Consider the following 57,671-nt stretch of genomic DNA (forward strand, 5'->3'; position numbering starts at 1 on the left):
AAAAGGGTCAAAGTCGCGTGGCTTTTCCACAACGCTAACTATTCTTTGTATGTAATTGTTGTTGTTACTTCTAGCTCTTTTGTTCCATTATGATTGGAATACTCTTTAATAACAGTAACATTCCCTTCAGAATCAAACTCATATTCATAATTAATATTATTGTTTTTAGTCATTCGTAAGTTTTTATTTTTAATTCCAAAATAACCGTACATAAGTAGTATGTTATCTGGATTATCTTCTATAAAATAGTTTATACCAAAACTTTTTAGAAGTTCAGGATTGTAAGTGTATTCTTCTGTTTCGTGTGCATCTGTTCCATATGTATAAACTTGTTTGATAACATTTCCGTTACTCCAAGTAAATGAGTAATCATCTTCACCACTTTCGCTCTCTATACTTAATAATTGATTTAATTTATCGTAATGATAAGTAGCTGTTTTGTAATCGCCTGTTTCAGATATAACAACACCTTTTTCGTTTAAAACGTAAACTGCATCAATATTTTCTGTATAGTCATTTCCTTTTTCAACTTCTTTTCTTGTAATTTTATCTTTTTCATAAGTGTACGTGACATCAAGAGTTGTTGCATTATCTTCCCAACGATAACTGATAACACGCCCTTCCTTGTCATAACTGAAATTTTTATAAGAGTTTTTATAGCCGTCTTTATCAGTGGATGTGATTTCACTAATTTTTTTTTCTACCGAAATGACATCATCTTTGTCGTCATCATCTGAACAAGCAACAAAAATAGAAGTACATAACATGATTAATAACAATATGTTTTTCATTTGATATAGTTTTTAAATATGATTATTCTTTATATGTAATAGTATATGTTGTAACTTCTCCTTCTGAAGTTGCTTTAATTGTACTAACGTACCCTTCTGTATCAAGTGTGTATTCATAACTAGAATAATTACCTTCTTTTTGAAGTAAGTTCTTGTTACGTTTTCCCATATATCCGTAATCCATGAGGAATGCATCAATCTCGTTGATACCTCCGACAAACCACCCCAAATTACCTTTATACTCGTTTGTTGAATAAGTGTATTCAAAAGTGTCGTACTCCTGCCCATTATACTTTAAGGATTGTTTGGTAACATTACCATTTTGCCATGTGATATTTGTTTCCCAAGTTTCTTCTTTTATATTTAGAAGTTGTTCGTTTGCATCATAAGTGTAACTACTTTTGTCACCTTCTTCATTTGTACTAGATGTGATTAACCCCTTATCATTGAGTAAATAAGTTATCACGTATTCATTCTCAACTTCTTTAGCAACGATTTTCCCAGTTTCGTAAGTATAAGCAGTTGTTGAAATACCTTCAGGATCATTATTGACAATTTTAGTGATCCTCCCTTGTGCATCATACGTGAATAGAATGTCATAATTATGACCGTTCTCCACAACTGAAATCTTACTAACCAGTTTCTCTTTTCCTGCTGGTTTGTCCTTTTCGTCATCATCATCAGAACAAGCTACAAATACCGTAGCGCATAACGCTAATAATAAAAAAATCTTTTTCATTTTAAACTATAATTTATCTTTACTTCCAACCACCAAAGAAGTAATTAATATAAACAAGAAAGCGTGGTAGTTGTTAGTCTATTCAGTAAGAGGTACGACCAAGTAACCTTTGCAGAAATAAACAGCAACCCCACGCTAAACCATTTATATATAGTAAATATATATACGGCAAGCATGAGCGTTTGTATCGTTTACCCCTCTGCATTAAAATTGGTCGTTTTCTTACTGAGGATAAAGCTAAACGCTTCCATTAATTCAATATGTCCGCCATCCAGTAAACCGAATGACACCACAAAAGTAAATAAATTTCAGCATCTAACAAACGCAATTTAGGGTTGCTGTGTGGCAAAATTAGGCTAATCAATGGAATAAAAAGAATTTATTCCCAACGGTTTTCACTCTATAAACCATTTATAGGTGTTATCACCATGCAAAGCTCTATCTATTCCTTCTGTTAATTGTGTGGCGTTTAATGACCTATCAAGAAAATTATCTATGTAACTACTTTTATTCGCACCTGTAAGCATGTTATAGAATTTCCATAAATTAATTTCATTCTCTCCATGCTCCCTCTTGAAATTGTCATCGTTGTAATACGCTTTAGCCACCATGTTAATCTGGCTATCCGTCAACTCCATGCATGGTAAACGTTTCTTCTCTCTGGCAGGCAAGCATTGATACAGCCTACTTTTACCCAAGAATTGTGCGAATTGATGTTCAGTGAGGTAAGAACCTGTAAAGCTTTTCATCAACCTTAAATGCTTTTCCGCATCATATTGTTGAAATAACTTCATCACATCTCTAAATAGATCATGGTAACTCATCGCTCTTAAATCAGTCTGGAATCCATCTGTAAATGTACACAGGTTACAACATACTTTATTCTGGAATCCAATCGCTACACTGAATCTTTCTGATGTCTTCTTTGAATAGAGGTTCTCCCTGTTATACGCTCTCACTCCCGTAATACATAGATTAATCCTGTTACCATTTATAGATTCATAGATAGTAGGAATCTCAAACACAAATGCCATTCTTTCATAATATATAGTTTTATCTGTTTCCAGTAATTCTGCCACTGGTTTATGTATGGCTTCTGGAATCCTACCTTTTATAACATGGCTAACCATTATATCAGGTTCGTCTATACTTTCCCCTCTAAACAATTCACTAGCCACCTTCTGCACCGTTTCAATAAATGCTGGATGGGATATTGTCATCTCGTTATCCTTGCTGAACACTGGCACTATACAATCATTCTTTAAATGCTGTATATCTATTGGCGTGGTGTTAGCCTCTATGAAATGTTTCCTCCTTTCCTTCTTGGTAGGTTCATTTACCACTTCATAAGGAGTGTAGGTAGGTTCTTCTTGCTTGACGTTATTACTGCCAAATAAAACTGGCAACAATCCTTCATTCTGGCTTGGAATTAATATTGCTGTACTCATAATCTAGTCTATTTAACGATGGTGGAAATATTTAAATTTTCAGTTTATATATACAATTCAGAAATTCTCCACCAACCTTGATTTATAATGTTCATTATCACTTTCACTTGATTTATTTATCCTCTAGCATCATGCCAGTTAAAAAATTGAACTGGAAATGTATTTATAGTTTACGTTCTATTGGTGGTGAGAATTATTGTCCCTATTGGCTATATATACCAATCCAGACAAAAATCCACCAACCTAAATTTCTAAAGTTTACCGTTAGCTGAATAACTGTAATAACCCTCTTCATAGTAGAGGACGAGATCTAGCAAGTCTACATCTATATATGAAAGTGCTATTTTTATTTGCTGTACCAGTTCATCATCCTGTTTAGTTGGCTTTATATCACCAGAAGGTTGATTTATACAAACTATTAAACTCTTACAATTAGAGAGTGCAGCCAGTTGTACTATAAACCTAATATCCGTGATGTTGTAAGATAACGCACCTTCACTTATTGTAGATATGCCTAACACTTGATTCCTACCATTTAACAGGATAACTCTAGTTGAGATATGGTGTTCCACGGTATCTTTAAATGGTGAAACCAGTAACTCGTGGACATCTTTTGCTGTTACTATTTTATACCTTTTAGAAGGTTTGGTATTATTCCTGTACACCAGTTCCACCACTGGCACTTTTATCAATTCTTCTTTCATGATATTGTTTTACTTGATTTTTAATTTGAATACGTTAATGGTAATGAAATTTAGAAAGTTGTAAGTTTATCAGGTTTGGCAATGGAGAGGAAAGATTCTTGTTTATACTGCCTGTTTAGAAAGGTGATACTTCCTTCACTTTGGCATAACAATATCTTTCCCCTTCCCACTGCGCTCCCTGTCCCTGTTCCTTCTCCACTAAAGGATTATTTTAGTAGAATAATGCTTTTACAAAAAAAAGAAGTAGAGATTACTCTCTACTCTTCATCAAACAGTATGGCGAATTTCCATACAGTTAGCGTGTACTCGTTCCCGTTGTAACTGGCTGGTGTTTCCATGCTACCACAGCAAATAATAGTTTGCCCGTCTAGGATAGAAAACAAATCCTCGTAACTGGTATTTACTGCCAGAGGGTAAATGTATTGTAGCCTGTCTTTATACTGTTCCTCTATAACTGGATCACACGGGACATCATCGGGTGTTATCCCCGTTTGCTTGGAACCTTTCACCATGTTACGGATTCTAATATCTACCCTTTCATCCCCTTTCATGCAGGAGAGGGAAATACTTGTTGGGTCTTCACCCTTGAATCCAATAACTTTTAGAATATCACCCACTTTTGGAGGTGCTGGTAACGTGACCAGTTTGCCCGCCAGTTTAGATTTACTAATGTCTGAAAAACATTTAGGCATGATAACCTTGTTCACTTCAAAATCTTTTTTTAACATGATAATTTGTTTTTAATTAATTGATTTTTTTCCAGAGATGGGTGGGGGATGTAAATGGTACACTACCCTAGCATGGAACACTCTCTATATATAATGCCAACCTGAAATTAAAGGGGAGGGGGTGTTTTATAGAGGATTCTCTATTTTAACCACTCTAATTCTCTCTATATATAGAATATATTCTTAACTTTGTATAGTTGTATCAATCAAAGGAGAAGCATGGAGATACGTTTTGAAACTAAAGCGGAAAGTCAAGCCAGACGAGAGAGGGAGGCTCTGGAAAGAACCCCTAACGAGAGATTTATATTCTTTTTGCGTCTGGTCGCCGAAATTGGCAAGTTTCAAACTTTGAAGGAGAGAACAAGTAACAATTTTATTCTTGAACGGAAAAGATGAACCTTAATTTCGAAGAAGATGTATGGATGTTTATATCCTTGGCACAAAAGTATCAGGTCAGGATGTTAATGGTAGGTGGTGGTGCTGTCAATTTTTACGGCTACCAGCGTCACTCTGCCGATGTCGATTTCTGGATTGATACCACCCCCTCTAACTTGCTAGCTTTAAGAAATGCCTTGAATGAACTTGGTTACGAGTTCGATGATTTTCCAGAGGACGTGAAAAACGGTCAACAAAATATATCCATAAAGATAAGTCCCGTTATAGATATAGAATTAATCACTTCCTTTAATCCAGGCAGGAGTTTTGATGAATGTTACGAGCAAAGATACTCTGCCACGAACACTGTAAACGGTGAAACTTTCTCTTATGACGTGATAGCCTTTAACGATTTAATTAATAGCAAAATAAAGGCTGGACGTCCTAAAGATTTGTATGACGTGATAGAACTCAGGAAGATTCAAGAGAAGAGCAAGTAAGTACTTATACATGCAGCACTGGCAACTTCACTTTTTTTTCTAGCTGGGCAACATTCTCTTTATAACATTTAGTATTTATCAATGAAGTAAGGGTTGGTGGAAAATTTCTAAAATGTATATACCGACTAGAATTTTATATTTTCCCACCAGATATAAACAGTGATAATTTCTTACCTTTGTAATCAACTAAAAATATGGCAACATGAATAGTAAGTTGGTTGATTTATTAAGAGAGGTGGATTCATTGAAAGTGCGGTTATCTTCCTTACGTCCTTTACCTGTCGAGGCATTAAAGAAAATTCAGGATGCTTTAGATATCGAGTACACTTACGAGAGTAACCGTATAGAAGGGAACACGCTTACATTGCAGGAAACGGCACTTGTTGTCAATGAAGGAATCACTATTTCTGGTAAATCCATGCGTGAACACTTGGAGGCAATCAACCATGCAGAAGCTATTGACTATATAAAGGAGGTTGCTAAACAGGATATTGAAATAAGTCAAAGAACTATCAAGGAGATTCATGCACTCGTGTTACACGGTATAGATAGGGAGAATGCTGGAAGTTATAGAACCGTACCCGTGATGATTTCGGGTAGCACTCATGTACCACCTCAACCTTATTTGTTGGAGAAACTAATGGAAGATTTCATGCTGACATTTCAAAGTATGGAAAAAGAAAACGTTCATCCAGTTATTATTGCCGCCTATTTGCATGATGAACTGGTGAGGATACATCCATTTATAGATGGCAACGGGCGTACTTCTCGACTTCTGATGAACCTCTACCTGTTGCAAAAAGGTTATACCATTGTTACCCTGAAAAGTGATAATGACATGAAGTTACGTTATTATAAAGCTTTGGAGTCTTCTCACACGGAACAACAACATGATGATTTCTACTTGTTGGTTGCCGAAGCTGAAAAAGCATCTCTAGAGAGGTATATTTCTATTCTGGGATAAATTAAAATGTCGTGAAAATATTTAGACAAAAACATGGAAGCAATAGAAAATCTCTCGCCTAGATATTTAGAATCTTCAATTTTATTAGAAAAAGAAACATCTTTCTATCAACACAAAACTGCAAAAAAAGCAAGTAATTTGACCATCATAGAAGTTTTGAATTCCATCCAGCAAGGTAAATATATTAAAGAAGTTTCTAAAATTAGAGATTTAGTAGCCTCACAAAGAATTGACGAATCCAAAATATTGAAAAGTAGATTACCCGCCGTCACATTCAGTGGTCTTTTTAAAAATGGACACCAAAAATCTAATCTATATTACTATAATAATATCATTGTCTTCGATATTGATAAAATGAGTAAGCAAGAAGTTGATTCTATATATCAGAAGTTGAGTAAAGATGAATATATCATATCTCATTGGTTATCTCCTTCAGGAAATGGAATTAAAGGATTAGTATATATTGTGTACTCTCATTGTATTACTTTGAAAGAAATTCATACATACCATAAAGCCGCCTTTAAAAAATTACAAGAATATTTTCTGAAACAATATCAAATAGAATTAGATTCTTCTGGAAATGACACATCCCGCTTATGCTATCTCTCGTATGATCCTCTACTTAGAATAAAAAATAAATTTAAGCCATTTATATATAATGAAAGTATTGAATCTTTTTCCCCACCCCCAAACTCTCGTTCTCGAAAAAAGAAGATTATAAATAATAATGAACAAAATATTTACTCCATAAGTAAATATTTTTTGAATCCAGAAGGTAAGAACAAACCACAACATCGAGAAATATTAAATACTCTTATTCGTTTTCTGAGAAAGAAACATTTATCTATTACAGAAAATTATGAACAATGGTTTCGTGTTGCCTTTGCAATTGCAAATACTTTTTCTTGTGATATTGGATTAAAATATTATTTGCAATTATGCGAATTAGATGGGATTAGATTTGATGAAATTGGCAGTCGAAAAATTTTAAAATATTGTTATGAAAATAGTAATGGAGATATTACTTTTGCAACAATACTTTTTTATGCACAAAAAGTAGGATTTAAAACGGGGTGATTACGAAAGTTTGGTTTAGTTCACTAAATCAAAAGTGTCAATGGAATAAAGGTCTTGTTTTATCGAGGACTCCATTAGGAATTCGGAAACACATAAGTTTGTTGTCAGAATGGAATTTTATTAGTCTCGAAATTACCCCGTTTTTATGATACAATTTGAAGATTACATCTCAGCAGATAATATAATCGACATCCTTTGTCGGCTAAGAGCTAAACTTGCAGACCAAAGGCATAAAAAGCAATTATTACAACATCTAGCTATATATAAAGAAACAAAAAAGACAGGACAAGATAGGCTATCTGCAATTAATTCTATTTTGCCCCCCAGAAGTAAATGGGTTTCATTAAAAGAAAAGACAAGAACGAGAGAATTTATAACACATGATAACAGAAAATACAAACAACCGATTTCCTCTTTTGCAAAAAATAAAAAAAGTATCAAATTAACTATTCACTTCCATCAAAAATATAACTGCAATTATGAGTATTTGAATAAACTGAATGATTTTATCACATTAGTAAAAAAACATTGCCTCGACCCTAATTATCAAATAAATCATCCCCAAATATATTCTGTTTCTAAAAGTAAAATCATTGAAGACCGTATTGAATGTAGACCATTATGTGTATTTAATCAATTAGTAGATAAAGTTATAATTTGTCTTGTTAATCAATACCTTTCAAAATTATTCGATCCTTTTTTTTACTCAGAATCATTAGCATTTAGATATAAACGAGAATACCATGGAGAAAATAAATACACTTCCCACCATGATGCAATATACAGAATTCAAGAGTTTGTACTAAAAAATAAAAAAAGGAATATCTACGTCGCTGAATGCGATATGGAAAAATTTTATGATTCAGTAAATCACAAAATTGTGAAAAAATCTTTCTATACCTTGTTAAGACTGGCTCAAAAAAGTAATCCAGATATAAACTTTTCCTGTGTCCGCCGAATATTTGAAAAATATTTGCGATGCTACAATTTTCAAAGAGATGTTTATAAATTAAATAACAATCCAGAATTTTGGAAGAAACAAGAAGAGAAGAAAGGTGTTTTTTCATGGGTAAGAAATGAATTATTGAAACATGGGTTTTATAAAAACGAAAGATCATTAATTCATAGCCATATAGGAGTACCACAAGGAGGAGCTCTTTCTGGATTAATTGCTAACATCGTGTTAAATAATATAGATCAAGAAATTATAAAAAAAATAGCGAACAAAAATGTTTTATACATACGCTATTGCGATGACATGATTCTTCTAACAACCAACAAAAGACATTGTAAAACAATTCTCAACCTATATACTAAAAACTTGGAAAAATTAAAACTTGTTCCACATCCCTTTAAAGAGATTGACTCAAGTTCTAATTTCTGGAAAGAAAAATCTAAAGCTCCTTACAAATGGGATCCTATAAATAGACCCTGGATTAGTTTTGTTGGCTACGAAATTAAAAGGAATGGGGATACTCGTGTAAGAAAAAAATCCATTCGAAAAGAGTTAACGAAACAAACCCAAGTCGTTAAAGAAATTATGTGTTTCCTTAAAAATAAAGAAAGAGTAACAAATAATAGTATACAAGAATCATTAACCAATAGATTAATAGGAATGTCTATTGGACGAGTCAATCTTTGGAATTATACTACAATGAAAAATGAATTATGTTGGATTAATGGTTTTCATGCTCTTACTTACAATAAATTTGCATCAAAACAGATGAAAATGTTAGATGCTCATAGAAATATTTTATTAAAAAAAGTTCACTACAATTTACCTCATACGGGAATACCCCAAAATAAAACAATTCTCTCAAAACAATCCCTAAAGCATCAACGATTCTATGGGAAACCATATAGCTATTATTATCATTACATCAAAAATTTCAAAAAGAACTAGCTTACTTGATAAATATTTTAACTCTCTCTTTATAACATTTAGTATTTATCAATGAAGTAAGGAAATATTGTAAACTATGTATTTGAGGTGGCAGGTTAGGGCATAATTTAGGTAGGTTATATTTCAACGAATAATAGTTATAATGCTTCTTGGCGTTTCTACCTCCATTTTTAACTGCCGTTTCCAGTTCCTCTTCTGGTTGATCGTACCTGTGAATACATAACACTTCCATTAGCTTGAAATCGTATGGAGGTGGGATAACATTCTTCTCTATACAATAGTTATATATAATATCGTATTTCTCTCTGGCTAGTTTGTCAAAAGTTCTCAGTCCAAAATTACTTTTAGTATGTGGAGTATCCAGTATAATATTACAATCCGTGATAAGGAAGAAATTATTAACTTCCACCAGTTTATGATGCTTTATTGCCAAATCTATATATTTCTTTACGGTTTTGGGAGATAAATTCAATCGCCTTGATATTTCTGTCTTGTTATAGTAAATAATATTGGTATTATTGATACATAAACATTTAAGTAGCACAAGGAAGGCTTTCAATTCAACAGGAATATCTTCCAGTAATAAATCTTTCTTGAACCTGACCCAGTTATTCTTTGGAATGTCTACATGATATGTAACAGGTGTGGTCAACTGTCCTTCATTGTTCCTGTAATTATACTCTTTACGCAGGAAGCCTAAATCTTCAAATTTGGCAGTGTACTTGGAAATGGTATCCACGTCTTTAATGCCAGTAACCTCACGAAGTGTTTCCCGCAGTACATGGGATTCACCTGTTTCATAATCTGATTTAAAAAGTAACCATGTAAATGTATAAGTTTCATCCAGGTTCAGTTTACCTGCAATATCTCTAGTTATGATTCTATAATCCTTCTTTTCTTCTTCATTCGCCATTATTAATTCCAGTTTGAAACAACCATCTAAAAATGATCTATGGATTCACTGGTTCTGCTTTTATTTAGTGGGATAGGCTGGCAAGCCTGTAACACCAATACTAGTTATTAGTTAAATAGTTAATAGTATGTACCCTATCAATTCCCTAAAAGCATACCCCGTCAAATCCCTAATTTTTAAATATTGATCTTTATGGAGGGATAATCTCTCTATTTCAGGTTGGAATCTCTGGTTACATGAAATACAGCCATATCATGTAGCTTTATAGATTAATCTTTAGAAGGTGGTGGTATCTGGATTCTGGTATTCTCATCTGGAACGTAATATATCTTTCTCACTTTATCTACCTGTTTTTTAATCTTTTTCAGTCCTTTAGACTTTATCCAGAAACCTATGGATACCTTGTTATCAGGGATGCCAGATTGTATGGCTAATCGCCTTAATCGCTCGTAAGTGTACATGATTTAATAGTTTGATTGGTTAGTACCGTGTATCTAGTTTAGTGCCACTTGAAGACCAAAAATTACTCCTTACAGGTGGACTTGCAAGGAGTAACAGGAATCTTTTATATAATTGTTTCAAATGGTATGCTTTGATTTTTAAGATGGTACAAAAATATTAAACATCTGGGATACCGACAAATAGAGTACAGGTATTCTTTAAAAATAGAGTTGAGATATGTATAAAGAGAGAATTTTAAGGTTATAACTTAATCAGGTATTAAATTCCGTATGATAGGTTGTGTTTTTTCCAGAAATAGTTACTAGCTTTAAAGGTCTAAATAGTAAGTGTATGGCAACATTTAAACCGAAACGGAAATTCAAATATAATGATTTTGAACCTAATGACGAGAAAGACAACAAGTTACTGGAATACGTGATACTGGTGGCTAACAATTTTTTTTATGATTATGATGACATGTACGATCCTGCATGTCAAAACAAGTTACCTTCTCCCCATGTAGGGACGTTTAAAATGCTTTATAATAACGGGGAACTGGAACGTCCTGTTTCATCGAAGCAGTACATGAATAACGACAATATCCAAAAATATTTAGAAAAAACAGGGCTAGATTCAGAGAAATTCTGGTATTTACTTTTATTCGTTTATAATTATTGTCATAGTACTTGCAAGAAAGGTTACCGTGTTGAAAGTAGAACCAAGGATGAGTTTGAAAAGGCAATGAAGTATTTGAAAGAAAATTTCTGTCATCCTGGTAAAAGAATAAGACGTGAAGATCTTGAAACCATGGAACATAGGGATGTTTCCATCACAATCAAAAAGAAAGGAAAAGAAGCTATCACTATAAGTCAGGAGAAGGCGATATTTAAACTTATAAATTGGGATGCTATCATGCCTGATGATGATTTTTTGAAATTTGATTCTAGTAAACTTGTTGATGATGGCAAGAGGTTATTCGCTTTTTATTTTGACAAGTATATAAACTGGTTGTTAGAACAAAAAGAAACTCTAAAAGATAAAAGAAAAGTCAAACGAAGAATCCACTTTATAGAAGACTTGCTTGTATTCACCAAGGTCATAGAGGAAAATGATATGGCTTTGAAGTTTGAACGGGAAAAGATTTTCGCTAACACACCTCCCCGTGACAGGATGGAGTGGTTGAGAGATATTAGAAGAAAAGGAAAGGAAGGAGATTATCCAACAGTAACCAGTTCCATTTTCATGTAGAGTTTACCAGTTCGTTTTCATATCGTGGAGAAGTCTTTTTCTTCACGTGATAATGTATTACCCTCTTGTCTCGTTAAAGAAAACAGTAGTAAATTATATTTTACATATTTTAAAAGGGACAATCAATTCTTGTTTGATAGTCCCTTTTAATGTATTGTTAAACAAGCAGTTACGTATTGAAATGATTATTTTTTTCTAGATATTTGCATCGTCAATCAAGAATGACGGTGCGCACCTCTTCCAAGATTGAGGGTAAGCTCCAGCCCTGTTGGATGCAAAATATTAAATCTATATAAATGAAATATGGAAAAAAATAATCGTCTGGTTGCCCAGACAAAAGCTGTTATAGAATTAAACAACATGGTTATCGGGAACGTGGGTCCTGTATCTTCTTATGTTTTGGGGAAATTTAAAGAATTACCCGTGCTGGAAGCAACTTTTACTCTCCACCTTAGTAATACATACTTGGATAAAGAGCTAGATTTGGACCAGTTCGTTGAAGAAGTGTTACCAGACGTGACACAACCATTGGTGAGAGAAAAGCTAGAACATACTTTTCCAGATATTACATTTAAAAGTGTACAAATCTTAATTATATCACAAGGAAATATTGATTCTGACGGGATAGAGCAGGACGGGATTTTCTATGATATAAATCTCGTGATTACAATTTCACGCAAGGTGAAACAAGAGGAATAATCTACTGGAAAGATCATCCCGAATTCAATTATCGGGGTTTGGGATGGTCTACATTCAACTGAATGCGGGAAATACTAGAAATAAACTTTGGTTAGAATGAAATAGAGAGCTGTTTTATCTACCATTAATTCAATTATTATTTTTATGATACAAAAAAAGAAACTATTTGAAATTGAACCAGAGGGGTCTATTAACAAGATCGTGAAATGTCTTGATTCATTACCTCCAGAAAAATTATTGGCTGTTTTATTCCAAGCATGTTTTCACATGCAGGAAAAAATAGATGATATTCATGACGAGTGTGTTCATGTCGTGAAAACGGCAGGAGAAGAGGAGGTGTGGGACGAGCAAGAATATCGTTCAAAAATTGACAACCTCCACGCCAAGGCTAAGAGTATATGGCTTAACGCCTTTAACGGGGGAGGAAGTCCAAAACATCTCGGGAATAACCTGTTTGAAGAATTAAACCTTCAAGTATGATAGAATGAAGTTCTTGGTTTGGTTATGAGCCAAGAACTTCTAAAACCCGTGTTATCAATTTTCCAAATAAACCTGTTACAAGAATTTTTTATATAAAACTATTGAAGCCCATGATTTATTTTTTTGACTTTCCCAAAATTGGATATTTCAATTTTAACATTTATGGGCTTTCTGCCTTTGAATTTGTAAGTTGCATTTTTGCATTGTCAATCAACAATGATTGATTTACAAACCTCTGGCAGTGACAGAGAAAATTGTAAAAACTAAAACTAATACAGTTATGGAATATATTACAAAAAAAGAAGTGGAAGAATACATGGACTTGCATTCTAATAGTTACAACCGTTTAGAAATGCTAATGGAGATGTGTTGTTGTGATACTTTTATTAAAGACGTGGAAGATTTTGCAGAGTTACTTGGTTACTATTATTCAAGTTGTGATAATTTATATTACTACCGTGGGGTTGTAAGAAAAGCTTTCACGTATGCCTCTCTACGGAAGGAAAGGTTAATGACCACGGAAGAATTAGAGTTCTTGAAGAATCTTCCCGATAAAGTGACTATTTACAGGGGAATGACAGTAGAGGAAAGCACGAAAGAACACCAAGGTGTTAGTTGGACGTTAGATAAAAAAGTTGCGGAGTTTTTTGCTTACCAGTACATACGCAACCAAAGTACTGCCAAGAAACCTAAAACCGTGGTTGAAAAAGTGATTGATAAAAGCGAGATAATCGCCGTTTTTCTGGGGAGAGAAGAACAGGAGATTATTTACATGGGAACAAATCCTGATGGCAAGGATTCCGATGAAGACTGGGAACTTGAAGAGGATGCAGAAGCCATGTTTTACAGGGAGGATTGGGAACTTTTATAGACTGGAATAATCAACGGGGGAATGGTGAGTGATAGCTTACCTACCCTCTTGATAAAATATCATATATAGTTAATAAAATAGAAGTAAAAACATGACAAAAATTGAATGGACGGAAAGAACGTGGAACCCAGTAACGGGATGCACGCAAAAATCGGAAGGCTGTAGAAATTGTTACGCCAAGACAATGGCTCTACGTCTTCAAGGTATGGGGCAAGCCAAGTACAAGGACGGGTTTAAATTGACCTTGCATGAAGATGTACTGGCAGAACCCAAGTGTTGGAGGAAATCAAGCATGGTCTTCGTTTGTTCCATGGGAGATTTATTCCATGAAGAAGTTCCCTTTGAATTTATCGACAAAGTGATGAACACGATCTGGGAAACTCCACGGCACACCTACCAGTTATTAACCAAAAGACCAGAGAGAATGGAAGAGTATTTCCGAGATCATTATATTCCAGAGAATGTATGGTTAGGAACAACGGTAGAGGCGGCAGAATACAAATACCGTGTTGATGTACTAAGACCTTTAACTCCAACGGTGAAATTCCTGTCCTGTGAACCTCTTGTTGGTGATTTGGGAGAACTGGATTTAACTGGAATAGACTGGGTAATTGTAGGTGGAGAAAGTGGTGGTAGTGCCAGACCCATGAAAGAGGAATGGGTAATGAATATCAAAAATCAGGCAGAGGCACAAGGAGTGGCTTTCTTTTTCAAGCAATGGGGAACGTGGGGTAATGACGGGGTGAAACGGAACAAGAAAGCTAACGGTAAACTTTTGAAGGGAGAAATTTGTCAACAAATGCCCAAGAAATAAAATGCGATTTAGATTTTATAGAGAAGCCAGTTACTTGAACAAGGTAACTGGTTTTTATTATTCCTTTTTAGTCTTGGAATGCCCGAAAATATTTGTATCGCCAGTAAGAATGGATAAAAATAGAAAGTGTCCCACCACGTGGCAGGACACCTTAAAAGGTTTGATGTACAACCTAGCTTTCTTGTTACACTATTCCTTACTATGTTTCAGGAGAGTTGCTTGTTCGATGATTAAACTTTGCAGGCAAGCGATTTTGTCATCACATTTGCTTTTCTCTATTTGCAATTTTTCGGTAGCCCCTATCTTTTTCAAGGCTTCCATGATGGTTGCCATGTCGAATTGAGAGATACAGGTATTAATTGCTTTCACGTAACGAGTTTGCTGGGCAGCCCTAACTCCAAAGGCTTGAACCATTGCCTTGAATAAATTTTCAGCTTGTTCAAAGGTTCTGTGCTCACCCAGCAATGCAGAACTTTCCATGACTAGAGCCTTACTTTGCAGTAAAGACGTGTTGGCACTTAACCCGAAATAGCCTTGGGCGGTTGTTCCCCCGATTTCATATTTATTTCCAAACTGGCGAATCTGGATCAATAATTCATCCTTGGAAACGATTCCACCTAGACCTACCCAATCATCTTTTGAAGCCCCTTGCGAGAGGTAAGCCGTTGTAGCAACCTTCTGGTACGCCTCGGCAACACTTTCACAGGGGATGATTACAGAAGGTAACGGTTCGTTCAATAATCCGAACAAGTTCATGTTGTCCGCCTTATCGAGGTAAACCATCACGGGAATTTGAATGTCTTGCAGGTCAACCAATTCTCTACCAGTATAATCGTGCAACAGAATCCCCTCGTCAATGAAGATTCGAGATTCAGCGAAACAGAATAACGTCGGTAATATTTTGGTTTTATCCACAGACTTGAATAATTTATCCTTTTCAAAATTTTTACGCTTGAAAGAATAATCGGTGAAGGCAGGAATTACTTCCCTTGTTTCACCATTTACCATGATCGTAACCACGGCATGAAATTTGGGAGTTTCTTCACTCCCGAAATTTATCATTTTAAACATATCATTTAAGTATTATAATAAATAAAATATTTATTTGTAATACTGCTGTTCGTCTTCTTAATTAACCCTTATCATCATCAGGTGAAGCTAAACTGTACATCATTTCAAAGAACTCGTGTCGTTCTTTACAGAAGACCAGTCGAGGGATCTCAATGCCACCTATGACCTTGCCACCTTTTCGACACTACAAAGGTAAAAAATTACAATTTATCACTTGTTGCCAGTCCGAACATTTTAGTGGGGGAAGCTGTATTTAGTTCGGAATATTTATAAATGTATAAATCACCTAATGTCAGTGAACGATATATGATCATACTCCCGAAAATGAAGATTCGGTGAGTTTTTTACAGAATAGGCATGTAAAAGAAATTAGATGGTATTTTTTCATCCACTATATTCTATTTGAATTTGGTTTTAAAAAGGAAAGGTAGTACCTCCATTGAATTGGAAATACTACCTATTATGTTATAATTAATTGAAATTCAGGTGAATAATAAACAGAAAATACATTGTTATATACCATTCTGGCTAAAACTCACCTTACTAAATTTATCAACTTTAGATGCAACTAAAGTAAATTACTCATAGCTTCATCCATTTGCTTATCATCAAACTTACTAAGATATATTTCTGTTGTCTTTATATCTTGGTGTCCTAATGCTTGGGAGATTAGAGCTATATTAACACCAGTATTCTTCAAAATGCTAGCAAATGAATGCCTAGCAACATAAGTTGTTACATCTGCATCTATTTCCAATTCCGAAGCAAGAAGTTTCAACTCCTTATTGATCTTAGCAAGCATCTTGTGGAGCCTATTTTTCTTTTGTACCGATGTTTTATGCACTCTATTATCATAGATTGGGAAAAGATAGCCAGCTTCCTTCTGGTAAGGGGCATACTTCTTTATTATCTCTTTTGCCTGCTCACATAACTTAAAATTAATCGCTCCATGAGTCTTCTGCCTGTGATAACGAAGTCTTCCCCTGTGTACATTATAGGAGGTCAAGTTAGCCATATCTACTAGTGAAATACCGCCACTCAAATAAGCAAAAGTAAATATATCACGAGTAAATTCCCTTATGAAAGTAGCATTTATGGTTTCCGTGGTGATAATCTTTATCATATCCTCTTTAGATAATGCTCTCTTTCTAGTTGAGGTATCAAATTTACTTACCTTATATTCATCAAAAGGATAGTATTTCTTATTTACAATTTTAGCCTCGATAGCCTTATTAAATGTACTCCGTAAAGTTCTAAAAAGTACGCTTAAAGTTGTCCCCTTACACTTCTTTCCTACAAGCCAACTTTCATACCGTTTTAACCAAGCAACATCTATTGAACTAAAAGGAATATCTAAATTAGAGGAAGTGAAATCCTTTAATGAATTATAGGAATATTTATAAACCAATCTATTCCCCTCATTTCCAGAATCTCTAAAACTAACCAACAACTCTTTATAAAACTCTCCCACCGTCTTATTTACTAGCTTTACTTTCTTACTTTCCACTAGCAATGCTGCCGTGTACTCCTTTTGCTCTGCTACAAATTCCAGTATCTGACGCTGATACTCAACTTGTTTATCCAAAATAATCTTCTCTATTAATTCCTTATTAGGACATCTAGGGGTTGGTTTATTCTTTTCAAAATCCCAATATTTAGGAAAGATAGCAATACCCAAACTTACATACTTTGGTTTTCTATCTTTTGTAACCCGAAGCATTAAAAGGGATTTTCCATTAGAAAGCACCTTAGATTTGTAACAAACCACTGATACTGAAGCATTCATACTAAATTTCTGGTTTAAACCTCAGTTTAAACATTTGCTCAAATCCACCCAAAAATCACGATAATAAAAAAACAGCTACTTTCGTAACTGTCTCATTTTCTGTCGGGGTGACAGGATTCGAACCTGCGACCCTCTGCTCCCAAAGCAGATGCGCTACCGGACTGCGCTACGCCCCGAAACATCTGCAAAATTCGTGGCGGAGAGAGGGGGATTCGAACCCCCGGTACAGTATCCCGTACGACAGTTTAGCAAACTGTTGGTTTCAGCCACTCACCCATCTCTCCAATTGCGCTGACAAAAGTAGTGCTTTTTATTATTCTTGCAAGCTTTTGGCGTGTTTTTTTTCAATCTTTTCACGTTCGACAGGAAAAAACAGCCCTACAAACAACTATTTTTGCACGGGGGAAGGACCTTTCCCCATTTTTTTCCATAATTGATGATGAAATTTCTGTTCTGCCTCGATCATCATCCAGACCTTTTTAGCGGATAATGCCTTCGTCAATTTATCTATATACTCTTTTTTGATATCACGCATGGCTTGTTCTGCCGCTAATAGCGTCTGTAAATTTTTCAACGCTTGCTGTTCGGTCACTTCCGGGGCCTCTTTTGACTTCCGGCAAGTTAAATCGCGAATTTTATCGTTTTCAACACGTATTTTTTGTTGCATTTCGTTATACAAAGGCCAGAACTTAGTTGCCTCTTCGGGGGTCAACTCCATCTCCTGGGTAAAAAAAGCCACTTTCTGAGCCTCGAATTCTTTGCGCTTCTCCTCGCTCAATTTCCCAGATTGAGCAAACAAGGACAAACCGAATAACGTCATTAATATAACCAATCCTATCTTTTTCATATATCTTGCTTGTACGTTTTACTTTACCTGTTCTCCGCATATAAAAACTCCAGAGGATCGGTTTCCTGTGATAAATATTCGATAATCTCTTCCCGTGAAGGATTAAAATCTGCATCGAAAATATTTTCATCCTCTGTTTGTGATGCAATCACTTCAGGCTGTTCTCCTTTTTTAATCAGCATCCTATTCTCGTCAACCGCCCCGGGCAACACCAGTTGCACGACAACCATAGCGAAGGCAAACAATGCCGCTAACCCGAGATAAGGTTTCAATGTCAATAACAGACTTGTTTGCTTGGGCGTCTCGTTCTCTTTCACTCGACTCATCACCCGATCTTCCAACGCATCGAAATAACCGTCAGGAACCGTGAACGGGTTCTTTGATTTATATTTTTCATCCAAGTTATCCATAATCTTCCTTTTTTACTCGTTGCCAAATAATTACTCGAACGTGGGCAAAGTATCGGAAATCTTTAAACTTTCCTCGATTTTCTTCACCGCATTATGATAGGTTGCCTTCAATGTCCCTACTGCTACATCCAACACCTCGGCAATATCTTCATATTTCATATCGTCAAAATATTTCATGTTAAATACCAAGCGTTGCCGTTCCGGTAACTTTAACACGGCTTTCTGTAATTCCCGCTGGATCGAATCCCCGCAGAAATAACAATCACTCTCCAACTGATTTTCAAGCATTGGAGTAATTTCTTGCGAGTTACCGAATGTTTTCCGGCGCTTCTCGTTCAAAAAATTGATCGCTTCATTCGTTGCCACCCGGTACATCCACGTGAACAATTTAGCCTCGTAACGAAACTCCCGCAGTCCTCGCCAAATCTTGACAAAAGTGTTCTGAAGGACGTCATCGCTATCATCGTGATTAATCACGATTTTCCGAATATGCCAGTAAAGCCTTTCACTATGCTTTTCTACAAGCATCCGAAAAGCCCTTTCCTCTCCATGCTCGGAATGAAACAATCTTACTATATCTTCATCGTTATTCTCGTTCATTTTCCCCTACTCTATCATTAAGGTCTTCCATCCTATGACAATATTTTATGTCAAAGGTTTATTCAAGCACTATTTAAAATTCAAATCCGAGAACTTCTTTTTGCCACGTAAAAAGTAATCCAAGACAACACTCCGTTGGTATATCCCGGTAACATTCACAGGACTCTCCGGCCCCTTGTATTCCTTTTTCATTCTATGGTAAGCCTTGTATGCCCGGATAACGGAACGAGTATTCGAGAACTCTCCTTTCAACAGAAACAAGCCCGCCGCCATCATATCCAGCAAACCGCGGATAAAGAACACCTTCCCCCGTTGCTTTTCATCCAGATTCTTATGCAACATCAACAAATTATTCCGGTAATTCAGAAACAACTTGCGCGGGTGATTCATCGGTAAAGAACCTCCCCCAAAATGATACACGACTGACGTCGGAACCGCTTTCAGCACTCCTCCTTTATTCTTTAACCGCCAACAAAGGTCAATCTCCTCCATGTGGGCAAAAAAAGCTTCATCCAGCCCCCCGGCCGACCGATACCGCTCCCGCCGGATACACAACGCCGCTCCCGTCGCCCAAAAAACTTCCACCTCGTCATCATACTGTCCGGTATCCCGCTCCGTGGTATCCAACACTCGTCCGCGACAGAACGGGAATCCCAGGTAATCAATATATCCCCCTGCCGCCCCGGCATATTCGAACTTGTCTTTTTCCCGGTAAGCTAAAATCTTCGGTTGCACGGCCACCACTTTATCATCCCGATCCAACGCCTCCACCAACGGCTCCAACCAACCGGGAGCCACCTCCACGTCACTATTTAAAAGCACGACATACTCGGCCTCGATCATCTCGATCGCCCGGTTATATCCCCCGGCAAATCCAAAATTCTCCTCGAACAAGACACGTTCTACTTCCGGAAATTCTTTCTCCAAACATTCCCACGAACCGTCCGTAGAATGATTATCCACCACCACGACATGCCCCAACTCCACGTTGGTATTCCTCACGACAGAAGGCAGAAATTCCCGCAATAACTTCTCCCCGTTCCAATTCAATATAATTACCGCAACCCGCTTTCCCATTTATCAATTTTAGATTTAATGATTTTAGCATCCAATCACACAAGATGAACGCTTTTTTTCACGTTAAACTCTAAATTCTAAACTTTAATATAAATCCAACTTTTAGCTTTTAACGTTTATCTTTCTTGTGTTTCCACCTCTTATGCGACCACAACCAATACTGGGGTTCTTCTTTTATAAAAGACTCCAATAACCGGGTATGCATTTCCGTTATTTTCCCCTGCGGCAATTCTGCCGGATTCGCGCATACATCCACGAATTCCACCTCGTAATACCCGCGTTTCACTTTACGCATGCGCACCGAAACCACCGGGATATTATATTTTCTTGCAATCTTCTCGGTACCAAGCAAAACGGGAGTATCTTGATTCAAAAATTGTGTCCAGAAATTCAAATTATGCCCGTTCGGAGTCTGATCCCCAATAAAACCAGCCAAAAACAAACGATTTTCCGAACGATAACGGGCTATCACCCGCAAGGTGTCATCTTTAGCCACAAGCACCGCACCGAATCGAGATCGAATCTGTTGCATCATCCTGTTGGTCACCTTATTACGAATCGGCTTGTATAAAGCTAGAAAATCCGCGTCTGTTTCCCATAAACTATACGAAGACATCCACTCCCAATTCCCGTAATGCCCCAACACCCCGATCACACTCCTCCCCTCGTCAAAATAAGATTGCGGCAAAGCTGTATTTTTAAACACGCAGCGCTTCCGGATGGTAGCCTCGGACACATGCCACAACTTGTACAACTCGATCGTTAAATCCGCCAGATGTTTATAATATTTCCGCTCGATTGCCACAATCTCCCGTAAGCTTTTTTCCGGGAAAGAGTTACACAAATTCGTCCGCACCACCTTGCGACGGTAGTGAAGCACGTAATAAAGCAACAAATAATTAAAGTCGGCTATAAGATAAAGTACCCTGAATGGCAGGAAACTAATCAACCAGACAATAGCATACAGAATATACGAAAACATAAGCGTCCAATTATAATGGTCAAAGATACATGCTTTGCAATTGAAATCCAAAAAGAAGCTCCTCCTGTTTTTTTTAATCATTATAAATTGGCAGTGTCAGAATAAATCATTATTTTCGTGAGTTGAATGCGTAAAATACGAATAGCCATGGAGCAAGAAAACCTACAACAAGCCGAAGAGTTGAATAACAACGAAGCAATTTCTCCGGATACTTTAAATGATGAAACTCAAAACGAGGTTTCAGTTCAGGGTCAACCTACACCGATAGAGAAAGCCCCCGAAAAGGAAGTTCCAACATGGGATTTTTCTAGTTTTAACACGGAAGAGATCATCTCTCACATGAAAGCATTGATCGAAGACTTCCCCGTGCAACGCCTGAAGGTGCTGGATAACCTACCCCAAGTTTTCGAGGCACAGTATCAAAAAGAGTATGACAAGGCTCTGGCAGAGTTCACCCAAGGCGGGAACCCGGCTGAAGCATTCGACTACCAAGATAATTCGAAAGAACGTTTTTATAGCGTGTACAGGATCTATCGTGAAAAAAAGTCAGAGTTTTACAAGAAACTAGAAGGCGAAAAAGAACAAAACTTGAAAGAAAAACTCCAGATCATCGAAGAACTGAAAGAGTTGATCCAACACGAGGAATCGTTAAACAAAACATATCAAGACTTTAGAAGCCTACAAGAGAGATGGAGAAACACGGGTATGGTTCCGCAAGCACAAGCGGGAGACTTGCTCGAAACTTATCACCATCACGTGGAAAACTTCTTCAACTATATTAAAATCAACAAAGAATTGCGCGATCTCGATTTAAAGAAAAATTTGGATGCCAAGAACGCTTTAATCGAACAGGCGACCGCTCTACTCGAAGATAACAATGTCGGAAACGCTTTCCGTCAATTACAATCCCTCCATTCTCAATGGAAAGAGATCGGCCCTGTATCCAAAGACGTGCAGGAAGAAACTTGGAACCGTTTCAAGGAAGTTACCGATAAAATTAATAACGCTTACCACCGTTTCTTCGAGACCCTTCGGGAAGAACAAGACAACAACTTAAAGATTAAAGAAGAAATTTGTCTGAAGTTGGAAAATTACGCAACCGTCACTTTCGGAAAATTATCGGAATGGAACGAAGCCACGGACACCGTACTCGCCCTGCAAAACGAATGGAAACACGCGGGAACAATTCCAATCAAGGAACGCAACCGCTTGTACAAACGTTACAGATCGGCATGCGACGCATTCTTTGAGAAGAAACGACAATATTACGCAGAAATACAGGCATTGCAAAACCAGAACCTAGCCAAGAAAATTGCTCTTTGCGAAAAGGTAGAGGCTCTGAAAGACAGTACCGACTGGCGTTCAACAACCAACAAGATCATCGAATGCCAAAGAGAATGGAAAAACATCGGACCGGTTCCGAAAAAGATATCCAACAAAATATGGAATCGTTTCCGTACAGCCTGTGATTATTTCTTTGACAATAAATCCGCCCAATTCAAACACGTCTCTTCCGATCAAGAAAAGAATCTTGAATCAAAAAGAGCCCTGATTGAAGAGGTCCGTAATTTCCAAAAGACCGGCAACAATGATGAAGACATCGAGGCGCTGAAAGCTTTCCAGGCTCGCTGGGCTGAAATCGGATTCGTTCCAATCAGGGAGAAAGAGGCCGTGCAAAGTGAATTCCGGAAATTAATCAACGATCATTTTGACCAGCTTGATATTGATGAATTCGATAAAAATATAGAACGATTCAAATCCAAAATCAACACTTTCGACAACAGTGACGACAAGGATAGCAAGATCATCCAGGAAAGAGAAAAACTAGTAAACAAAATCAAGCAACTGGAAACAGACTTACATGCTTGGGAGAACAACATCGGATTCTTCTCCAAATCAAGCAATTCCGAGAGCTTGATCCGGGAATTCTCGAACAAGATAGAGAGTGCCCGTCACAAGTTAGCCTTGATGCAGGAAAAACTGAAACTCATCGACGGAATGATTTAAACGAAAAACAAACATAAAAAAGAGGCGCTTCAAAAGTGCCTCTTTTTATGTTTGTATGATATTTTTTCTTACTTTTGTCGTTAAGTTTCAACATACTTGTATCATTTGATTGTTATTCATTGGATAACAAATAGTTCAGGTATTTTCAAACTGTTGGATGTAGAATATAGAAATAATTATAAAATATTTATATCGTGTCAACAAAATATGTTTTCGTTACGGGTGGAGTTGCTTCTTCTTTGGGAAAAGGAATCATAGCCTCCTCATTAGCAAAACTGCTTCAATCAAGAGGTTACAAAGTTGCAAACCAAAAATTAGACCCGTACATTAATGTCGATCCCGGAACCTTAAACCCTTATGAACATGGCGAATGCTACGTGACTAACGACGGTGCGGAAACCGACCTGGACTTGGGGCATTACGAAAGGTTCACGAATATCCCGACATCACAAGCCAACAACATCACGACGGGGCGTATTTACCAAAACGTTATCACGAAAGAACGTCGTGGAGATTACTTGGGAAAAACAGTGCAAATCATCCCGCACATCACGGATGAAATCAAACGAAATATAAAACTACTTGGTAACACGGGCGATTACGACGTGGTCATCACGGAAATCGGGGGGACTGTGGGAGACATCGAATCTTTACCGTTTATCGAGGCCGTTCGTCAGTTACGCTGGGAACTCGGAGAGAAATCCGTATTCATACACCTGACGCTAGTTCCCTACCTAACCGCTTCAGGCGAATTAAAAACCAAACCCACGCAACACTCCGTGAAAGCCCTTTTGGAAAACGGGGTACAACCGGATATCATCGTGCTCCGCACAGAACACGAACTGGGGTCTGACCTCCGGAGAAAAGTGGCCCTTTTCTGCAATGTTGACCCGAAAGCCGTGATCCAATCCATCGACGTGGATACAATTTACAAGGTACCCATCAAAATGCGGGAAGAAAAATTAGACGAGATCGTACTTTCACAGCTCGGCCTACCACTTAAACACGAACCGGACTTGGAATCATGGGAACGCTTCTTGTACAAGTTCAAAAATTATAACCGGAAAGTAACCATCGCTCTTGTCGGGAAATACGTAGAATTACACGATGCCTACAAATCTATCGTGGAATCATTCATCCATGCCGGCGCAGCCAATGATTGTAAGGTCAATATCAAATGGGTACATAGCGCTCACGACATCAACGTGGAAAACGTGTGTGATGTATTCAAAAATGTAGATGGAATACTCGTGGCTCCCGGATTCGGGCAACGGGGTATCGAGGGAAAACTGCTCGCCATCGAATACGCCCGCACGAACAACATCCCGTTCCTCGGAATCTGTCTCGGCATGCAAATGGCAGTTATCGAATACGCCCGCAACGTGTTGCATCTGGAAGGAGCTGATTCGACTGAAATGGCACCCAAAACAAAATATCCTGTTATAGATCTCATGGAATCGCAAAAAGAAGTAACCGATAAAGGTGGTACCATGCGTCTGGGAGCCTACAAATGCGTGCTGAAAGAAGGCTCTAAAGCCTGCGATGCTTATGGGGTTAAGGAAATTGAAGAGAGACATCGTCATCGTTACGAGTTCAACAGCAAATACACCGAACAATTTGAACAAGCAGGAATGATCACAACAGGAGTTAATCCGGACACGGGATTAACCGAAATCGTGGAAATCCCGACTCACAAATGGTTCGTAGGCACCCAGTTCCACCCCGAATACAAGAGCACGGTAACCAACCCGCACCCTTTATTCGTGGCATTTGTAAAAGCTTGTTTGTCATAAATATAAAAAAAAAACAAATAGAACATCGCGTATGCGATATTCAATTTAAAATCATAAATCTAAAACCTAAAATAAAAATATGGATAGAAATACAATAACCGGTTTAGTTGTCATCGCGCTCATACTGATCGGCTACTCCTATTTCATGAGTCCTTCTAAAGAGGAAATGAAGGCCATGCATGTCCGGGACTCCATCGCAAGAGTCGAAGCTCAAAGAGCCGCCGCATTGGAGAAAGAACGTCAGGCCGATTTCGCACAACAACAGCAAAACGCGGATGCACAACAAGCCCCCACAGCTTTGGTATTCAAACAAGACTCCCTGCCTGTCGAAGAGTACACGCTGGAAAATGATAAAATCAAATTACATATCAATACCAAAGGTGGCCGCATCGACTACGTGGACCTGAAAGGATACCGCACGCATGATTCTCTTCCGCTTATACTATGGAAAGAAAATAAAAGTTCCTTCGGGTTGAATTTCTATGCACAAAACAAACAAATCAATACAGAAGACTTGATCTTTGTTCCAAGCACGAACCAAAAGAAACTGATCGCGGAGAACTCCGCGCAGACGCTCACGATGCGGGCTTACGTGGACGAGAACAAATATCTTGAATTCGAGTACAAGCTCGCCCCGGATTCTTACATGGTTGATTTCAACATCAACACCTACAACTTGAATGACGTTATCGCCTCGAACACGAATTTTCTGACCCTATACTGGGGCGTAGATATGCCACAATTAGAGAAAAGTAGGGACTTCGAAAATCGTTACACGGGAGTATACTACAACTTCTCGAACAATGACGTGGAACACCTTTCACTTACCGGCGACGAAAAAGTAGATTTACCAACTAGCGTGAAATGGATTGCCTTCAAGCAACAATTCTTTTCTTCCATACTTATCGCCAACGAATCGTTCCCAAATGTACTGATATCTACCACCAACAACACGACCGAGGGATTCTTGAAAACAGCCGATGCAGAAGTTTCATTACCTTATTCCGGGAAAACGATCGAAAAATACGACATGCGCTTTTTCTTCGGACCGAACTCTTACCCTATCCTGAGAGAGTATGGTAAAGATATCGAATTGCCCCAGTTGATCAACTTAGGTTGGAAATGGATTGCTTGGTTCAACCGTTACGTGGTAATTCCAATTTTTAACTTCCTCGAAAATCATGTAACTCTCAATTACGGTCTGATTATCTTGTTGTTGACCCTGATCATAAAACTCGTCCTTTTCCCGTTGACTTACAAATCGTATATGTCTCAAGCGAAAATGCGAGTGCTGAAACCACAGATTGACGAGATAAACAAAAAGATTCCCGCCGACAAAGCCATGGAACGCCAACAAGCGGTGATGAAACTGTACAAGAAAGCAGGAGTCAACCCCATGGGAGGATGTTTGCCGATGCTCTTGCAGATGCCGATTTTGATCGCCCTCTTTTACTTCTTCCCCGGAGCAATCGAATTGCGCCAGAAGAGCTTCTTGTGGGCTACCGACTTGGCTTCTTACGATTCCATCGCCACACTGCCGTTCAACATCCCGTTCTATGGGAACCATGTCAGCTTGTTCTGTTTGCTAATGACAATTACCAATGTCTTATATATGTGGTATAACAGTAAGAACCAACCGCAAAATGACCAAATGAAAGGGATGCAAACAATGATGTACATCATGCCCATCATGTTCTTATTCATCTTCAACAGTTATTCATCCGGTTTGAGTTACTACTATTTCATCGCCACGTTAATCACCATCGTTCAAACATGGGCTATCCGGAAATTCGTAAATGACGAAAAACTATTGCACCAGATAGAACTCGCCAAAACAAAACCCGTGAAAAAGTCCAAGTTCCAACAAAAACTGGAAGAAATGCAACGAATGCAAGAACAACGCATGAAACAAATGCCAAAGAAAAAATAAAAGCTATACAGCTTAAAATAAAAGAGATCATGAAAATGATCTCTTTTATTTTATCCCACCCCTAACAAATAAATAAAATCATTCCCATTAAACATTTCCTTTATTTCATTCATCCCTTCTATGTTCCTGTGGTGTCTTTATAAAAAGGAGTACAAAGTTTGTGTACAGTACAAATTTTAAATTAAAACACCATGCAAATAAAAAAAATCACAGAAATAATGGCAATTATATTGTTGCTTATTATTACAACAAATCCCGCTATTTCTCAATCACGAGAAATTTCTGGAACGGTACGGAAATATGGTTCACATGAACTATTATCGGAAATTTCAGTTGTTTTTAAAGGAACCAAAAATGGAGTAACTACTGATTTAAGAGGTTCTTTCACGATACGAACTCTTTTTGCCAAAGATACCATATTAGTTTTCAGCTATATTGGTTATATTACACAAGAAATCAATATTGCTAAAAGTAAGCATCATGTTGTATATATGAAAGAAGACGATTCAAGCCCAACAAACTACAATTTTCTTAACACTTTAAACGTCTTATATCAATTCCTAAGACAAGAAGATAAAGAAAAGTCCATAAAAATACCAATGAGACCAGAAACGAATTAACCATACAATAATATCACACAAACTTTATTGCCGACTATAAAATGAAATATTATCACATCATAACAATCGCAAACCACGAAGCAAAGTTATTGAGAAGGAGTATTTTGTTCCAGATATTTACAGGATTGGCGATTTTAGGGATTCCGTTTTTGCAACTCATAAACCAAGGAGGTGACAATCTATTTTGGTATAAAATAGCCCTTCCTTCCTCTTTCCCATTCATAAATGTTTACTTGTATAATCTATTACAGACATTAGTAATCATCTTTGCCTGTACAGAGCGAGAAAAACAAAGTATGACACGATACACGATAGAAGTTTTACAATGTCATCCTGTAAGTAATTACGAATTTTGTATCGGCAAGATTCTTGGAATATTTAAAGAATTTATCAAAATCAACTTCTATGTACTTATAATAGGTGCACTTATAAATATATGGGGAAGTAACGCTCCATTTCGAATCGAACTTTATCTATTCTATTTTTTTACACTAACCTTACCTACATTATTTTTCATAAGTGGATTTACATTATGGCTGACTCGAATGATAAGAAGTCAAGTTTTAATTATCCTAATTTTAATCATTTACTTTCTATGCAATTATTTCTATTTTTCTAGAATACAATTCGGGATATTTGATTTTTTATCGCACACCCTATCGTACCAATTTTCTGATATAACAGGATACACAGCGTTACCGAAATTTTTATTGGTACGTCTTGGATATACATTACTAGGAATTGGATTTTTATACTTATGGAACAGAATATGGCAACGCCCTGACAACAAAGTATCCGGCAAATGGAATACGTACATGATTAGTATTCTATTCTTCCTACCGGGAAGTATTGGAATCCTTTACTCTTGGCACGATTGTCAAAATCAAGAAAACCGGAGAGAATTGTACAGGGAAACTTATTTACACTATCAGCCGGAAGCTAAAGCCCGAGCTATACAGAACGACATCACTTATCGTTCAAACGGCAAATACATGTCCGTCACAAGTAAATTAAGCGTGCAAAATCAAAATAAAGATACCCTATCACGTGTTATCCTTTATCTAAACCCAACCCTACACGTGACGAAGATTCAGGAAAACACACTGAAAGTTGATTATTCCAGAGAGAATCAAGTAATTGTTCTACACAAGAAATTAGCCCCGGCAGAAAGAATCACCTTAGACATAGATTATCATGGAAAAATTGACGATGCCATTTGTTATCTGGATTTCCCCGAAGAAGAAATCTCGAATGAAACAAGAATAAGACAAAACAAGATCTTCAGATTTGGCAAAGAATATTCTTTTCTTACTGAGAACTACACCCTATTACACCCGGAATGCATTTGGTATCCCGTTTGCGTACCGCCCGCAAATATAGCATTTCCGTATGCCCACGAAACAAATTTCACTCATTTCACCCTAAACGTGGATCACAAAAAAGAAGGGGAAGTGCTATCACAAGGAATTTCGAAAACAACGGATAAAGGTGTCGTTTTTGTCAACGAGCAAGCTCTCACGGGAATCAGTTTGTGTATCGGGAAATACGAGAAAAAAGAAATGCAACTTGGCAACATTCTATTGGAACTATACTATTTCCCAAAACATAAATTCATGTTCGACTCTTATCAAATAACGGACAAACAATTACAGATACAAATCACTCAAATCAAAAATAGGATACAATCCAACTTCGGACGATACTACCCGTTCAAAAAAATCATGTTTATCGAAAGCCCGACATCCTACACCTCTTACGAGAGAAAATGGAAAGGAGGAAGTGAATATATACAACCCGAAATAGTATTTTTCCCGGAAAGACTCTTCACGTTGGCCTACAGTCCCCTTAACGTCGCTAAAAAAGTTGCCAGAAAAACGAATCCATCGGAAGACCAGGAATCATTGAATACACAAGTAGAGAAAAATACACTGCGTTCTTTCGAGATGCCCTTATTAGGAGGCACGTATAGTCTTTCCCCTATGTTCTACGATTATATGAGCTTTATATCATCAGACAAATATCCCGGGGTAAACACACTATTAAATGATTTGATTTACCAACAGGATCGAAAAATAATGCTGATAAACAACGAATTTACCGAAGAGTATATTGCCGTTACGGAATATCTGAAAAATAGATGTTTACAAGACGGCTTCCGGGAAGAAAACTTGTCAACAAAAACATTGCGGGAAATGATTCGATTGAAAGCACAATATTTAAAAGCTTATCTCTCTACACGAATTTCTCTCGACGAACTCAAACAATTTTGCAATGATATGGCCTCTCGTCTCCAGTTCTCAGAAATAAAACTAGAACAGTTTTGCGAAGAGTTTACCGATCGTAATTTGCTGGATTTACAATCAGTATTAAATCATTTATACCAAGAAAAAGGATTACCCTCATTCGTGGTCAAAGATTTACAAGCAGCAAAGATTGCAGGCGAAGAAAATAAATATCAAATCCATTATAAAGTGTGGAATACGGCACAAACACCGGGAATCATTTCACTCGGCGCACACGACATGGAGGGAAATAGCCTGATAGAGCGCAATGATATTATCCCTCCCAAAACATGTAATGAAATTTATTTGGAAACAATGCAGGAGCCGAGTCAATTATACATACAAACCCATTTATCACAAAACATCCCATCGTTTTATTATATCGAATACGAAAACGGGATTCATCAAAATGCGGATAAAAAAGCCATTGGTATATTTCATACAGATAGTTCCTCTTTTTTATCCAGAGATATTATTGTAGACAACGATTCCGACAAATTCTATTTCACAGATTCCACGGAACAGAAAAGAGTCTTATTATCTTCAAAATCAAAACAAAAAAAATATACCCTTGTTTGCGATCCCCCCCAATGGATCGAAACGATAACCCACCGCAGTTTCGGAAACCCCATTCGTAGCACGTATTGCAAACTGGCCGATCATGGAAAAAGAAATGCAGTCTGGACAACCGATATTTCCCAAGAGGGAACCTATGAAATCTTCTTTTACCATCAAGACATCACCGTAAGTTTTCCTCCCGTCAGCTCCACCTTCCCAGGAGCAAAGCTACATTATGCCGTACAGTACGCCGGAGCTAAAAAAGAAATTACAATAGAAGCCGATCTGGAAGCTGAGGGTTGGATTTCTTTAGGTATATTCGACCTTCCTAAAGGAAAAGTACAGGTTATTCTAAACGACAAAGGTGGTATCGTCGAAAAAGATAATTCCAAACAAGGTATTGAAGCTAAACGACAATTAATCATTGCCGATGCGGTAAAATGGGTTCAGGTAAAAAGGACGAACTGATAAATGAATGCCTGTCACTGAGATTGAGCAGGTTCACTGCTCCGCTGAATAAGATATGCACTACAAATATGTAACATTTTTTAACAATTCAAACAGCATAGAGAAAATAATTTCCTTGATTACATTCACGAGATCCCAATATATATTCATACTTTCATAGAAAATCAGGGAAAAGCATGACAACATTTACATTTAAGAGAAAAAGAAAAACCATAGACTTACCAATAGAACCCCTACAAAAGTTGCCTATCATGGCTACAGCACAAGGCAAAAGCTTAAAAGCCTTTATAGAACATCTTTTAACGGCGAAAGCCAATTCTTTAGAAGGATGCCCAAAACGATAAAACCAGACATACTCTCTGGATGAAATCACAAAACTCCTAGATACCTAACTACAAAATTCTATTGATAAAAAACCGTCTCAGATCAAATCCAAGACGGTAATATCTTCCCGATTTACTGTAAATTAAATCTGCTTCAACAAATTAATCATTTCGATAGCAGTAGTCACGGCCTCAAACCCCTTATTTCCGGCTTTCGTTCCCGCTCTTTCCACGGCCTGCTCGATAGAATCGGTAGTCAACACACCGAAGATAATCGGCACCCCGGTTTGCAATCCCACGTTAGCGATTCCTTTCGTAGCCTCGTTCGCCACCATATCAAAATGAGGAGTTGCACCGCGAATCACGGCCCCCAGACAAACAACGGCATCATACTTTTTTGTCTCGGCCATCTTCTTGGCAACCAACGGGATTTCAAAAGCTCCCGGAACCCAAGCCAAATCTATGTTTGCCTCGTCACCACCATGACGTTTGAAAGCATCCAAAGCTCCACCCAATAACTTACTCGTGATGAACTCGTTAAAACGTCCCGCAACGATACCAATTCGTTGACCTTCTGCTAATAATTTCCCTTCCAGTAAATTCATATCTTTCAATTTTATTATTTGTTTTCCAATTCTTCTTTCAATTTATTGATCTCATCCTGTTGACGCACGTGAATCATGTGTCCCATTTTCTTGTACTTCGTGTACATGTAGAACTCATTTTTCTCGTTACACGTCATCTCGATAGGCTCACGTCCCACAATCTCTATACCGTATCCCATCAGTCCGTTAATCTTCAACGGATTATTCGTCATCAAAACCATCTTCTTCACGCCCAAATCTGCCAAAATTTCGGCTCCGGTACCGTATTCACGCAAATCGGCTTTAAAACCGAGTGCAATATTTGCCTCCACGGTATCCATCCCCTCATCCTGCAAATGATAAGCTTTCAATTTATTAATCAAACCGATACCTCTCCCCTCCTGGCGCATGTACAACAACACGCCGCGACCTCTCTCCCCGATTCTACGCATCGCCTCGGCCAACTGATCACCGCAATCACAACGCAAAGACCCGAACACGTCACCCGTCAAACATTCCGAATGCACCCGGCATAACACCGGCTCTCCATCCGTGATATCTCCTTTCACCAAAGCGATATGATGCTCCCCATTAATCTTGTTCACATAACCATACGCTTTGAAATCACCATATTTAGTAGGCATATCTGCTTCCGTTACTCGTTCCACCAGTATCTCCGTCCGTCTACGATAAGTAATCAGATCCGACACGGTAATCATCTTCATACCATGCTTTTTCGCAAACTCCTTCAATTCCGGGGTACGCATCATCGTACCGTCCTCCCGCATAATCTCGCAACACAACCCGCACTCCTTCAAACCTGCAATCCGCATCAAATCCACCGTTGCCTCCGTGTGCCCCATACGTTCCAATACCCCGCCTTTCTTCGCTTCCAACGGGAACATGTGCCCCGGACGACGGAAATCCTCCGGCTTGGCGTTATCCTCTACGGACTTCATGGCCGTAACCGACCGTTCCAAGGCAGAAATTCCGGTAGTCGTGTCCACGTGGTCAATTGACACCGTGAATGCCGTGCAATGATTATCCGTATTCGTGGTCACCATTTGCTCCAAACCTAACTTTTTCGTCAGGGCTTTACTCATCGGCATACAAATTAATCCTTTGGCATAAGAAGCCATGAAATTCACGTTTTCCAACGTTGCAAACTCGGCCGCACAAATCAAATCCCCCTCGTTCTCCCGATCCGGATCATCGACTGCAATAATCATCTTACCAGCTCTTAAATCCGCAACAGCCTCTTCAATCGTACTAAACTTAAATTCTTCCATGATATACCTTATTATAATTTTCTAAATTTCTCAAAACATCACCAAACAATAACTTGTTCGTCTTTAGCCTTTAAAACCCGTTCGCCAGCAGAAAATCCAATGTCATTCCTCCTTTCGGCTCCGAAGGTTCGGCCGGACGCATCAACTTCTCCACGTACTTCGCGATAACATCATTTTCCAGATTCACCGTATCCCCGATCTTCTTCTTCACCAACGTGGTCTCGTCCTGCGTGTGGGGAATAATCGAAACCGTAAAACCCGCGTCATTCACGGACACGACAGTAAGACTTATCCCGTCTATCGTGATCGATCCCTTGTCCACGATATAGCGCAATAACTCGCCAGACGTGGCCACAGATATCCAAATCGCATTCTCGTCTTTCTCTCGCCCCACGATTTTCCCGGTACCGTCAATATGACCCGACACGATATGTCCTCCCAAACGACCGTTCAAAGTAAGCGCCCGTTCCAGATTCACCCGATCACCCGCCCGCAGTTCTCCTAAATTACTACGTTGCATCGTCTCCGGCATCACGTCAGCACAAAAAACACTACCGGTAAAAGAAGTCACGGTCAGGCAAACCCCGTTCGTGGCAATACTGTCCCCCACCTTTAAATCCTCCAACACCTTTTTCGCCTGCACCTCTAGCACGACACTCCGGTTCCCTCGTTTCACCCCTTTCACGGTTCCTATTTCTTCTATTATTCCTGTAAACATACCAATTTTAGATTTATGATTTTAGATTTTAGATTTCCCCGCTCAAAGTCCCCATTTTTAAATCACAAAATCCATTATCTTTTAGTTTTTAACTTTAAAAGCACATCCTCTCCCATGTTCAGAACATTCACAAGTTCAAGATCAATAGCATCCGCCATTTTCTCAACTCCCATGCCCTCAACCGGGGTCTTGGCATTCATACCTCCCACGATCGTCGGAGCGATAAAAGCATAAACTTCATCCACGAAACCTCCCGCTAAAAACGAATAATTCAAACTACCGCCACCTTCCAGAAGAACCGAGTCTATCCCGGCCTGTCCCAACCGTGCCAACAAATCATCCACGCTCACGAGTCCTTCCCGTTCCTCACATACCCAAACCTCGACGCCCACATCCTGCAAGGCCTTCACCTTCCCCTCGTCGGCAAAACGGGTACAAGCCACAATCGTTCGGTACTCGCGGGCAGTCCTCACGAGTTGACTCTTCAAGGCTAACCGGGCATTGCTATCCACGACAACACGAATCGGTTGTCTCACCCCACGCCCCTCAATCCGACAATTCAACAACGGATTATCCGCCACGGCCGTACCGATACCAACCAGTACCGCCATGAAACGATGGCGCAATTCATGCACGTAAGCCCGGGCTTCCGTTCCCGTGATCCATTTCGAATCACCCGTGCGGGTAGCAATCTTCCCGTCCAACGTCATCGCCGTCTTCATCGCCACCCAGGGACGCTTCGTCGTTATATATTTCAAGAACACCCGATTCTGTTCCCGCAAAGCCTCCTCCTCCACGCCACACTCCACCTCGATTCCGGCTGCTCTCAGCGAAGCAATACCTTTCCCCCCGACCAACGGATTCGGATCTTCCATCCCAATCACGACCCGGGCAATCTCGTGTTCAATAATTGCCTCCGTGCAAGGCGGTGTCTTCCCGTGATGACAGCAAGGCTCCAGGGTCACGTACATCGTTGCTCCCCGGGTATTCCTCATGCAACTTTTAAAAGCATTCCTTTCCGCATGCCACTCCCCGTATCGTTCGTGCCAACCTTCCCCGATCACCTTACCACTTTTCACGATCACGGCACCCACGACCGGATTCGGATTCGTGAACCCGACTCCCCGTTCGGCAAGCTCTATCGCTCGTCGCATGTACTCGATATCTTCCTGTCTTACCATTCGCGTAACCTCCTTTAAACTAAAAATGCCCCGAATGCATACACATTCGGGGCATAGATTTATATTGTATTAATATAATATCAAATTACAACTAAACATCTCTTCTATCATCCGGACTTTAACCGTCGGTCTCAGAATTTCACTGAATCAGTCCCTCGAAAGGGAGTCGCGGACTTTAACCGCCGGTAGGGAGTTGCACCCTGCCCCGAAGAAACATTTTACAAATGCAAAAATAACAATATTTCTAATGATAACAAACAATCTTCAATTAATTAATGCTTTTTTTCTGCAATTCGACCCAACACCTCTCCGCTCCACACGCTATTTTAGCGACTCGATCAAATCCACCACTCCCGCCTTTCTCAAAATATACATCCCGATACGCTCCTCGGAAACCCCTTCCCGCAAGTGATACGTGTAACGAGGCTCATCATTCTCCATCCGGATATCGAAAAAACGGAAATCCACCGAATCCTCCTTTTCCAGCGTTCCCGCAACCTCCACGATATGCGAGGATATCATGAACACCCCTTGCTTCAAACGGGCCAAAGCTCCCACCACGGCACGGGAAGCATCAAAAGCATCTTTCACGTTAGTCCCCCGGAACAACTCGTCAAACACGACCACCACATCCTCCAAATCCCGCACCTGTTCCACGACATACTTCACCCGCGCCACCTCGTTATAATAATGGCTATACCCCAGCGACAGGTTATCCGACAAATTAATCGTGGTAAACAATCCCCGGAACGGCGATAACTCCATCCGGCTCGCGGGCACCGGGAATCCGCAATGAGCCAAGTACACCGCCACGCCAAACGCTTTCATGTACGTCGATTTTCCCGCCATATTCGGCCCCGTCAGGAAACACAAATGCCGCTGACCGTCCAGCAACACGTCATTCCTCACCGGCTCCTTCAAAAACAAGTGATACAATCCCTCAATCCTTACCATCCGTCTTTCTCCCGAGAAAAGCGGGAACGTCAACCCCTGCTCCTTCGCGATCGTCCCGACCGTTCGTAAAGCATCCAGCATGTACAACGTATCCAGCACGACACGCACCCCTCCCAACTCCTCGCCCCGGAAATAAAGATCCAGATTCTCCCTAGACCAAAAAGAATCCTTCTTCTGGTTCGTCAAATACTGCATCCCTTCACGAGCGAGAACCTTCTTTACCTCCTGTTGCAAATCCTTCACCATTTTCGGGATACTCCCCATCGGCAACTCGTTCATGAAAGTACCCAGTTCATGAATCAACCGTCCGAGATAAGGAACCGCCCGTTGCCGCAGAAAACAATCGTTATCCGGGTTCAACCACCCTTTCACCGCCCGGCTCGTCAAATGCAACACATTCCGTTTAGGCACGGCATCCTGCTGTAAATAAATCTCGATAAAATTCAATTCTTCCCGCCGGATATCCAGAAAGAAAGGTAATTGCCCCAGGTAAATCATCGCATCCACCCGTTCCCGAATTTGCCTCGCGTCTACCAGCGGGGACTCGAACATCCTCCTCATACACGCCTTCCCCCCGTCCGAGCAAGCGAAATCAAAATAAGAAAAAACACTCGTCCCGTCCCAAGCCTGCTCGAACAACTCCAAGTCGCTCGACGTCTGTTCATCAATACTGAATTTCATCTGTTTTCTTTATATATTCCAATAATTCTAGATCCCCACGATCACTCACCGGCCAAGTCTTCCCGCCTTTCAACACGAATAACTCGTCACTGATATCAATCACGTCCTCGAAATAATGATCGGTAATCACGATCCCTTTCCGAGCCTTTTCCCGCCAGATCACCTCTTTCATTTTCTGCACGTGCAAAGGCATCATGAAAGAAAAAGGCTCGTCCAACAAACAGAACTTCGAGTCCGCCACCAGCACCACGTACACCTCTATAATCCTTCGTTCACCCGTTGAAAACGCTTTCATCCGTTTCCGTGCATCATTCCCGAACTCCGGGAAATCAGTAACAAATTCATTAAAATCCACCCCGAAATCATCAAACACCCGCCTCACTGACAATCCCAAAGGAACAAAACTCTGCTGCAGAAGATAACGCATATCCTCCGGCCGACGCTCTCTCGTTAACAAAGCCTTCCTATCAATAGCCACGTACTGGTCCTTCAACATCAACTCCCCGTAAATCACCCGCATGAGACAACTTTTTCCTCCCCCGTTCCGGCCAAGAATTCCGACGACCTTCCCCGTCTCGCAATGCAGACAGGTATCCCATAGGACTCGATTGAACCCGTATTCCAAACGAAGATTACTTATATCAAGAGTATGCATCATTTCAACTGGTAAGCGATAAACAAACAGGCGACATACGTCAGAAAATCAAACACCAACGATATTCCCCAAAGCCACCGGAGGGACACGCCTATATTCTTGTAATAATAAAAGAAACGCCACGATTTCCGTTTCATGGCAAATCCTAGGAACACCATCGCGGCAATCTTAAACCAAAACGTGACTACCACGATCACCGCGATCACGGCCGGCGTTTTCATGCGGTACATGAACATAATCAACCCGCACACAAACGACACGGCAAGAGCCGAGGCCGCGAACATCCCGTAAAACGAGACACACGACCTGACCAAGCGTTTCGCATCCATCAGATACGCTTTTGAATCATCCGCCAAGTATCAGTTATCAGGAAACTCTCCTCCATCTGATCGATCATCTCCATGAATTTCGAGATCGGCACGGCAAAAGACAATAAATTATTCGGGATACACAAACGGGCGGACGGGTCAAACATACCAAGCACGGCCCTCTTCGTTCCCTCGATCTGCTCCCGGTAAGGATAATAAATAATCGACGTGCATCCCGCCCCGAAAGGAGAAATCACCGCTTCCTGCTTGGCACTATCAAACCCGGCCAACGTGAAAAGCCCGGAAATCACATCCGGCGTGCCAAAGAAAAACACGGCCTCCGGTTTATCCTGTTCCGTCAACATATCCCAACGCTTGAACACCAGACAATCGCCCTTCCTTGGAAGCACGGGCAAAGTCTTTAACAACGCGTTCACCTGTTCCGGCGTACGCTTGTAGCGTTCACAACGAGGTTCGTTCTCTCCATGAGACAAGAAATACTCGAACCCTTCCCGCATACTTTTATTGAACCCCAAATAGTATTTACCCCCGCCACATCCCACAGAATCAGGGAGGAAGCAAAGAGCCTCTCCTTTCCTTACCCGTCCGAGTTGTGCTATAATACAAGTATGTCCCACGGCTTTTTTCACGATAGTCGCATTATTATTTTCCGTAGAATAATAAAATGCTACCGGAAGTTCTGCGTCGTTGAAATATTTTTTCCAAAGAGCAATAAAATGATCGCGTTTAACAATATCCATAACCCTTTTATTTTTAGTATCAAGCAAATATAAATTATTTTTTGGTTAAAAGCAAATCGCTATCGCTCATATTCCTCGTTTATAGCGGAATTTCCGACAAGTCATTTAACAAAATGACACTAATATCCCTTGAAGGCAGGAACACATGCAGGCTAAAACATTGATAATTAAAATATCACATCTAACAATTCACAATCAGATAACATCTACCGATACATGACTGATCAATAATGTATTCTTGATTAATTCTTTATGACTACCTATTCACTAGTTGCATGAACCTTATACGAACCCTATATAAACCCTATACGAACCCTATTATAATAAGGTTTATACAATGTTATTAAAAGTCATCTAAAAGATTATTAACGCTACTGTATAGGTATTAATCAAGAACACATGATTAAATCCTTATTCATTTCAATAGGAAATCTCATGTAAATATTCATGTAATCAACAATTGCTCAACGGCCTACACCCTGTATAGCTCTTCATATTCACAAACAAATACCCCGGATCAGCGATGCCGATCCGGGGTATTATATCATTAAAAGTACAATCTGTTACCAGATAGAAGCTCTTTGTTCAACAGGCAAATACAAGGCATCACCCTCTTTCACGTCAAACGCTTCATACCACATCCCGATGTGAGGCAGGGCGGCATTCACACGCCAACGCCCTAAAGAGTGAGGGTCTGACTTCGTTTGCAAACGAATTTGCTCGTCACGCACATTCCCGGCCCACACGTTAGCATATGACAGGAAGAACCGTTGAGCTGGGGTAAAACCGTTCTCGTCATTCCCAAGCGGGTTCTCGGCCATCGCTTTCTGCAACGCCTGATAAGCCACCTGCAAACCGCCATGATCCGCGATATTCTCACCCAAGGTCAATTCCCCGTTAGCTTTCAAATCAGGCAACACTTGGATGTTACTGAAATAATCCACTAACACCTGGGCACGCTCCTGGAAATTCTTGGCATCTTCAGCTGTCCACCAGTCTTTCAGGTTCCCGTCCTTGTCGTATTGACGACCTTGATCATCAAACCCGTGAGTCATCTCGTGACCGATAACAACACCGATAGCCCCGTAATTACAAGCGTCATCAGCATTCATATCGAAGAACGGGTATTGAAGGATACCTGCCGGGAAGCAGATTTCGTTCGTTGTTGGGTTATAATAAGCATTCACAGTTTGAGGAGTCATCAACCATTCATCCTTATCCACCGGTTTTCCGGCTTTAGCGATCATCTTATCGTAATCAAAATGATTGGAACGAACGATATTCTCCCAGTAAGAATCATTCTTGATCTCCAAGCTGGAATAGTCTTTCCATTTGTCGGGGTAACCGATCTTCACGTGGAAGGCAGCCAGTTTCTCCAGAGCTTTCGCTTTCGTTTCGGCACTCATCCATTCCAATCCCTGAATCCGCTCGCCAAGTGCTTTCTGCAGGTTGGATACCAACTTCACCATACGTTCTTTGGCGGCTGCCGGGAAATATTTGTCGGTATACATCTGACCGACAGCTTCACCCAACACACCGTTCACGGAACTCACGGCACGTTTCCAACGGGGTTGCATCTCTTTCGTTCCGGAAAGTGTCTTTCCATAGAAATCAAAGTTTTGAGCCACGAAATCATCACTCAAGTAAGAGGAAGCGGTATTGATCACGTTCCATTGCAAGTAGGATTTCAACACGTCCATGTTTTCTTTGGTCAACAAATCGGCTACCGTCTTGATCTCGGCCATTTGTCCCACGTTTACTTCCTGCAAGTCCTTTAACCCGATGGTTGTGAAATAAGCATCCCAGTTTATACCCGGAACCTCTTTTTTCAACTGGGCCACGGTGATCTTGTTATAGTTAGCATGTGGGTCACGTAATTCCACGGCCGATTTAGTCGTCTCGGCCAGACGGGTTTCCACTTTCATCACATCAGTCGCTGCTTTTCGTGCTTCCTCCTCGGTAAACCCGGCAAGTTGGAACATCTTGACTACGTGCTCTTCGAATTTTGCACGAATCTCTTTCGTGCGGTCATCATTATCCAGATAATATTCACGTTCGCCCAGGCTCAACCCTCCTTGGTACAACTGCGCCATGTTCATGGAGCTGTTCATATCATCGGCTCCCACGTACAACCCGAAGAAAGGCCCGAACCCGTCGCGGTGCATCCCGGCAACACATTTCGACAAAACTGCCCGATTGTCAAGAGCCTCGATTTTCTCCAGATAACCCTTGATCGGGGCCACTCCGTCAGCGTTCAACTTGGCGCTGTCCATAGCGATATTGTAGAGATCGCCCACTTTCTGGGCCACGCTTCCCGGTTGGGATTGCTGGTGAGCCAGGTCCTCGATCAGACTCTTGATCTGTGAACGGTTATTCTCTGCCAGTTGATCGAATGAACCGAAACGTGAATACTCGTCTGTCAACGGGTTAGCTTTCATCCAACCACCACAGGCATATTGATAAAAATCATTCCGAGGATTTGCAGTCTGGTCCAGATTCGCAATTTGAATCCCGCCTTTCTGCGCGGCCTCTTTTTTACTATTGCAACTTGTAGCCATTAGCGCTAACGCAATAAAAGGTAAATAAATTCTTGTTTTCATATAATCAGTTTTCTAGTCTTCTCGCCGCACCGTTTTAGTTCATAAAGTTCATCAGGTTGAACCTCCGGTTCTTAAAATTTATAAAGTCAAGTGCCGGTATAAACGAAGGGCTGTGTTACCAGCCCTTGCGACAACAAAAGTATAATATTTTACAAAGAAATAAAAACTGATCGGGTTATTTTTACCACCCGTACCAAGCGTCTTTTAACTCGCCAACTGTGATATTATCAAGATGTTGGTCGTGTTCGGACAGCCATTTCTTTACAATATTTTGTTCCTCGACCGTCACGCTGCCCCGCTGGCGAGTGATAAATCCCCCGCAAACATCAGAATTCCAGCCTCCTCCCATTTCCAGATCATGGGCATGTAACAAAACGGCAAACTCCTGCAACCACTCTTCCACCAGCTTCATATCGGTGTCGGCCTTGAATTTGGCATCAAAAGAAAATCCCAATTCCTGGTATTCCCCTTTATGTAATTTCTTACGTAATCTTTTTTTCATACTATTATATATTTATCATTCAATCTCTACCCGCAAATCCCGTAATCCGACATCGCTATTCTTGTTAGCGGGATGAGCCATTCCTAGGCTGCAATCATGGATTTGTCCCGGATAGAGCTTCATAGGTTTCAAACGAAGTTTATACTCTTCTTGTTTCACGTTCGGGTTCACCAGATAGGTCACGTCTGACCCGTAACGATTATGTAACTTCACTACCAACTGGTTATCACCCTTTTGCAAATGCAATTTAACCGTCTCGTTCACTCTTGGAATACCTCCCACGTAAGTACGGAGTAAAACCGTCTCGCCATTCAACGTAACTTGTATCCCGTCAGCAACTCCCAATTCTACCAGGACATCCTGTTCCCGACTGCTTTTTATTTCATGCAATAAGTAGACCGATTCTTTCTCTTCGGTAGGAATTTTCACGGTCTTACCCACTTTTAAGTCATTTTGCAAACTCCAATTATCGTTTTTCACACCAACGCTATTACCGTTAAAACGCTCACCCGCGATTGTATACTTGTACACATTTCCCCAGGTAACAGCAGCCGGATCATTATTCAATTTCTGAACATCTCCTCCCGCTAATTTCACATTCTCCACCTTGCCGTCAAGTTCCAGACGAATCTCTTTATCCCGGTCTCCGGCCATGTAAACGACCGAGGGCGTTACGGTCTTTGCCGTTTTATTGAAATGCCAGCTAAAACCTACCGTACTCCGGAAACTAGAATAATAGTCCATGCTTGAATAAGCGTAAACGGGAGTCGCATTATCAGCCGTCAACACACTGGTTTCCAAAATCTGGTCGGGTACAACCCGGAAATTATCGGCAAATTCCAGTTTCACGACAACGATTCCCCGCTCGGGTTTCACGTCAGCAGGAATATTCACGGACACGGTTTGCCCTTCCTGTTTCAGATCCAGTTTTTTACCATCCGCCAAGAGGGTTGCTTTTTTGGCTTTACCGATCAAACCATTTAAAATGACATCCCGATTTTCAGGCACTTGTTCGACGAACAAATAAAGGTTATTGCCCTTACGGGTGATGTCACCCCACGCCACCGCGTGATCAAAAGGGTTTGCCGTGGTATTGTAAATTGCCTCGCCGTAACGATTCATCCATTTGCCCATGGCTAACAGCGCATCCCGTTCGAACTCGACAACGGAACCATTCCCTCTCGGTCCGATGTTCAACAAGAAATTTCCTCCCCGGCTTACGACTTTAATCAAGCTATGCAGTTTCTCGTCAATTTTATGATTCAAATCTCCCCGCTCCTGCCATGAACGATAACTCCAAGTTTCGTCAAAGAATGAAGCCGGAGTCTGCCAAGGTACCCCGATTTTATAATCCGGGTAAGCGTTATCTCCCATCACGGCAAAATCACCCCGGTCATTCCCCAAACGCCCGCTCACCATGCACCGCGGTTGCAAACGATTCACGAGATCATACAACTCTTTACTCTGCTGCCCGCTCAACGACCCCATGTCAAACCAAATCTCGGAAATCGGGCCGTAATTGGTCATGATTTCCTCAACCTGATGCATGCTGAAAGCATGATGCTCCTTAGAAATCGCATCCGCATTATGAGGAGTGATCCCGTTTCCGGGGAAATTCCAATCAATCAAGGAGTAGTAAACGGCAAACTTCACGCCTTGGCGCTGACAAGCATCCGACAATTCCTTCATCACGTCACGCTTGAAAGGAGTGGCATCCACGATATTATATTTCGTGTATTTGGAGTGATACATGCAAAATCCATCATGGTGTTTCGACGTGAACACGATTGATTTCATCCCTGCAGCCTTGGCCAAGGCCACGACCGAATCAGCATTCCATTTTTCCGGATCAAACTTTTTGGCAACTGCCTCGTATTCCGCTTTCGGTATCCGGGCAAAAGATTGTATCTGCTCGCTATATCCCGAACGAACCGGCTCTCCTTTCCATACCCCGCCCAATTCCGAGTATAATCCCCAGTGAATGAACATTGAAAACTTTTGATTTACCCAATCTGGGTTAGGCTTTTGCTGTCCAAAAGCGAATTGCACGCCTAACAACAAGATAATTAAACATCCGCGTAATAACATAATAAACACTTTTACAACATATAACACATTACACAATAAACAAGGCTGTAAATATAGCGAATATTAGCGTTTGCCGGAGGGGTACTCTTCGAAAATTATTTAATTTACAAATAATATAACACACATTGTAAAATATATTATTCCTATGTAAACAAATTCTATATCGGTGATGAGAGAATTCTTATTCCTCATGTTTTGCTTTACCTGCTTACTCTGTAAAAATAATTTTGCTCAAACATACGAGGAGAAAACAAAGAGAAGAGTATCCAGATTTTACTCGATAAACACATTCGAGAAAAAATAAACAGGGACCGTGTAAAAATCTCACACGGTCCCAAACCACACATACACGTCTAATACATATAATTCATTAAACTACCATACTTATACATCACATCGACAATCTCTCCATAATTATTCTTTGCTTCATAAACAAGAACGGGTTCCTTTTTCGCCAGACTCGAATCCGTTATGTCATAAATATTAAATTTACCATTCTCCAAACCGACTGCAATTTGAGTATTATCCTTATTATAATAAATGGATTTTATTTTCACTCCCTCAAAACCGGCATATTCCGTGGGATTCAATCCTGTCAACCGATCATAATAATATAATTTATCATCCGATGTGAAAAACAAATAATTACGTTTAGGAAGAGCGACAATCTTGCTATCCGCCTTTAATAATGATCCTCCCACGAACTCCTTCTCATAAATATCATTCACTCGAACCATCATATAGGCATAAAGTTGGAAATCCTGAATATAATACTTCCCGGCATCAGATTTCAAAATCGTAATATAACCGGATGTTGCAAACTCCGATGAAACGTAATATCCACAATAGACCAAATCCTTATCCCCCAGGTTATCCAATGGTGTAAATCCGGGTTTATACCCCGTATAAGACACCGGAGAGATCTTGCCCGGCTGGTAGGAAGAAAAAGCATTCACCCAAAGGAATCGACGATTGTATCCATCATACATTAACACGTGATACGTGCTTTGGAAAAGAGACGGCACCACACGGGTCACACTTAAACTATCCTGCACGTAAACAGGTTCCTGACTGTAACGTCCAGTTTGAAAATTCTGTACATCTTCATTTTTACGACTATAAACATGTCCGTTCTCCGTCACTAAATAACTATTATCAAAAACATACAAAGCATCTGTAACTTTAAAGTCTTTAGGATATTTTTCATCTATAAATTCTTGTTTCACCGTTACGACTTTAGACAAAGAACTGCCATCCAATTCGACGCAATCACTTTTCTTATTTATCACTAATATCTGTCCCATCCGAGTATAGTCAAAACACCAATGTTCCACCATTTTCAACGGCTCCTGTCCCAAACTCTCTCCGGTATTCTCCTCGTACACGTTCGGGAATTCTTCATAAACAACTTTCGTTTCTCCATCCTCGGTCTCGTTTTTAAAACGGATACAAGATAATTCCGATTTCCCGTCCCGATTCGCCAGAATCAACCACCCCGTACCATAGGTAGGAGTAACTTTCAACTGGAATGGTGTCATATACTTCACGCCTTCAACCTCATTGACCACGTTAAAACTACAAAGCACGCTTCCCACACTCCCCGCATATTGTTCTATCAACAACACGCTATCCGTGGATATGATTTGTCCGTTGACATTCCACTCGTAACTGACAACCGGCTTGTTCCCGCCGGGATAAGTCACTGTCGGATTTATTTTTATCGTTTCGCCTAAACCCACGTAGTAAGTATACTCCAATCCGGAAACTTGCGGATCGCTCATCTGTTTATAATCGTAAGAACCTTTGTCCTCGTAACATCTCCCCAAGATAAAAGGAAGCACTGCTACCAATAGTATTTTTATTGATTTCATATACATCTTATTCTTGATTAACCAATTACCGGAACTTTCATTACTTCATTATTATCCTCGTCATAGATCGGTGGATTACCCGCATCAATATGTTTTTGTAGATAATACTTCAAGGCCAGAGCCCACGCCGTAATCTCGCTCGCACCCCTACCCGTTAGATCCGTCACGCCAGTCACTTGAATAAATAACTGAAACTTCTTGTCGGAATATTTACCCAAGTACGCTTTTTCAATTTTTGAATCCCACCAATCCGGTTTGCTGGCGATATTCGTCAACACGATTTTAGCTTTACCATGAGAGCTGACCCCCGGCGTGAAATTCTCGTTTTCCAGAATCTCGATCACAAGGTTCAATTTTTTCGTATCTAAATCATCACTTTTTATCACTTTCACGTACAGGGAATCTGTATCCCGGTTTACCCCAAACTTGAACGGCCCCTCCAATTTATAATTAGCCACATGAACCGTCGTTTCCTCGGATACAACCACAACCCGGTATTCTTTTGCCTCGCTTAACGGCAACCCGGATAAATCGACCTGTAAGGGAATTATTAACTCCGTTTCTCCCGGATGAAAAAAGAAGGAAACCATCGTGCTATCCTGATCAAAATTTTTAGAGAAAGAAAGGAAATTCCCTCCGTCATAAGTTTTAAATCCTTCCGTGCTGCAAGAAGCGAACATCAATAACAGAAATACACCTATAATATTTTTCATGAGTACGATATTTTAAAGTTAAAACGTAACGACATCACTCGCCGGAATGGGTAATGTAAACTTCTCTCCCAATTCTATCGTATGGGACCCGTCAATTACCGGATGATTCAAGCGTTTATACAGGAAAAACAACTGTCCTTCGGCCAAGTATTCCCGCCGGGCATCTTTTATAATCCGTTCAATATATTCCTCCTTCGTCAAATCTCTTGGTAAACGAGCTTTACATCCCCGTCCCAAACGAGCCTCATCCAGCCAATCAATAGCCTGCTCCCGATCCTGATCAAAAATACACTCTCCGGCAATATAGTAAATCTCGCTCAAACGGATCATCGGGATCAATGGGTTTTGCACGTTAAAAACTGAAGTATTAGCACTTTCCCGCCATTTGATTGATACACGCTGACCGGTAGTAGTACTAACCACCAGATAAGCTTTCCGGTAGTCATCCGCATCCCCGGCAAAAAGCCCGTCCAGCTCCTTGATTTCCATGAAACCACTCAAGCCTGAAGCATAATAATCTTTACACAATTCATTCATCTTGTTGTTGTAAAGAGAGAATATCAGGTCCACATGCGTTTTCTGATCTCTGGAATCCACGTTATCCATAGAAATATTATCCACGGGAGTGAAATTAAAGTACCCGCTATTCAATATTTCTCTCGCCTCCTCCAAAGCTAACTCCGGTTTCTGTGCATACTGGTATACACGGGCCAATAATGCCGTTATCGTATAATAATTCATCCGGGTTCCCCGATACGAGAAAAACATATCCGGACACCCCACGTAACTCCCCGGCTCCATTCTATACCAAGGAGTCTTAATGCCTGTAAGGCAAGGCTCTATCGTATCCACCGTTGCCAATAACTCTTTTCCCTTTTTCAAATCATTGATAACCAGATTTAAATAATCCTGAATATTTTTCTTTTCTCCTACAATCGTGGGATAGGTTTGGATATAAGCTAAATGTGACGTGTGATCGTCTTGCACCGGAGCCGGAGCAAACAGACGTAGCAGATCGAAATGAATCATTCCCCGCAAAGCATAGGCTTCCCCGGCAATCATATTTTTCTCGATATATTTGTAATCAAAAATATCTTCGTTCACCTCTTCAACCCGTTGTATTAAATTATTGCAATTCGCTATCGAATTATAGGCTTTGGACCAGATCGCATCAATAATTCCCGAACAACCGGCAGTCCCATACTCGTATGCCCCAGCATCTTTGTAGGCGGTTGATCTCAATCCATCCCATTCGTAATTCTGACCGATAACACTCATAAATCCCCAAGTCATCTCTCTCCCGTACACGGTACCTTCAGACAATTGCTGGTAAATTCCGTTCAACGCGGTTCGGTAACCCGTTCCCGTGGAGAAAAGATCATCCTCCTGCTTCTGATTCTTGGGATTCACGGTCAACCAATCGCTACATGCACTGGTCATGATAACAACCAATAGCACTAAACAATTTCTATATACTTTCATACATTATTTATTTATCACGTTAAAAACTCGCGTTCAATGTCACGTTGAAGGTTCGGGCAAACGGATAGGACAGCCCACGTTCCTGTTTCACTGTTGAGAAACGAGCCACATCTGTCATGTTAAACTGTAAACGCAACATACTGAACCCCCATTTCCGAATCATTTCCTGCTTGAAATCATATCCCAAAGTCAACGTATTTAACGATAACACGTTATAATCTTGCACGAAACGAGAAGTAGCCCGTGTCGTAACATCCCGATCTTTTATATTCTTCAAAGGGGTTACATCACCCAATTTCTGCCACCGGGCACTCATGACCCGTTTATCCACGTTATAATTATACACATCGGCATTTTCAACCTCGTTTACCAATGTATAATTATATCGTTGTCCCCCGAACTCGTAAAGGAAGGAGGTGTAAAGAGAAAAATTCTTGTAGGTCACGTTCAACCCGAAAGAACCTTGCACGTCAGGCTCAGAATTCCCGATAATCACCATTTCTGCTGGGTCCCAATCATAAGTAGCCGTCCCGTTCCGTTTCAAATAAAGCTCGTTACCATTGGCCGGGTCAATTCCCATGGATCGCATCCCGAAAATAGAAGTCAATGACCCACCGGGCTCATACTTCGTGATAACTTTCGAATAATCCCGATCCGTCACTTTTTCATTGAAATAGTCATTCACTTTCTCATTATAGGCGGCCAATTCATCCGTGATTTTCAAAATCTCGTTTTTATTATGAGCCAGATTAGCAAACACGGACAATAGGAAGTCGGGACGATTCACGATCATGCTCTTCACGTTTATCTCTATTCCCCGATTTACCACTTCGCCCATATTATCTTTGTAAGAGTTGAAACCGGAAGAACTCGGAAGAGACACATCCGTCACCAAATCAACAGTTTTCTTGTTATAATAAGAGAATTTAATATCCAACGCACCTCGGAAACTGGCGAAATCAAACCCTACATCCCACGTGTTCGTCTTTTCCCACTTCAAATTACGGTTTCCCAGATACCGGATAATAGCCCCATACCCGGTAGAATACCAATCCTGAGTATAAATATCGTACGTCGTCAGAGCCGAATAAGCCGGGAAATTCACTTTTCCTGTCTGTCCATATGACCCTCTGATCTTCAAAACTTCGATATAAGGAACATGCTCTTTCATAAAAGCATAATTATGCACGTTCACCCCTAATCCGGTAGACCAGAAGGGGGCAAATTTTTTATCGACACCAAACTCGGATGACCCATCCAAGCGGCAAGAGAGATCCATCAGGTAGATATAATCATACGTGTAATTTAGCAATCCCAGGAATCCGCATAACCGGGAAGAAGCTTCCGTCTCGCTAGGTTTACCCGTGATTTCATAAGCATACGTTGTTTCACTCATATCCTCCGACGGAAATCCCCGATAGGCCTCGGATTTACTGGAAGAATAATTATCCATCATGTTCAAGCCAACCGTGGCATTAATCCCGTGTTTACCGAACATCCGATTATACAGTATCGTGGCATTTAAATTCCAATTCACACTTTCACCTCTAGTCTGGGTCAATTCCCCTTTTTTAAAGTCCGTTACGAAATCATATTTCGTGGATCTCGGATCAGTGAAAACATCTGTTTTATTATCTTTCTTGGTAATACTGAACTCTCCTTTCAGTTGTAAACCGGTAAGAACATACCAATTCACACTCACATTGTCAATCAACTCCCGATAAGAACTCCGGTTATAAGAACGCAAGGTTGCCTCGTACAAGGGATTCAACAAATCGCTTGTATTCATTCCGTCGTGCCACGATTTAGTCGATTTCAGGTAATTCCCGAATTCATCCTTATACTCGTCATAAGGCAGTTTTTTGGTATAATCCCGGAAACTACCATAAGGAGATTCGTCCGATTTGACAACGTTATACGAAATATAGTTCTTTATTTGCAGACTCTTCAGTCGATAGTCCAAAGCAAACCCAGCTCCCATTCTCTTTCGTCCGGACTCCTTCATCACTCCTCCCTGGTCATCGTATTTCATATCCACGCCAAAACGCAAATCCTGAGATCCGCCTTCCAAGTATAAACTATGCTGATGCGTGAACACCGTTCGCAAAGGCTTGGACAACCAGTAAGTATCTACCCCACGCTGCACGTTATATAACTTGTCTTGATACTCTCTCTCTTTTACCAATTGTGTCGAGGTATTTTCAGAATCATAATAACCGGATAATTTCTCTGCTTCTAATTTCTCTCTTGCATTCATCAGGTTATAATCTGACAAATCAGGAGCCGTTATTCCTCCCGTAAAATTATACGAGAAGCGGATTTCTCCCGGTTTGGGAGCAACGGTCGTGATCACGATTACCCCGTTCGCGGCACGTGAACCATACATGGCCGTGGCCGCCGCATCTTTTAATATGGTAATTGACTCGATCCGATTCATATCAAAATCGTACACCTTTTCCACGGATATCTCGAACCCATCCATGATAAAAATCGGTAAATTCGGATTTCCTTGCAAAGAAGCCTTTGACAAATCGTTACGATCCAGATCTTTCACTCCGATACCGGAACGCCCCCGGATGTAGAACTCGGGTAAAGCATTGGGATCCGATCCCCATTCATTATTTTCCTGAACACGCAAAGAAGGATCAAATGTCTGTAATACCGTGATCAAATTCCGGGATGCCACTTTTAATAATTCATCTTTTTTCACAGTCACGGCATTTCCGGTAAAACTGGAACGATTAATATTCGCGTATCCCGTCACGACGACATCATCCATTTGTACCTCATCTTCTTCCAAATGCACGTCATACACCGTCTTGTTCGGCAATATACCGACCTCCTGTGTCTTCATTCCGACAAACGAAACCACGATAACCATACCTTTAGTCTCCGGCACGTTCAACACATAATTACCGTCCATATCGGTCGCGACACCCAAGGTCGTTCCCTTCACGCTCACGGTAGCCCCAACCAAGGGTTCATTCTTAGCCAAAGTCACTTTCCCCGTAAGTTTTATCATTTTCACAGGAGAAGGAGTTTCCCGAAGTGTAACGACAATCACTCCATCTTTATATTTATACCCTAACATCGTCCCCCCGAAACAACGATCCAAGACTTGTTTCACGGTCACTTGTTTCATCTCAAAGGTCTGGGGCTTTATTTGTTTGATTTCATCCAGATTATATAAAAAATCAACTCCTATCTTTTGAGTCAAATCCTTTAATATCTCTTTCATTTCCCATCCCTTGTATTCCACGTCTATTTTCTTCTGCGGATAATCCTGTGCCCACCCCGTCAACGAGAAAGCAAACATGAATAAAAGTACGGGAAGTAGCCTAACTACATTCTTCTTATTCTTTTTCATTATTATTGGTTTTATACATTTACCATATCATTTGAGGTAAATAACTCCCTGTATATCGTAAAAAACGATACACATACAATCAAGATGCTGGTTATTCAATTTATTTTCTATACTTTTGAAAGGTCTATAGTTCATCACCTGGTGATGAGCGATTTTAGCATGACCGGAGGCGCATCTCCGGTCTTCTAATATCCTATAGAAGACATCACATCATGTTCATTTTTGTCATCATTTTAGGTTTGTAATTAAATTTTGCATAGACATACCGCTCATTTCGTAATTTCACGCCGATTTAGTTACTCTATTAATTATTCTCTCCTTACGATCAAAATCACATCCTCTTGGATAATAAATTTCACTTTAGTTGTCATTTCCAAAAGCTCGAACGCTTTCGAGATATCATCATATTTAGGAAGAGCTCCGGAAAAACGAGTCTTTACTAATGTTGAATCCTCAAATTTAAAATCACGATCATACCAACGTGCTAATTTACGCACCACCCTATCCAATGGCTCCTCGTCAAACAGGAATAAATCCCCCATCCATGAAGTATAATAACGTACATCCACTTGCCGTACGTGCAATTCCCGATTCTCGATTTCAACCTGCTGATCAGGAACGATAACCATGGCACGCTCCCCGTTTCCAACACGCAATTTCCCGGAAGCTAAAGTCACTCGTGCCTGTTTTTCATTTGCATAGTTCATTATATCGAATGAGGTTCCAAGCACCTCAACTCGCAAATCGCCACTTTTTACTTCAAAAGGCATTTGCTCATCACGCTCTACCTCAAAAAATCCCTGGCCTTGCAATTCCACTTCTCGCCGTTTACCGGAAAAGCGGGTCGGGTATCTTAACGATGATTCGGAATTCAGCCACACGACACTTCCGTCCGGTAATATCACTTTATATTCACCGCCCTTTCCCACGTACAAAGTATGATACTCGATCTCATTCCCCTCCCCTTTTTCCGTATCATATATCAACGTGTTGGCCTCATTCCGTACCCCAGCCAATTCTATGTGGATATTTTTGTCTATATTCAATCGGACAGAATCACGCTGCCCGTCTACAAGTAGAGAAATTAAAGCAGATTTATGTACATCTTTGGGAGTTTCCCCAGATACATTCTCTTGTTCTTTCAACATAAAAAGAATCGAACACAAGGCAACAATTACAATCGCAGCGGCCACTGATGAATAACGTATTATCCGGCGACGATAACTCCGGGACTTTTTATCCATTTTTCTCTCCAGTTCCACCCAAGCCTCCTCCGAATCTTTTACAAGCGAGCTATTCCTGTGGTCATCCACAACAAAATTCAACTCGTTCTTTTGTTCGAACCAAGCCTGATTCTCCGGATTTTTTTGGACCCACGCATCGAGTTCTTTTCGCTCCTCTTCAGATATTTCTCCGGTAAATTGTTTCAAGAAAAGAGAGGATATATGTTTTACCGTTTTTTCTTCCATACCTAATTATTCTTCCGTTTCTATATATAAAACTAACGACTTTCGGAAACGGGTGATGTCAAGAAGAATAAAATATGCAATTCCTACCTTCCCAGCATGAAAATAAACCAACACAAAGGATATAAATCTTTCAATATTTCCTGCAATTGCTTTCGAGCTTTCAATCGCTGTGTTTTTACCGTATCTTCGGATATAGATAACTTCCGGGCAACTTCCGATACTTTTAAACCATCCACATAACTCAATTTAAACACTTCGCGACAACGTTCCGGTAGTTGTTCTACAGCCTGCACGACTTCCATATAAACTTCGGTCTCAATCCGATTTCTCAAATAATTATCCTCGTCCCACTCCTCTCTGGGCATCTCTCGCATCGTACGATTCACGTATTTTTTATGATTCACGAGAGTGATCGCCTGATTATAAACGGCCCTGAACAAAAATGCTTTCAAATGATTTGAATCGTTAAACCGGAGTTGTTTCTCCCACATGGCCATAAAAACATTGTCCACGATATCCTCTGCCTCTTCGGGTGACACCATCTTCATCACGAATACACACAACGGTTTGTGGTATGTTAAAAACATCTCTTGATAAAAACTTTTAGTCACGCCGATTTTTCCATTATCCTTAACACCCATAACAATTTATTGCCTTTGACAAAAGTAGGGTTTCACAGGAATATATCATTACTTTTCGACGGAATTAACAATTTTGAGCCTACAACAAAATAAAAAGGGCTATTCCACGAGACATGAAATAACCCTTTTAGTAAGAAAACTCACACAAAAAGACAAACACTATTATCTTCTAACGATCGAGACTGGTTTAACGTCCTCTTCGCCTGATCCAGATAAAGATAGCCCAGAATGCCAACGAGGCGGGCCAAACTCCCATCAAGATGATTTTCCAGAAATTCATCCATCCCATACTTACGCGGACTTTTTTATCCGGAGGTGTCGGACGGCGAACATCAACAGGAACTTCCTCGTGGGATAACCAGAAGAAAGAACCGGAGATCAGGGAATAGTTTGCTGCCGGCACATCTTTTCGACCAATACTGATCTCGCCGTTACTCAGACAGTCGGCATCCCCGAAGACCACGATACGCTGTTCCTTATCCCCGATCTTTCGGGATAAAGCCAATGCCGTGGGATAGGAACGTTCCACTTCTCCCGCCGCCGGATTAAACCGCACGGTATCATCGACAAAATCGGTAGTCTCCACCTCGTTCCAACTTCCCACCGTGTCGCTCACGAAAAGAGGGGTAATCGCAAAACCCTTATCCGCGGAATATTCCAATCCCGTACATCCCGGCATCGTGGCCACGTACTCTCGACGATACATCACGCCAAACGCATAAGCGATACTATCGGCCTCTTTCGTGGGACGGGCAATGATAAAGTCCGGCTGGAAATTGTCGCTCTGCTTCACCAACCTTCCCGGCATAAAACGTACCCCCAGTGATTCGACGATCGGGTTCATGACTTCCTGTCGACGAGGTTCTCCGGCAATAACCATGTTTCCTCCCCGGGCGATATAATCATCCAGATTCTTCTGTTCTTCCCCCGTTAAGGCAGACCTCATATCGGCAATAACAATAATGTCCACATTCTCAGGCACGGGTTTATCCAACGTGACCTCCGTGAAATCGAATCCTTGGTTAATCAAGGAATAGCGGAAAGGCTTATCCTGCGCGAAACGGTTATAATCCCGATCTCCTTCCCGGATACAATCCCGCTCTCCGTGTCCCTTCACGAAGCCCACTAATGGCAGTTCCATCACGAGACGTTTAAACGCTGCAGAAATTTCCGTCTCAAAGGGGAAACGCTGCATATCATCATATATCCTCAAAAACGTCTTCTCCCCGTTCTCCCGCTCCAACAAACGCACGAAACGATTTCCTTCCGGCTCCAGATCTACCAGCTTCTTCACCTCCTCGGGACGTAAAAACATATTGGAATCCAAATCCCATATTTCGGTTCGCTTCAGCATCCGTTCCCGATCGGAAAGATTCGGATAAGCCTTATCCAAATCCGGATTCTTCGCCTTATCGTAATAGTACACGTACTTCATCTTGATCTCAGGTTTGAATCTCAGGTAACGTTTAAAATGTCGCAGATCATTATTCCGATTACGGGGCAAACCGCTCCAATAATTCTCTTCAAGAATATTCACGAATGTCGTGATCGTCAAACCGCCATCCATCTGGCCGACAATATTCTGACTATTAGGAGTCAACGTCCTCAACTTCGTATTCGTCGCATCATAATAACACATCAGCTTCGGTCGGGATGTAAAATATCCCAATAGCATAGCTATCACGATGACTCCTATGTATTTGCTCGTCGTGGCCATCCACGTAGATTTCTGTCGCCGGGCTTGCAACCGGAGGATCGAAAGGAAAAGAAAAAGGGCGACCACGATAACAAAATAAAGCACGTCCTCGCTACATATCAATCCGTTGATAAACTCATCCGCCCGGCCGTTAATCGCTAGCCAGTAAGTGATATCCCGTACAAAATCAACATCCTGCCACATTCCCCCGACAAAATTCAACACGGCCAACACGGCCAAAGTACCCATAGCCGCCACCACTTGATAAGAGGTAATACTCGACATGAACAACCCGATCGCCGCATAAGCACATATCAACAAATAAAGCCCCAACAGCCCGGCAAGGACAGCGGGAATATCCGCTTCATAAATAGCGATCGCACTAAACAGCATGAACACGGATAATATCGCGATTAGCACCAACCCGTAGACCATCACCGAAAGGTATTTACCCAAGATAATCTGCGTATTCGTCACCGGAGAGGAATAAAGTAACTTGATCGACCCACTGCTCAGTTCCCGGCTCATTAATCCCATGGTCAACAGGGGAATGTACAGGTAAAGATATTGTTGCATGGCCGTAAACAAACCATTCCAGCCGCCAAAAACGGCCATAGTTGCATTATAAAGCCCATAGCCTAACGATTGACTTCGTACCTGGCCACCCATGGTATTTGAAAACACCATACTCGCCTGAAAAGTGAACACGATTAAAATTAACCAAGCCACCGGGGAGTAAAATAGGGTTTGTAATTCCGTACGGGCTATTTTATATATTGTCTTCATCTCATCATTATTTATAAATTACTTTTTCGATAATTCGGCAAAAATCGTATCCAGCGAACTTCTCTCCAACCGGATTTCCGTCAAACGCCATCCCTTGGTCACGCTGGCTTCAACCAAACGCTCGGTCGCCTCAAGAGCATCCGAAAAATGTACCCGGTATTTTGAGCCACCCAGTTCAACAGCATCCACTACACCCGGAATCAATTTAATTTCTTCGGCAGAAGGTGCGGCAATCAAAGAAACAAACAACGTGGTCGGAAGGATATAATTATCGAACTCGTCGACCGTCCCTTCGAAAACCAACTTTCCCTCCTCGATCATCCGGATATAATCGCAAGTAGCTTGCACCTCCGACAATATATGCGTGGAAAGAATGACCGTCCGGTCTTCCGCAATCTCCTTGATCAATTCCCGGATTTCTACAATCTGATTCGGGTCGAGTCCGTTGGTCGGTTCATCCAGCACCACGAAGGCCGGGTTATGAATAATAGCTTGGGCTATACCCAATCGCTGCTGGTAGCCCCCGGACAGGTTACGAATCAGACGTCGGCTGAAATGTGATATGCCGCAACGTCCCATGACATCCCGTACCGCCCGATCCACCTCACCGGAAGGCATCAGACGCATATTCGCACAATGAACCAGATATTCTTCCACGGTCAAGTCCATGTGCAAGGGTGGTTTCTGGGGTAAAAAACCGATATGTTTTTTCGCTTCCACGGGATGCGTGCGCAAATCCACACCCTTGATATAGACATTCCCTTCAGTCTGTTTCAACACGCCACAAATAATATTCATGGTGGTCGACTTCCCGGCCCCGTTCGAACCCAGCAAGCCATAAATCCCGTGCCGGGTGATTTCAAAGTTAATATCCCGCACGGCCCATTGAATACTATAACGATGAGATAAATTTTCTACTTTTACAATTGATTCTTTCATATATCTAATTTTAAACGGTTTACCCCGTCTATTTATTATCTAACATTTGTTTGATCTTGAATAACAGATATTCATAATGCAATTTCGTATCACCCGAACTCCGCAGCACGGCTCCTTTCAACAAATCCTGAACCCGGAAAAGCATATTGAAATAATAGTTTACCGGCACGTAATCACCCGGCATGACCACCTGCATCGAGGGATAAAATCCACTCTGCTCTTCCGGAGTCTTTACCACAGCCTTCCAATTACCCCGTTCCCGCAATACCGGTAATTGATTTCGATTGATCGTAAATTCAGAGATTTGTTCATCCGTCAACCCGGTGATTCCCCTACGAGGGGTGAAATTCCCTGCCGCCGTCGCGATCGTGGAAGAAGCCACAACGCTTCCCAGAAAGTCATGCTGCAAATCCATCTCGTACTTTTGCAACGGGCGATTTTTTATTGTTCCTTCCCACACGTTCTGATAGATATCTTCCACGTATTCTTGTGTCGGATACCCGCTCCCTTTCTCGGCTCCCAACGCCACGTATTTTAGTCGGAAGGTCAATGTTCCCAGTATAAAATTACGAATCTGATCAACAGACGAATTACGGATTTCCAACTGCCGTTCCACTTCTTGATTTTCCAGCCATGAAAGGTTCTTCGCCAAATCGACCATATATTTCAACGCCGCTTTCTGCACATTCCGGGGAACGGGTACATAACTGGGTTTGCCTTCCGATGAATATGCTTCCAATTGATAAAAACCTCCCAGATTCACGGACAAATCATTGATCCGTTTTTGCAGTTGATATCTTAACCCGTTGTATATCTGGCTGCGGATAGACAAATCCTCATCTCCCTCCGCATACCACGAGTAGAAATTCTGCACGGCAAGTTTCAGATTATTAATCGCGTATTGTAACGCTTTCAGGTGATCATCACCCAAATCCCC

The 57,671-nt window shown here is 40.6% G+C and carries 48 protein-coding genes, 2 tRNA genes and 1 riboswitch (1 of these 51 running past the window's edge); of the genes, 15 read left to right on the plus strand and 35 right to left on the minus strand.

Going from position 1 to position 57,671, the window contains the following annotated elements; all coding sequences use genetic code 11:
* Positions 1-38: 38 nt before the first annotated feature.
* The 5 genes from DWW52_RS17190 to DWW52_RS17210 form a co-directional block, all read right to left on the minus strand.
* Positions 39-791 (minus strand): hypothetical protein, encoded by a 753-nt coding sequence (locus DWW52_RS17190; RefSeq protein ID WP_118716705.1) that lies wholly within the window; start codon positions 789-791, stop codon positions 39-41.
* Between the two features lie 22 nt (positions 792-813).
* The gene (locus DWW52_RS17195) at positions 814-1,530 is read right to left on the minus strand and encodes a DUF4595 domain-containing protein (RefSeq protein WP_118716706.1); all 717 of its coding nucleotides are present in this window, start codon (positions 1,528-1,530) and stop codon (positions 814-816) included.
* Positions 1,531-1,925: 395 nt separating this feature from the next.
* Positions 1,926-2,978, minus strand: a complete 1,053-nt coding sequence (locus tag DWW52_RS17200; protein ID WP_118716707.1) for a DUF3871 family protein — start codon at positions 2,976-2,978, stop codon at positions 1,926-1,928.
* Positions 2,979-3,229: 251 nt separating this feature from the next.
* Positions 3,230-3,682: a JAB domain-containing protein gene (locus tag DWW52_RS17205; protein ID WP_118716708.1), complete on the minus strand. Its 453-nt coding sequence runs from the start codon at positions 3,680-3,682 to the stop codon at positions 3,230-3,232.
* A gap of 257 nt (positions 3,683-3,939) precedes the next feature.
* Entirely contained in the window at positions 3,940-4,410 is a 471-nt protein-coding gene (locus DWW52_RS17210) for a hypothetical protein (protein ID WP_118716709.1), read from the minus strand.
* A 392-nt stretch (positions 4,411-4,802) separates the two neighbouring features.
* On the opposite strand from DWW52_RS17210, the gene DWW52_RS17215 reads away from it, so the two are divergent.
* From DWW52_RS17215 to DWW52_RS17230, 4 genes are all read left to right on the plus strand, one after another.
* Positions 4,803-5,285 carry a DUF6036 family nucleotidyltransferase gene (locus tag DWW52_RS17215; RefSeq protein WP_118716710.1) on the plus strand — a complete coding sequence of 161 codons (483 nt, stop codon included), beginning with the start codon at positions 4,803-4,805 and terminating at the stop codon, positions 5,283-5,285.
* Positions 5,286-5,487: 202 nt separating this feature from the next.
* A complete protein-coding gene (locus DWW52_RS17220; RefSeq protein WP_118716711.1) occupies positions 5,488-6,249 on the plus strand; it encodes a Fic family protein in 762 nt (253 codons plus the stop codon).
* A 33-nt stretch (positions 6,250-6,282) separates the two neighbouring features.
* Positions 6,283-7,326 (plus strand): BT4734/BF3469 family protein, encoded by a 1,044-nt coding sequence (locus DWW52_RS17225; protein ID WP_118716712.1) that lies wholly within the window; start codon positions 6,283-6,285, stop codon positions 7,324-7,326.
* Positions 7,327-7,471: 145 nt separating this feature from the next.
* Positions 7,472-9,229, plus strand: coding sequence for a reverse transcriptase/maturase family protein (locus tag DWW52_RS17230; protein WP_118716713.1), 1,758 nt, complete (start codon positions 7,472-7,474; stop codon positions 9,227-9,229).
* A 1-nt stretch (position 9,230) separates the two neighbouring features.
* On the opposite strand, the gene DWW52_RS17235 is transcribed toward DWW52_RS17230, so the two are convergent.
* Positions 9,231-10,142: a hypothetical protein gene (locus DWW52_RS17235; protein ID WP_118716714.1), complete on the minus strand. Its 912-nt coding sequence runs from the start codon at positions 10,140-10,142 to the stop codon at positions 9,231-9,233.
* Positions 10,143-10,934: 792 nt separating this feature from the next.
* Between DWW52_RS17235 and DWW52_RS17245 the strand changes: the two genes are divergently transcribed.
* The 5 genes from DWW52_RS17245 to DWW52_RS17265 all read left to right on the plus strand — a co-directional run bounded on the left by DWW52_RS17245 (position 10,935) and on the right by DWW52_RS17265 (position 14,695).
* Positions 10,935-11,831 (plus strand): hypothetical protein, encoded by an 897-nt coding sequence (locus DWW52_RS17245; protein WP_118716716.1) that lies wholly within the window; start codon positions 10,935-10,937, stop codon positions 11,829-11,831.
* Between the two features lie 303 nt (positions 11,832-12,134).
* Entirely contained in the window at positions 12,135-12,530 is a 396-nt protein-coding gene (locus DWW52_RS17250) for a hypothetical protein (RefSeq protein WP_118716717.1), read from the plus strand.
* Between the two features lie 144 nt (positions 12,531-12,674).
* On the plus strand, positions 12,675-13,010 hold the full coding sequence (locus DWW52_RS17255) for a hypothetical protein (RefSeq protein WP_118716718.1): 336 nt from the start codon (positions 12,675-12,677) through the stop codon (positions 13,008-13,010).
* A 280-nt stretch (positions 13,011-13,290) separates the two neighbouring features.
* Complete coding sequence (locus DWW52_RS17260) at positions 13,291-13,881, plus strand: hypothetical protein (protein ID WP_118716719.1); 591 nt, start codon at positions 13,291-13,293, stop codon at positions 13,879-13,881.
* 91 nt (positions 13,882-13,972) lie between these two features.
* Entirely contained in the window at positions 13,973-14,695 is a 723-nt protein-coding gene (locus tag DWW52_RS17265) for a phage Gp37/Gp68 family protein (RefSeq protein WP_118716720.1), read from the plus strand.
* Between the two features lie 189 nt (positions 14,696-14,884).
* On the opposite strand, the gene DWW52_RS17270 is transcribed toward DWW52_RS17265, so the two are convergent.
* The 9 genes from DWW52_RS17270 to DWW52_RS17310 form a co-directional block, all read right to left on the minus strand.
* Entirely contained in the window at positions 14,885-15,766 is an 882-nt protein-coding gene (locus DWW52_RS17270; protein ID WP_118716721.1) for a hypothetical protein, read from the minus strand.
* Between the two features lie 568 nt (positions 15,767-16,334).
* The gene (locus DWW52_RS17275; protein WP_118716722.1) at positions 16,335-17,552 is read right to left on the minus strand and encodes a site-specific integrase; all 1,218 of its coding nucleotides are present in this window, start codon (positions 17,550-17,552) and stop codon (positions 16,335-16,337) included.
* Positions 17,553-17,654: 102 nt separating this feature from the next.
* Positions 17,655-17,728, minus strand: a tRNA-Pro gene (locus DWW52_RS17280).
* 18 nt (positions 17,729-17,746) lie between these two features.
* Positions 17,747-17,836: transfer RNA gene (locus tag DWW52_RS17285), tRNA-Ser, on the minus strand.
* A gap of 104 nt (positions 17,837-17,940) precedes the next feature.
* Positions 17,941-18,399: a hypothetical protein gene (locus DWW52_RS17290; protein WP_118716723.1), complete on the minus strand. Its 459-nt coding sequence runs from the start codon at positions 18,397-18,399 to the stop codon at positions 17,941-17,943.
* A gap of 23 nt (positions 18,400-18,422) precedes the next feature.
* Positions 18,423-18,809 carry a hypothetical protein gene (locus tag DWW52_RS17295; protein ID WP_118716724.1) on the minus strand — a complete coding sequence of 129 codons (387 nt, stop codon included), beginning with the start codon at positions 18,807-18,809 and terminating at the stop codon, positions 18,423-18,425.
* Positions 18,810-18,839: 30 nt separating this feature from the next.
* Positions 18,840-19,409, minus strand: coding sequence for an RNA polymerase sigma factor (locus DWW52_RS17300; RefSeq protein ID WP_118716725.1), 570 nt, complete (start codon positions 19,407-19,409; stop codon positions 18,840-18,842).
* Positions 19,410-19,478: 69 nt separating this feature from the next.
* The gene (locus tag DWW52_RS17305) at positions 19,479-20,486 is read right to left on the minus strand and encodes a glycosyltransferase family 2 protein (protein ID WP_118716726.1); all 1,008 of its coding nucleotides are present in this window, start codon (positions 20,484-20,486) and stop codon (positions 19,479-19,481) included.
* Between the two features lie 109 nt (positions 20,487-20,595).
* Entirely contained in the window at positions 20,596-21,468 is an 873-nt protein-coding gene (locus DWW52_RS17310) for a lysophospholipid acyltransferase family protein (RefSeq protein WP_118716887.1), read from the minus strand.
* A gap of 147 nt (positions 21,469-21,615) precedes the next feature.
* Here DWW52_RS17310 and DWW52_RS17315 point away from each other — a divergent pair, with 147 nt between their 5' ends.
* The 6 genes from DWW52_RS17315 to DWW52_RS21070 all read left to right on the plus strand — a co-directional run bounded on the left by DWW52_RS17315 (position 21,616) and on the right by DWW52_RS21070 (position 31,470).
* Positions 21,616-23,475, plus strand: coding sequence for a DUF349 domain-containing protein (locus DWW52_RS17315; protein ID WP_118716727.1), 1,860 nt, complete (start codon positions 21,616-21,618; stop codon positions 23,473-23,475).
* Between the two features lie 185 nt (positions 23,476-23,660).
* Complete coding sequence (locus DWW52_RS17320) at positions 23,661-25,268, plus strand: CTP synthase (RefSeq protein WP_370449531.1); 1,608 nt, start codon at positions 23,661-23,663, stop codon at positions 25,266-25,268.
* Positions 25,269-25,347: 79 nt separating this feature from the next.
* Positions 25,348-27,198 (plus strand): membrane protein insertase YidC, encoded by a 1,851-nt coding sequence (yidC, locus tag DWW52_RS17325; protein ID WP_118716730.1) that lies wholly within the window; start codon positions 25,348-25,350, stop codon positions 27,196-27,198.
* Between the two features lie 191 nt (positions 27,199-27,389).
* On the plus strand, positions 27,390-27,818 hold the full coding sequence (locus DWW52_RS17330) for a carboxypeptidase-like regulatory domain-containing protein (RefSeq protein ID WP_118716732.1): 429 nt from the start codon (positions 27,390-27,392) through the stop codon (positions 27,816-27,818).
* A gap of 815 nt (positions 27,819-28,633) precedes the next feature.
* Positions 28,634-31,126: a hypothetical protein gene (locus DWW52_RS17335; protein WP_118716734.1), complete on the plus strand. Its 2,493-nt coding sequence runs from the start codon at positions 28,634-28,636 to the stop codon at positions 31,124-31,126.
* Positions 31,127-31,302: 176 nt separating this feature from the next.
* Positions 31,303-31,470 carry a hypothetical protein gene (locus DWW52_RS21070; RefSeq protein ID WP_158582651.1) on the plus strand — a complete coding sequence of 56 codons (168 nt, stop codon included), beginning with the start codon at positions 31,303-31,305 and terminating at the stop codon, positions 31,468-31,470.
* 122 nt (positions 31,471-31,592) lie between these two features.
* On the opposite strand, the gene ribE (DWW52_RS17340) is transcribed toward DWW52_RS21070, so the two are convergent.
* The 20 genes from ribE (DWW52_RS17340) to DWW52_RS17435 all read right to left on the minus strand — a co-directional run.
* Positions 31,593-32,054, minus strand: coding sequence for a 6,7-dimethyl-8-ribityllumazine synthase (ribE, locus tag DWW52_RS17340; RefSeq protein WP_118716736.1), 462 nt, complete (start codon positions 32,052-32,054; stop codon positions 31,593-31,595).
* A 14-nt stretch (positions 32,055-32,068) separates the two neighbouring features.
* Positions 32,069-33,322, minus strand: a complete 1,254-nt coding sequence (locus DWW52_RS17345; RefSeq protein WP_118716738.1) for a bifunctional 3,4-dihydroxy-2-butanone-4-phosphate synthase/GTP cyclohydrolase II — start codon at positions 33,320-33,322, stop codon at positions 32,069-32,071.
* A 70-nt stretch (positions 33,323-33,392) separates the two neighbouring features.
* Entirely contained in the window at positions 33,393-34,040 is a 648-nt protein-coding gene (gene ribE / locus DWW52_RS17350; protein ID WP_118716740.1) for a riboflavin synthase, read from the minus strand.
* A 74-nt stretch (positions 34,041-34,114) separates the two neighbouring features.
* Positions 34,115-35,221 (minus strand): bifunctional diaminohydroxyphosphoribosylaminopyrimidine deaminase/5-amino-6-(5-phosphoribosylamino)uracil reductase RibD, encoded by a 1,107-nt coding sequence (gene ribD, locus DWW52_RS17355; protein ID WP_118716742.1) that lies wholly within the window; start codon positions 35,219-35,221, stop codon positions 34,115-34,117.
* A gap of 95 nt (positions 35,222-35,316) precedes the next feature.
* Positions 35,317-35,438: riboswitch (FMN riboswitch) on the minus strand.
* Between the two features lie 104 nt (positions 35,439-35,542).
* Entirely contained in the window at positions 35,543-36,856 is a 1,314-nt protein-coding gene (locus DWW52_RS17360; RefSeq protein WP_118716744.1) for a hypothetical protein, read from the minus strand.
* A complete protein-coding gene (locus DWW52_RS17365) occupies positions 36,840-37,514 on the minus strand; it encodes an ATP-binding cassette domain-containing protein (protein ID WP_118716746.1) in 675 nt (224 codons plus the stop codon). The genes DWW52_RS17360 and DWW52_RS17365 overlap by 17 nt, the downstream gene beginning before the upstream one ends.
* Complete coding sequence (locus DWW52_RS17370) at positions 37,511-37,840, minus strand: hypothetical protein (protein WP_118716748.1); 330 nt, start codon at positions 37,838-37,840, stop codon at positions 37,511-37,513. Before DWW52_RS17370 ends, DWW52_RS17365 begins: the two co-directional genes overlap by 4 nt.
* Positions 37,840-38,580, minus strand: a complete 741-nt coding sequence (locus tag DWW52_RS17375; RefSeq protein ID WP_118716750.1) for a DUF169 domain-containing protein — start codon at positions 38,578-38,580, stop codon at positions 37,840-37,842. The genes DWW52_RS17370 and DWW52_RS17375 overlap by 1 nt, the downstream gene beginning before the upstream one ends.
* A 563-nt stretch (positions 38,581-39,143) precedes the next feature.
* Positions 39,144-41,180, minus strand: coding sequence for a M13 family metallopeptidase (locus tag DWW52_RS17380; RefSeq protein WP_118716752.1), 2,037 nt, complete (start codon positions 41,178-41,180; stop codon positions 39,144-39,146).
* A 181-nt stretch (positions 41,181-41,361) separates the two neighbouring features.
* The gene (locus tag DWW52_RS17385; RefSeq protein WP_118716754.1) at positions 41,362-41,682 is read right to left on the minus strand and encodes a 50S ribosome-binding protein YggL; all 321 of its coding nucleotides are present in this window, start codon (positions 41,680-41,682) and stop codon (positions 41,362-41,364) included.
* A gap of 15 nt (positions 41,683-41,697) precedes the next feature.
* Positions 41,698-43,770 (minus strand): alpha-L-fucosidase, encoded by a 2,073-nt coding sequence (locus DWW52_RS17390; protein ID WP_118716756.1) that lies wholly within the window; start codon positions 43,768-43,770, stop codon positions 41,698-41,700.
* 353 nt (positions 43,771-44,123) lie between these two features.
* Positions 44,124-45,641 (minus strand): PKD-like family lipoprotein, encoded by a 1,518-nt coding sequence (locus DWW52_RS17395; protein WP_158582652.1) that lies wholly within the window; start codon positions 45,639-45,641, stop codon positions 44,124-44,126.
* Between the two features lie 17 nt (positions 45,642-45,658).
* Positions 45,659-46,354 (minus strand): DUF4843 domain-containing protein, encoded by a 696-nt coding sequence (locus tag DWW52_RS17400; RefSeq protein ID WP_118716760.1) that lies wholly within the window; start codon positions 46,352-46,354, stop codon positions 45,659-45,661.
* 18 nt (positions 46,355-46,372) lie between these two features.
* Positions 46,373-47,836: a RagB/SusD family nutrient uptake outer membrane protein gene (locus DWW52_RS17405; RefSeq protein WP_118716762.1), complete on the minus strand. Its 1,464-nt coding sequence runs from the start codon at positions 47,834-47,836 to the stop codon at positions 46,373-46,375.
* A gap of 19 nt (positions 47,837-47,855) precedes the next feature.
* Positions 47,856-51,203, minus strand: a complete 3,348-nt coding sequence (locus tag DWW52_RS17410) for a SusC/RagA family TonB-linked outer membrane protein (protein ID WP_118716764.1) — start codon at positions 51,201-51,203, stop codon at positions 47,856-47,858.
* A 308-nt stretch (positions 51,204-51,511) separates the two neighbouring features.
* Positions 51,512-52,672: a FecR family protein gene (locus tag DWW52_RS17415; RefSeq protein WP_118716766.1), complete on the minus strand. Its 1,161-nt coding sequence runs from the start codon at positions 52,670-52,672 to the stop codon at positions 51,512-51,514.
* Positions 52,673-52,755: 83 nt separating this feature from the next.
* Positions 52,756-53,313 carry an RNA polymerase sigma factor gene (locus DWW52_RS17420; protein WP_118716768.1) on the minus strand — a complete coding sequence of 186 codons (558 nt, stop codon included), beginning with the start codon at positions 53,311-53,313 and terminating at the stop codon, positions 52,756-52,758.
* 187 nt (positions 53,314-53,500) lie between these two features.
* On the minus strand, positions 53,501-55,795 hold the full coding sequence (locus DWW52_RS17425; protein WP_118716770.1) for a Gldg family protein: 2,295 nt from the start codon (positions 55,793-55,795) through the stop codon (positions 53,501-53,503).
* 18 nt (positions 55,796-55,813) lie between these two features.
* The gene (locus DWW52_RS17430; protein ID WP_118716772.1) at positions 55,814-56,734 is read right to left on the minus strand and encodes an ABC transporter ATP-binding protein; all 921 of its coding nucleotides are present in this window, start codon (positions 56,732-56,734) and stop codon (positions 55,814-55,816) included.
* Between the two features lie 28 nt (positions 56,735-56,762).
* Positions 56,763-57,671: the end of a zinc-dependent metalloprotease gene (locus DWW52_RS17435; RefSeq protein WP_118716774.1), read on the minus strand. Its footprint extends 1,686 nt past the window's final position; 909 of the gene's 2,595 nt are visible here — the last part of the coding sequence; the start codon falls outside the window, past its right edge; the stop codon is at positions 56,763-56,765.

Origin of the sequence: Odoribacter sp. AF15-53, from assembly GCF_003479425.1 — a bacterium.
Classification (GTDB): Bacteria; Bacteroidota; Bacteroidia; order Bacteroidales; family Marinifilaceae; genus Butyricimonas.

What these genes read in the sequence shown, in the direction of transcription:
- DWW52_RS17205 (WP_118716708.1), bottom strand. Translation starts at nt 3,682, where the DNA reads ATGAAAGAAGAATTGATAAAAGTGCCAGTGGTGGAACTGGTGTACAGG.
- DWW52_RS17230 (WP_118716713.1), top strand. Translation starts at nt 7,472, where the DNA reads ATGATACAATTTGAAGATTACATCTCAGCAGATAATATAATCGACATC.
- DWW52_RS17360 (WP_118716744.1), bottom strand. Translation starts at nt 36,856, where the DNA reads ATGAAATTCAGTATTGATGAACAGACGTCGAGCGACTTGGAGTTGTTC.
- DWW52_RS17395 (WP_158582652.1), bottom strand. Translation starts at nt 45,641, where the DNA reads ATGAAATCAATAAAAATACTATTGGTAGCAGTGCTTCCTTTTATCTTG.
- DWW52_RS17200 (WP_118716707.1), bottom strand. Translation starts at nt 2,978, where the DNA reads ATGAGTACAGCAATATTAATTCCAAGCCAGAATGAAGGATTGTTGCCA.
- DWW52_RS17295 (WP_118716724.1), bottom strand. Translation starts at nt 18,809, where the DNA reads ATGGATAACTTGGATGAAAAATATAAATCAAAGAACCCGTTCACGGTT.
- DWW52_RS17310 (WP_118716887.1), bottom strand. Translation starts at nt 21,468, where the DNA reads ATGTTTTCGTATATTCTGTATGCTATTGTCTGGTTGATTAGTTTCCTG.
- DWW52_RS17385 (WP_118716754.1), bottom strand. Translation starts at nt 41,682, where the DNA reads ATGAAAAAAAGATTACGTAAGAAATTACATAAAGGGGAATACCAGGAA.
- DWW52_RS17375 (WP_118716750.1), bottom strand. Translation starts at nt 38,580, where the DNA reads ATGGATATTGTTAAACGCGATCATTTTATTGCTCTTTGGAAAAAATAT.
- DWW52_RS17215 (WP_118716710.1), top strand. Translation starts at nt 4,803, where the DNA reads ATGAACCTTAATTTCGAAGAAGATGTATGGATGTTTATATCCTTGGCA.
- DWW52_RS17370 (WP_118716748.1), bottom strand. Translation starts at nt 37,840, where the DNA reads ATGGATGCGAAACGCTTGGTCAGGTCGTGTGTCTCGTTTTACGGGATG.
- DWW52_RS17260 (WP_118716719.1), top strand. Translation starts at nt 13,291, where the DNA reads ATGGAATATATTACAAAAAAAGAAGTGGAAGAATACATGGACTTGCAT.
- DWW52_RS17255 (WP_118716718.1), top strand. Translation starts at nt 12,675, where the DNA reads ATGATACAAAAAAAGAAACTATTTGAAATTGAACCAGAGGGGTCTATT.
- DWW52_RS17380 (WP_118716752.1), bottom strand. Translation starts at nt 41,180, where the DNA reads ATGAAAACAAGAATTTATTTACCTTTTATTGCGTTAGCGCTAATGGCT.
- DWW52_RS17330 (WP_118716732.1), top strand. Translation starts at nt 27,390, where the DNA reads ATGCAAATAAAAAAAATCACAGAAATAATGGCAATTATATTGTTGCTT.
- ribE (WP_118716740.1), bottom strand. Translation starts at nt 34,040, where the DNA reads ATGTTTACAGGAATAATAGAAGAAATAGGAACCGTGAAAGGGGTGAAA.
- DWW52_RS17270 (WP_118716721.1), bottom strand. Translation starts at nt 15,766, where the DNA reads ATGTTTAAAATGATAAATTTCGGGAGTGAAGAAACTCCCAAATTTCAT.
- DWW52_RS17420 (WP_118716768.1), bottom strand. Translation starts at nt 53,313, where the DNA reads ATGGGTGTTAAGGATAATGGAAAAATCGGCGTGACTAAAAGTTTTTAT.
- DWW52_RS17275 (WP_118716722.1), bottom strand. Translation starts at nt 17,552, where the DNA reads ATGAATGCTTCAGTATCAGTGGTTTGTTACAAATCTAAGGTGCTTTCT.
- DWW52_RS17345 (WP_118716738.1), bottom strand. Translation starts at nt 33,322, where the DNA reads ATGGAAGAATTTAAGTTTAGTACGATTGAAGAGGCTGTTGCGGATTTA.
- DWW52_RS17290 (WP_118716723.1), bottom strand. Translation starts at nt 18,399, where the DNA reads ATGAAAAAGATAGGATTGGTTATATTAATGACGTTATTCGGTTTGTCC.
- DWW52_RS17225 (WP_118716712.1), top strand. Translation starts at nt 6,283, where the DNA reads ATGGAAGCAATAGAAAATCTCTCGCCTAGATATTTAGAATCTTCAATT.
- yidC (WP_118716730.1), top strand. Translation starts at nt 25,348, where the DNA reads ATGGATAGAAATACAATAACCGGTTTAGTTGTCATCGCGCTCATACTG.
- DWW52_RS17315 (WP_118716727.1), top strand. Translation starts at nt 21,616, where the DNA reads ATGGAGCAAGAAAACCTACAACAAGCCGAAGAGTTGAATAACAACGAA.
- ribE (WP_118716736.1), bottom strand. Translation starts at nt 32,054, where the DNA reads ATGAATTTACTGGAAGGGAAATTATTAGCAGAAGGTCAACGAATTGGT.
- DWW52_RS17235 (WP_118716714.1), bottom strand. Translation starts at nt 10,142, where the DNA reads ATGGCGAATGAAGAAGAAAAGAAGGATTATAGAATCATAACTAGAGAT.
- DWW52_RS17415 (WP_118716766.1), bottom strand. Translation starts at nt 52,672, where the DNA reads ATGGAAGAAAAAACGGTAAAACATATATCCTCTCTTTTCTTGAAACAA.
- DWW52_RS17220 (WP_118716711.1), top strand. Translation starts at nt 5,488, where the DNA reads ATGAATAGTAAGTTGGTTGATTTATTAAGAGAGGTGGATTCATTGAAA.
- DWW52_RS17405 (WP_118716762.1), bottom strand. Translation starts at nt 47,836, where the DNA reads ATGAAAGTATATAGAAATTGTTTAGTGCTATTGGTTGTTATCATGACC.
- DWW52_RS17300 (WP_118716725.1), bottom strand. Translation starts at nt 19,409, where the DNA reads ATGAACGAGAATAACGATGAAGATATAGTAAGATTGTTTCATTCCGAG.
- DWW52_RS17250 (WP_118716717.1), top strand. Translation starts at nt 12,135, where the DNA reads ATGGAAAAAAATAATCGTCTGGTTGCCCAGACAAAAGCTGTTATAGAA.
- DWW52_RS17430 (WP_118716772.1), bottom strand. Translation starts at nt 56,734, where the DNA reads ATGAAAGAATCAATTGTAAAAGTAGAAAATTTATCTCATCGTTATAGT.
- DWW52_RS17425 (WP_118716770.1), bottom strand. Translation starts at nt 55,795, where the DNA reads ATGAAGACAATATATAAAATAGCCCGTACGGAATTACAAACCCTATTT.
- DWW52_RS17265 (WP_118716720.1), top strand. Translation starts at nt 13,973, where the DNA reads ATGACAAAAATTGAATGGACGGAAAGAACGTGGAACCCAGTAACGGGA.
- DWW52_RS21070 (WP_158582651.1), top strand. Translation starts at nt 31,303, where the DNA reads ATGACAACATTTACATTTAAGAGAAAAAGAAAAACCATAGACTTACCA.
- DWW52_RS17210 (WP_118716709.1), bottom strand. Translation starts at nt 4,410, where the DNA reads ATGTTAAAAAAAGATTTTGAAGTGAACAAGGTTATCATGCCTAAATGT.
- DWW52_RS17305 (WP_118716726.1), bottom strand. Translation starts at nt 20,486, where the DNA reads ATGGGAAAGCGGGTTGCGGTAATTATATTGAATTGGAACGGGGAGAAG.
- ribD (WP_118716742.1), bottom strand. Translation starts at nt 35,221, where the DNA reads ATGGTAAGACAGGAAGATATCGAGTACATGCGACGAGCGATAGAGCTT.
- DWW52_RS17400 (WP_118716760.1), bottom strand. Translation starts at nt 46,354, where the DNA reads ATGAAAAATATTATAGGTGTATTTCTGTTATTGATGTTCGCTTCTTGC.
- DWW52_RS17410 (WP_118716764.1), bottom strand. Translation starts at nt 51,203, where the DNA reads ATGAAAAAGAATAAGAAGAATGTAGTTAGGCTACTTCCCGTACTTTTA.
- DWW52_RS17390 (WP_118716756.1), bottom strand. Translation starts at nt 43,770, where the DNA reads ATGTTATTACGCGGATGTTTAATTATCTTGTTGTTAGGCGTGCAATTC.
- DWW52_RS17190 (WP_118716705.1), bottom strand. Translation starts at nt 791, where the DNA reads ATGAAAAACATATTGTTATTAATCATGTTATGTACTTCTATTTTTGTT.
- DWW52_RS17335 (WP_118716734.1), top strand. Translation starts at nt 28,634, where the DNA reads ATGATTAGTATTCTATTCTTCCTACCGGGAAGTATTGGAATCCTTTAC.
- DWW52_RS17195 (WP_118716706.1), bottom strand. Translation starts at nt 1,530, where the DNA reads ATGAAAAAGATTTTTTTATTATTAGCGTTATGCGCTACGGTATTTGTA.
- DWW52_RS17365 (WP_118716746.1), bottom strand. Translation starts at nt 37,514, where the DNA reads ATGATGCATACTCTTGATATAAGTAATCTTCGTTTGGAATACGGGTTC.
- DWW52_RS17245 (WP_118716716.1), top strand. Translation starts at nt 10,935, where the DNA reads ATGGCAACATTTAAACCGAAACGGAAATTCAAATATAATGATTTTGAA.